The sequence below is a fragment of the Halosimplex aquaticum genome, from assembly GCF_028747785.1.
GTDB lineage: Archaea > Halobacteriota > Halobacteria > Halobacteriales > Haloarculaceae > Halosimplex > Halosimplex aquaticum.
In genome coordinates this window covers 112,145-156,772 of the sequence record NZ_CP118160.1, presented here as the reverse complement: position 1 = coordinate 156,772, position 44,628 = coordinate 112,145, and the positions used below count along the sequence as shown (strand labels likewise).

At 56.9% G+C, this 44,628-nt stretch carries 34 protein-coding genes, 13 tRNA genes and 4 pseudogenes (1 of these 51 running past the window's edge); 18 read left to right on the top strand and 33 right to left on the bottom strand.

All coding sequences use genetic code 11. The features are described 5' to 3' along the window. Positions 1 to 6: 6 nt before the first annotated feature. From PSC72_RS25425 to PSC72_RS25410, 4 genes and pseudogenes are all read right to left on the bottom strand, one after another. A pseudogene (locus tag PSC72_RS25425) lies at positions 7 to 1,006 on the bottom strand (IS630 family transposase). Positions 1,007 to 1,055: 49 nt separating this feature from the next. Then, complete coding sequence (locus PSC72_RS25420) at positions 1,056 to 1,619, bottom strand: hypothetical protein (RefSeq protein WP_274326390.1); 564 nt, start codon at positions 1,617 to 1,619, stop codon at positions 1,056 to 1,058. 285 nt (positions 1,620 to 1,904) lie between these two features. Further along, complete coding sequence (locus PSC72_RS25415) at positions 1,905 to 2,342, bottom strand: hypothetical protein (protein WP_274326389.1); 438 nt, start codon at positions 2,340 to 2,342, stop codon at positions 1,905 to 1,907. 161 nt (positions 2,343 to 2,503) lie between these two features. Next, positions 2,504 to 3,289, bottom strand: coding sequence for a hypothetical protein (locus PSC72_RS25410; protein WP_274326388.1), 786 nt, complete (start codon positions 3,287 to 3,289; stop codon positions 2,504 to 2,506). A 271-nt stretch (positions 3,290 to 3,560) separates the two neighbouring features. On the opposite strand from PSC72_RS25410, the gene PSC72_RS25405 reads away from it, so the two are divergent. The 6 genes and pseudogenes from PSC72_RS25405 (at position 3,561) to PSC72_RS25380 (ending at position 9,028) form a co-directional block, all read left to right on the top strand. Further along, on the top strand, positions 3,561 to 3,881 hold the full coding sequence (locus PSC72_RS25405; RefSeq protein WP_274326387.1) for a hypothetical protein: 321 nt from the start codon (positions 3,561 to 3,563) through the stop codon (positions 3,879 to 3,881). Positions 3,882 to 4,522: 641 nt separating this feature from the next. After that, positions 4,523 to 5,521, top strand: a pseudogene (locus PSC72_RS25400) (IS630 family transposase). 236 nt (positions 5,522 to 5,757) lie between these two features. Then, positions 5,758 to 5,940 (top strand): hypothetical protein, encoded by a 183-nt coding sequence (locus PSC72_RS25395; protein ID WP_274326386.1) that lies wholly within the window; start codon positions 5,758 to 5,760, stop codon positions 5,938 to 5,940. After that, positions 5,937 to 7,355 (top strand): argonaute/piwi family protein, encoded by a 1,419-nt coding sequence (locus PSC72_RS25390; RefSeq protein WP_274326385.1) that lies wholly within the window; start codon positions 5,937 to 5,939, stop codon positions 7,353 to 7,355. The genes PSC72_RS25395 and PSC72_RS25390 overlap by 4 nt, the downstream gene beginning before the upstream one ends. 199 nt (positions 7,356 to 7,554) lie before the next feature. After that, entirely contained in the window at positions 7,555 to 7,893 is a 339-nt protein-coding gene (locus tag PSC72_RS25385) for a hypothetical protein (protein WP_274326384.1), read from the top strand. Between the two features lie 142 nt (positions 7,894 to 8,035). Continuing rightward, on the top strand, positions 8,036 to 9,028 hold the full coding sequence (locus PSC72_RS25380) for a transposase (RefSeq protein ID WP_274322795.1): 993 nt from the start codon (positions 8,036 to 8,038) through the stop codon (positions 9,026 to 9,028). Between the two features lie 242 nt (positions 9,029 to 9,270). On the opposite strand, the gene PSC72_RS25375 is transcribed toward PSC72_RS25380, so the two are convergent. Genes PSC72_RS25375 through PSC72_RS25355 form a run of 5 tightly spaced genes read right to left on the bottom strand, consistent with a single transcriptional unit; the run spans position 9,271 to position 20,294 of the window. Then, complete coding sequence (locus tag PSC72_RS25375) at positions 9,271 to 13,221, bottom strand: helicase-related protein (RefSeq protein ID WP_274326383.1); 3,951 nt, start codon at positions 13,219 to 13,221, stop codon at positions 9,271 to 9,273. A 17-nt stretch (positions 13,222 to 13,238) separates the two neighbouring features. Further along, a complete protein-coding gene (locus tag PSC72_RS25370) occupies positions 13,239 to 16,127 on the bottom strand; it encodes a DUF1156 domain-containing protein (protein ID WP_274326382.1) in 2,889 nt (962 codons plus the stop codon). 6 nt (positions 16,128 to 16,133) lie between these two features. Continuing rightward, the gene (locus PSC72_RS25365; RefSeq protein WP_066419074.1) at positions 16,134 to 16,775 is read right to left on the bottom strand and encodes a DUF7680 family protein; all 642 of its coding nucleotides are present in this window, start codon (positions 16,773 to 16,775) and stop codon (positions 16,134 to 16,136) included. Then, entirely contained in the window at positions 16,775 to 20,074 is a 3,300-nt protein-coding gene (locus tag PSC72_RS25360) for an ATP-binding protein (protein ID WP_274326381.1), read from the bottom strand. The genes PSC72_RS25365 and PSC72_RS25360 overlap by 1 nt, the downstream gene beginning before the upstream one ends. After that, positions 20,067 to 20,294, bottom strand: coding sequence for a hypothetical protein (locus tag PSC72_RS25355; RefSeq protein WP_004594467.1), 228 nt, complete (start codon positions 20,292 to 20,294; stop codon positions 20,067 to 20,069). Before PSC72_RS25355 ends, PSC72_RS25360 begins: the two co-directional genes overlap by 8 nt. Positions 20,295 to 20,503: 209 nt before the next feature. Here PSC72_RS25355 and PSC72_RS25350 point away from each other — a divergent pair, with 209 nt between their 5' ends. The 4 genes from PSC72_RS25350 to PSC72_RS25335 all read left to right on the top strand — a co-directional run bounded on the left by PSC72_RS25350 (position 20,504) and on the right by PSC72_RS25335 (position 23,593). Next, complete coding sequence (locus tag PSC72_RS25350; protein WP_274326380.1) at positions 20,504 to 21,397, top strand: hypothetical protein; 894 nt, start codon at positions 20,504 to 20,506, stop codon at positions 21,395 to 21,397. A 147-nt stretch (positions 21,398 to 21,544) separates the two neighbouring features. Then, positions 21,545 to 22,000 carry a hypothetical protein gene (locus PSC72_RS25345; RefSeq protein WP_274326379.1) on the top strand — a complete coding sequence of 152 codons (456 nt, stop codon included), beginning with the start codon at positions 21,545 to 21,547 and terminating at the stop codon, positions 21,998 to 22,000. Positions 22,001 to 22,046: 46 nt separating this feature from the next. Continuing rightward, positions 22,047 to 22,406 (top strand): hypothetical protein, encoded by a 360-nt coding sequence (locus tag PSC72_RS25340; RefSeq protein WP_274326378.1) that lies wholly within the window; start codon positions 22,047 to 22,049, stop codon positions 22,404 to 22,406. Positions 22,407 to 22,564: 158 nt separating this feature from the next. Next, on the top strand, positions 22,565 to 23,593 hold the full coding sequence (locus PSC72_RS25335; protein ID WP_274326377.1) for a Cdc6/Cdc18 family protein: 1,029 nt from the start codon (positions 22,565 to 22,567) through the stop codon (positions 23,591 to 23,593). 15 nt (positions 23,594 to 23,608) lie between these two features. Here the strand turns inward: PSC72_RS25335 and PSC72_RS25330 are convergent, their stop codons facing one another. Then, a complete protein-coding gene (locus tag PSC72_RS25330; protein ID WP_274326376.1) occupies positions 23,609 to 24,298 on the bottom strand; it encodes an SOS response-associated peptidase in 690 nt (229 codons plus the stop codon). Between the two features lie 183 nt (positions 24,299 to 24,481). Here PSC72_RS25330 and PSC72_RS25325 point away from each other — a divergent pair, with 183 nt between their 5' ends. Both PSC72_RS25325 and PSC72_RS25320 read left to right on the top strand, forming a co-directional pair. Then, on the top strand, positions 24,482 to 25,927 hold the full coding sequence (locus PSC72_RS25325) for a ribonuclease H-like domain-containing protein (protein WP_274326375.1): 1,446 nt from the start codon (positions 24,482 to 24,484) through the stop codon (positions 25,925 to 25,927). A gap of 274 nt (positions 25,928 to 26,201) precedes the next feature. Further along, positions 26,202 to 26,477, top strand: a pseudogene (locus PSC72_RS25320) (hypothetical protein); the annotation flags it as partial. A 53-nt stretch (positions 26,478 to 26,530) separates the two neighbouring features. Here the strand turns inward: PSC72_RS25320 and PSC72_RS25315 are convergent. Beyond that, on the bottom strand, positions 26,531 to 27,847 hold the full coding sequence (locus PSC72_RS25315) for an RNA-guided endonuclease InsQ/TnpB family protein (protein ID WP_226043216.1): 1,317 nt from the start codon (positions 27,845 to 27,847) through the stop codon (positions 26,531 to 26,533). Positions 27,848 to 27,885: 38 nt separating this feature from the next. On the opposite strand from PSC72_RS25315, the gene PSC72_RS25310 reads away from it, so the two are divergent. From PSC72_RS25310 to PSC72_RS25290, 5 genes are all read left to right on the top strand, one after another. After that, positions 27,886 to 28,029, top strand: a complete 144-nt coding sequence (locus tag PSC72_RS25310) for a hypothetical protein (protein ID WP_226043215.1) — start codon at positions 27,886 to 27,888, stop codon at positions 28,027 to 28,029. A 225-nt stretch (positions 28,030 to 28,254) separates the two neighbouring features. After that, a complete protein-coding gene (locus PSC72_RS25305) occupies positions 28,255 to 29,205 on the top strand; it encodes a hypothetical protein (RefSeq protein ID WP_274326373.1) in 951 nt (316 codons plus the stop codon). Between the two features lie 2 nt (positions 29,206 to 29,207). Continuing rightward, on the top strand, positions 29,208 to 29,513 hold the full coding sequence (locus PSC72_RS25300; protein WP_248653031.1) for a hypothetical protein: 306 nt from the start codon (positions 29,208 to 29,210) through the stop codon (positions 29,511 to 29,513). A 2-nt stretch (positions 29,514 to 29,515) separates the two neighbouring features. After that, on the top strand, positions 29,516 to 31,681 hold the full coding sequence (locus tag PSC72_RS25295; protein ID WP_248653030.1) for a type B DNA-directed DNA polymerase: 2,166 nt from the start codon (positions 29,516 to 29,518) through the stop codon (positions 31,679 to 31,681). 1,186 nt (positions 31,682 to 32,867) lie between these two features. After that, positions 32,868 to 34,142, top strand: coding sequence for a Cdc6/Cdc18 family protein (locus tag PSC72_RS25290; RefSeq protein ID WP_274326372.1), 1,275 nt, complete (start codon positions 32,868 to 32,870; stop codon positions 34,140 to 34,142). Positions 34,143 to 34,496: 354 nt separating this feature from the next. Here PSC72_RS25290 and PSC72_RS25285 read toward each other — a convergent pair whose 3' ends face one another. The 18 genes from PSC72_RS25285 to PSC72_RS25200 form a co-directional block, all read right to left on the bottom strand. Continuing rightward, on the bottom strand, positions 34,497 to 34,820 hold the full coding sequence (locus tag PSC72_RS25285; protein ID WP_158832337.1) for a hypothetical protein: 324 nt from the start codon (positions 34,818 to 34,820) through the stop codon (positions 34,497 to 34,499). A 204-nt stretch (positions 34,821 to 35,024) separates the two neighbouring features. Further along, a complete protein-coding gene (locus PSC72_RS25280; protein WP_248653029.1) occupies positions 35,025 to 35,699 on the bottom strand; it encodes a MarR family transcriptional regulator in 675 nt (224 codons plus the stop codon). A 71-nt stretch (positions 35,700 to 35,770) separates the two neighbouring features. Then, the gene (locus tag PSC72_RS25275) at positions 35,771 to 36,064 is read right to left on the bottom strand and encodes a hypothetical protein (RefSeq protein WP_248653028.1); all 294 of its coding nucleotides are present in this window, start codon (positions 36,062 to 36,064) and stop codon (positions 35,771 to 35,773) included. Positions 36,065 to 36,123: 59 nt separating this feature from the next. Then, positions 36,124 to 36,196 (bottom strand) — tRNA-Gly (locus tag PSC72_RS25270). A 27-nt stretch (positions 36,197 to 36,223) separates the two neighbouring features. Further along, positions 36,224 to 37,753, bottom strand: coding sequence for a TROVE domain-containing protein (locus PSC72_RS25265; RefSeq protein WP_248653027.1), 1,530 nt, complete (start codon positions 37,751 to 37,753; stop codon positions 36,224 to 36,226). Between the two features lie 113 nt (positions 37,754 to 37,866). Beyond that, positions 37,867 to 37,941: transfer RNA gene (locus tag PSC72_RS25260), tRNA-Arg, on the bottom strand. Between the two features lie 425 nt (positions 37,942 to 38,366). Then, positions 38,367 to 38,442: transfer RNA gene (locus PSC72_RS25255), tRNA-Glu, on the bottom strand. A gap of 47 nt (positions 38,443 to 38,489) precedes the next feature. Then, positions 38,490 to 38,894: a hypothetical protein gene (locus PSC72_RS25250; protein ID WP_158832329.1), complete on the bottom strand. Its 405-nt coding sequence runs from the start codon at positions 38,892 to 38,894 to the stop codon at positions 38,490 to 38,492. Between the two features lie 12 nt (positions 38,895 to 38,906). Then, positions 38,907 to 38,977 (bottom strand) — tRNA-Met (locus tag PSC72_RS25245). 105 nt (positions 38,978 to 39,082) lie between these two features. Beyond that, a tRNA-Glu gene (locus PSC72_RS25240) sits at positions 39,083 to 39,155 on the bottom strand. 34 nt (positions 39,156 to 39,189) lie between these two features. Continuing rightward, a tRNA-Thr gene (locus PSC72_RS25235) sits at positions 39,190 to 39,316 on the bottom strand. Between the two features lie 4 nt (positions 39,317 to 39,320). Next, positions 39,321 to 39,391, bottom strand: a tRNA-Tyr gene (locus PSC72_RS25230). A 4-nt stretch (positions 39,392 to 39,395) separates the two neighbouring features. Next, a tRNA-Leu gene (locus PSC72_RS25225) sits at positions 39,396 to 39,478 on the bottom strand. 42 nt (positions 39,479 to 39,520) lie between these two features. Further along, positions 39,521 to 39,602, bottom strand: a tRNA-Leu gene (locus PSC72_RS25220). A gap of 502 nt (positions 39,603 to 40,104) precedes the next feature. Then, positions 40,105 to 40,191: transfer RNA gene (locus PSC72_RS25215), tRNA-Ser, on the bottom strand. 4 nt (positions 40,192 to 40,195) lie between these two features. Beyond that, positions 40,196 to 40,268: transfer RNA gene (locus tag PSC72_RS25210), tRNA-Pro, on the bottom strand. Between the two features lie 250 nt (positions 40,269 to 40,518). Beyond that, positions 40,519 to 40,592: transfer RNA gene (locus tag PSC72_RS25205), tRNA-Asp, on the bottom strand. Positions 40,593 to 40,595: 3 nt separating this feature from the next. After that, positions 40,596 to 40,671 (bottom strand) — tRNA-Gln (locus PSC72_RS25200). 724 nt (positions 40,672 to 41,395) lie between these two features. On the opposite strand from PSC72_RS25200, the gene PSC72_RS25195 reads away from it, so the two are divergent. Continuing rightward, positions 41,396 to 42,016 (top strand): hypothetical protein, encoded by a 621-nt coding sequence (locus tag PSC72_RS25195; protein ID WP_248653026.1) that lies wholly within the window; start codon positions 41,396 to 41,398, stop codon positions 42,014 to 42,016. Positions 42,017 to 42,406: 390 nt separating this feature from the next. On the opposite strand, the gene PSC72_RS25190 is transcribed toward PSC72_RS25195, so the two are convergent. From PSC72_RS25190 to PSC72_RS25175, 4 genes and pseudogenes are all read right to left on the bottom strand, one after another. After that, positions 42,407 to 43,174 carry a hypothetical protein gene (locus PSC72_RS25190; RefSeq protein ID WP_248653025.1) on the bottom strand — a complete coding sequence of 256 codons (768 nt, stop codon included), beginning with the start codon at positions 43,172 to 43,174 and terminating at the stop codon, positions 42,407 to 42,409. A 171-nt stretch (positions 43,175 to 43,345) separates the two neighbouring features. Then, positions 43,346 to 43,741, bottom strand: a pseudogene (locus PSC72_RS25185) (type IV toxin-antitoxin system AbiEi family antitoxin domain-containing protein); the annotation flags it as partial. A gap of 100 nt (positions 43,742 to 43,841) precedes the next feature. Then, positions 43,842 to 44,249: a MarR family transcriptional regulator gene (locus tag PSC72_RS25180; RefSeq protein ID WP_248653024.1), complete on the bottom strand. Its 408-nt coding sequence runs from the start codon at positions 44,247 to 44,249 to the stop codon at positions 43,842 to 43,844. Between the two features lie 110 nt (positions 44,250 to 44,359). Beyond that, positions 44,360 to 44,628 carry the 3' end of a hypothetical protein gene (locus PSC72_RS25175; protein ID WP_248653023.1) on the bottom strand. The gene runs 526 nt beyond the window's last position, so 269 of the gene's 795 nt are visible here — the last part of the coding sequence; its start codon lies off the right edge, out of view; the stop codon is at positions 44,360 to 44,362.

Genomic DNA, 44,628 nt, shown 5'->3' with positions numbered 1-44,628 from the left:
TGGACGTTAGAAATAATTGCTCACCTTTGGAAGCGACAGTTGGTCGAGAGCAGTATCGATCGCGGTGGTCAGTTGCTCAAGCGAGTCGAAGAACCGGTTGCTGAGAGCGTTTTGGAGTTGTCGCCAGCACTCTTCGACAGGGTTGAGTTCCGGCGAATACGCCGGTAACGTGACGAAGGCGAGGTCGTCACGGGCCGCTAGGTCCGTGACGGCCGACGCCTGGAAGTACGGCGCACCATCTAATACGACGATCAAGTCTTCTTCGAATTCTTCGCATAACGCGAGAATGAAATGTTTTGCATGATCGGCGGTGACGTACTCGGTGAACCGTGAGAAAAAACAGTCACCGTCTTCGGTGATTGCGCCGAGCAGACACGTCCAGTCGCGTTGGCCGGACAATTCGACGCTCGGCCGCGTGCCGCGCGGAAACCACGCGGCACGCGGCTCGACTTGCACCGATTTCTTCGTCTGATCGATACAGACTATTTTGGCGTCCATCTCCGCTCGCTTTTTTTGATCTCGTCGTGGAACTCTTCTTGGTCGGATTCTTCAGCTTCGGCGGCTGTGCGGCGTGGTTTTTGATAACTCAATCCAGCTTCTTTCAACAGCCGCCGGCAGCTGGATAGGAGTACTCGACATCGTAGGCGTCTTCGAGAAATTCCTGGACGAGCGCCGGCGTCCACGCCGGCGCGCCGATCCCGGCCTCTTCGGGCGGTTCGTGCACGGCTTGTTCGAACTCTTCTTGCTGTGATTCTGAGAGTTTTCGTTTTCTCCCGGATCGATGATCATCAGACACAGCTTGCTCAAGCGGTTCGTCCGTATCAAATCGCATCAGCCAGCTGTAGATCGTTCTTCGACCGGTGTCGTGCCACTCTGCAAGTTCGGATTGCGTTACGCCGTTTTTGTACGCAATTGCGGCTAACAACCGTTGTGTCGGCTTGTTTCCCTCGACGTTGTCGAGGGCGTCTTGGAGGTCTTCGACGGAGATCTCGTCGAGGTGGTCCATTGATCACAGCAACACTCTCTGAGCGGAAAGTTCTAACGGCTACTATAGATCAGCTGTCCTCAGTTGGTTCTTCCCAAGGAATGTCTCGCTTGTGGACTACAGCGAGCTTCGAGTCGTCATCATCTTCCATTGTACTAAGACCACGCTGGACAAGAGTGTGAACCTGTCCAGCAGACTCCGGGAACGAAAATTGGTCATCCTCCGCGTCAGCACGGAGTTCCAGATAATGGAGGTACAACCTGAACGTCGTATCTGCTCCGATAGGCCACCAAATCGTCCCTATCTGCTCATCTACCTGATTGTCCCAATGCTCTATGAGTTCACGGATATCGTCGACGAGTCTCCCGGAGGTGCGAAGGCGGAGGGAGTATTCCCGATCCCGCTCCATATCTTCGATTATATCCTGAAGGAAAGGCTCAGCCTCCAAGGCGGTAGGTGAGGTCTGATCCGCTTCTAGAAGGTGTTCTAACGCCCGAATTTCTTCACGCCGAGCGGCTACAGCGTATGCGACATTGTACTTGTCCTCGGGGAAGATTTCGTGCTGACTCGGTTGCTGTGCCTGAGGATCAGTATCCCCGGTGGATGAGCTAAATAAGGTCTCAAAGAGTCCCATACGCTTCGTCCGGACGGCACCCATAAGTACTTCCTGTCAGAGTGGACCTCAGCTCCGGCGACAGTGTACCTTCTAACCAGTCGTTGCGTAATCAGAAGATTTCGTGTGAATCCTGACCGACTTGGGAACGAGTATGAAACTCATCCAAAATATAGAGGATTGTAACATCAAATAATGACGTCAGTTGTTGCTGATATCGGACGATGTCTTTCTTATCTCCGGTCACAACACGGTGAAGCACATCGCGTTCTGCAAGCCCTATTGCGTCAAGAAGCCACTGAGAGTCTACAGGAGGAATCCGGGACTCTTGAATTCCGATGTGCTCCTTGACTGACCGCGAGCGCGCTCCTGATCGTCATAAGTTGACGACATGACGTGGACAGCATCCATTAGTGCGTCTTTCCGCTCCTTTGCGTCGTGGAGAACACGATCTCGAAGATCTTCGACACACCGTTTTGCATTCCGTGGGGTGATTTCACGCGAGGAGAAGTAGTTCTGGAAGTGCCGAACAAAGTGTGGCTTGGCCTGACTTCGAACCTCAATATTATCGAAGAAAATCTCTAAGATACTCTCAAAGGAAAGCCCATCGTAGCGCTGTAAATCGATTTCTCGATTGTACATTGGGATATTATCCTCGACATTCTCTTGAAAGTCTTCAAGAACGGTCCCGAACACGCCATCGGTATCGTCAGGGTCAACTTGTAGCTGATCGGGGTCGGACACAACTCGAGGCGCTCCTTGTGGACGGCTGCAATACTCGTAGATTACAAACTCACTCGTGAAGAGCGTGTTATGACCGTCTAGGATACGCTCTGCTTCTACGGCCCACCGGTCGTGAGAAAACGTGAGTCCAATGAGGACGTTAGTGTCTACGAAGTATCGAGTCATTGGCCCGGATGGAGATCTTCGTGCGCAATTCCCCGGCGTTCAAGAATCGGAGCAACAAGTTCGTCGGCTGCACTCCGTTCAGATTCGAGTTCGGTCGCTAATCCAGAAAATTTCGCATCAAGGTCTTCCTCTTCGAATTCGTCAAGTTTCTGGATCGCAGAACTCCGAGCCTCCTCAAACGAGGTTATACCGAGGTTTCCACGGACCTCTTCCGGAGACATTCCCTGGGCATGCCGTTGAGCAAGCTTGAGTGCAAAGATACGCCAGAACGTTACATTCACCGTCATCAATCTGGAGGGATCAGGAGAATGCGAATGGAGTTCTCGAGTGACTGCGTTATACCACTTGATTAGTGGTCGATCATACTCCGGAAATCGGTTGTTTGGAAATGATTCAAAAGTGTCGTGGACGGAGCTGAGTACCGACTCTCTGCTTGGGTCAACCTCAAAGAAATCGTGGTACTCCGTATGTAACGTTCGTATTTTCTTATCTAACTCCCGAAAATCCCGCTGAACCTGATACGGTGCATCATCATACATTCGGTCTGTGAGCCATTCTAATCCATGTTCGTAATATTCAGAGAGAGCCTCTGAGACAACAGAACGTAGGCGATCTTCAAGTCCGGGCTCGTTAATACTCGCTGAGGGGACAGTCGAGGGCGTGGCTGGAGAGACGGTACCAAAGAGATACCAATAATACGGGATCGAGATATCCAGATTTCGCTCGGCAGATTTGACGTCAATACGGTAGAGAAGCGTGAAGCGACTTTTTCGGTAACGCATCCGCGGCCCCACGTTCGCGATTGAGGAGACGCAGAGTCGTTCCCAAGTCCTCGCGGTTCATTATCTCCAATATATACCGCTCGGATTATAGAAGTACCGTCGTATCCCAGTAGACTATCCAACGACTGAGGGAAAAGTAATTCACACGAGACTTCCTTGTAACGAGATACAACGTGCCCATCTACAATCTATATAAAGAGCGGGAAGGGACGGCGAGACGCGGGAGGACTATAAGGAAGTCGTCATCGAGTACATGGAAGGGCTGAATTACATGGTCGAACGGGATTCAGCCTTCCACTCTACGCTTGACGATATTCAGTTTGTGAACAAAGCTACGGGCGATAAAGTGGTAGCTGAGGCAAAAGCGTATTCCACAGGCCTCAGCCCGAATGATTTTAGAGACGAACTCGCCCGGTATTTCCTCGAATACATCAAACAGCCCCAACCCCACCGTTTTGATTTCTATATTTTTACGGAGACACTCTCTAATGACCAGCTTGGAAAGCCCTATTCGATCGTGATATCACCGATAATCAGAAACTGGTCGACTTCTACGAAAAACTCAAAGACAGCGTTAACGATGAGGTCGTAGGTCGGCTAGATGATACTGATGTAGATGAGTTCCGAGATTTTGCTATTGATACCCATGTTTTCGTAGGTACATACGATGACCTCCGTCAACAAGCTCATCAACTCGAGAAAACAGAACGGTTCCAGTACGAACCATATCTTCATTCGTATGAACCGGTTTCTGAGGAAACAGAATATGCGACGAATCTGTTTCAGGTAACCCGCTACCCAGAGACACTGTACATCATAGAGACGACAGAGGATGCCGAATCTGCTCGAGTCTATAATTACAACAACGAAGCGTTCCCCATCAAGCTTCACGAGCGGAAATTATATTCGCTCGTTCATCCGGACCATCTTCCGGGGTCTACTCGTCATTACATACACGAGGACCGTTTCGAAACACGAGAGTTCGAGGAGTTCCTCCAAACGCGGGCTCAAGAAGAGGAGCGTGAAAATATCGTAAGGTCCCTTCTCAGAGGGATTTTCACTCTCGTTGCAAGAGATAACGATTGTCTCATCGACCGTGAGAAGGGAACAACCGTATACCCGAAACTAGACCGCAGACAGCACGGTACCGAACGAAAACTAGGTCGATCATGGGTTACAAAGGAGTTATAGTAGCCGTTAGATATATTTGCAAGTAATTTGTTGAAGTAGTTAGTGGAGCACCTCGACGAGATCTCCGTCGAAGAGCTGCAAACTGCTCTCGACAACGTGGAGGAAAGAAGCCAACAGAGCGGTTGTTAGCAGCTATCGCCTACAAGAACGGAGTCACGCAAGAGGAACTGCCGAGTGGTACGACGTCCACCGGAAAACGATCTACAACTGGCTCAATCGACTCGACACCGACGAGTCGATTGAGCACGCCGTTGCTAATGCTCACCGCTCTGGAAGAAATCGAAAGCTTTCGGACTCACAGCAACAAGAGTTCGAAGAAACTGTTCACGACCTACCTGAAGCGGTTGGGCTCGACGCGCCGGCGTGGACGCCGGCGCTCGTCCAGCAGTTTCTCGAAGAAACCTACGGCGCCGAGTACTCCTACCCGAGTTGCCGGCGGTTGCTGAAAGAAGCGGGACTCAGCTATCAGAAACCGCGCCGCTCAGCCGCCGAAGCTGATGAAGACGACCAAGAAGAATTTCACGAAGAGTTCAAAAAAAGCGGCGGGAGATGGACGCCACCGTAGTCTGTATCGACCAGACCAAGAAATCTGTCCAGGTTGAGCCGCGTGCCGCGTGGTTTCCGCGCGGCACGCGCCCAAGCGTCGAACTCTCTGGGCAGCGTGACTGGACGTGTCTGTTGGGCGCGATCACCGAGGACGGTGATCGCTTCTTCTCCCGGTTCGAAGAGTACGTCACCGCCGACCACGCAAAACATTTCATCTTAGCACTATGTGAAGAGTTTGAGGATGACTTGCTCGTGGTGCTTGATGGCGCACCGTACTTCCAGGCGTCAGCTGTCACGGACCTGGCGGCCCGTGACGACCTCGCCTTCGTGACGTTGCCGGCGTATTCGCCAGAGCTCAACCCGGTCGAAGAGTGCTGGCGACAGCTACAACAGGCGCTCAGCAACCGGTTCTTCGACTCACTTAACGAGCTGACGACGGCGATCGACACCGCTCTCGATCAACTCTCTGTTCCAAAAGTAAGTAATTACTTCTAACGCCTACTATAGACTCCTACCCCGATGTCATCCACCGCGGTGTCAAAGTACGAGTACGGCGCTATGCGGGAGAATACCACTACGTTCTGCTACCCACACAGGTTTTCACTTCAGATGGTCGTCGACCTGTAACAGGCGAGCGTAAATCACGGCTCCAAAACGACTTCTCGCCAAATCGTTTCCACGCCCAGAATAGTAAGTACGACCGCCAGCTGCGTGTCTGGGAAGAGTTGCTGATGTCGGATCAGACCCAGCTTGACCGGTTTCTGGGTGAAAAGATACCCGTCGTAAAGGAACTCGAAGTAATCAGAGTTGACTCGCTGTCCCTCAATGTCCGCCCGCCCAAAGACGGAGACGAACGTGATGAGCTCATCGAGTCAGCTTCTGATCTCGAAAGCACAGGGGGAATTGAACAATGACGCCTGAAGCTTCCCCGTTCACGCTTCGTCACCTCGAGGAGCCAGAGATTCAGTTTGAAGGAGGTACTGAAACCTCCCCCAAACGAGGCCTTATCAGATATGGTCCACGGCTCTATGAGGAAGGACACCATACAATCAAACTCGGGATTATCGGCGATCGAGATTCGATCCGCCGGTTGACCGAACTACTTCATGATATGGAGGTCGGGATCCATCCAGGAACAAGTGATAATCCGTGGCAGGTTCCGTATCCCGGCCTAGGTAAGAGTTCCCCGCTCAATCTCTCTATTAATGCAAAAAAGGGCTGGAGACGCCAAATTCGTCGACGAGACATCCAATCTGTTACGGGTAAATCGACCCCCAGAGATCGGATGGAGCGATTCCTGAAGCTAGTGCGGAAAGACATAGAGATAATCGAACGGGATTCGGTTCAGCCGAACGCAATCATCGTCTGTATTCCGCAAGAAGTGATGGACGCGTGTACTCCTGAGAACCAGGACCATGCGCGAATCCAGTCGGAAGGTTCTGACCTGCGAAATCGAATCAAGCTGATCGGGATGGAGGCTCGAATCCCCACACAGCTGATTAAGCCATCCACACTTGCGATCCGTACTGGCCGACAGCGAGCATCTCGGGCCTGGAATCTCACAGTTGGACTTCTATACAAGTCTCAACGAGGGCATCCCTGGAAAACTCGGCAGATCGAAGATGGGCACTGCTACGCAGGGCTCTCGTTCTACAGAGAGCGAGACGAAGGAGATGATGTGATTCGAGCTGCTCTTGCTCACGTCTTTCACGGACGGGACCATATTATCCTTCAGAGCGATCCACTCCCGGATATCACCGAGGACGAGAATGGATCTCCCCACCTCTCATATGAGGCGGCTAGACAGGTAGGTGAGCAGATTCTGGAATATTACGAAGCTCAGAAAGGGACACGTCCCAGCCGGTTCGTCCTTCATAAGCCATCTGTCTTCTGGGAAGAAGAACGTGAAGGGTTGCTTGATGCCACAGACGGTGTTCGCGATTTAGATCTAGTCTGGGTTCGTAGGCGGCCAAAGGTCAGATTGTTCCCACCTACGGATTATCCCGCCATGCGGGGAACCCTCCTGAGCGTCCCTGATGACGACGTCCACTATCTCTACACATCCGGATATGTCCCGGAAGAGACGACCTATCAGGGGAGTGGAGTACCATCGCCGATTGAGATCCGACCTGACGAGATTTGTGAGACACCCTCGTTAGAGATCTGTAAGGAAATTCTCTTTTTCACAAAACTCGACTGGAATACATCGGACTACGCAATTCGGATGCCAGCAACCGTGAGTGTTGCAAAGCGTGTCGGTACAATCCTATCCGAAGTAGATACTGAGTCCATTTTAGAGGTTCGGCCACAGTATTTCTACTATATGTGAATCGGTGAGTGAGGGGCTTATTCGTCTGAATCAGAGATCAGATCTAGCTGATAACCAGCAGACCGCAGAAATTCGCGGATTTGCTCAACCTCCTGCTTCTCCTCAGGAGAACTCGTCCCGAGTAGTTCTTCAATTACCTGCTCTCCATCCTCACAGAGAGTAATTGATTCATTGAAGGGGTGTTCTCAAGTGGATCTCGTTGCTCATCTATCACGATCGGTTGCCACCCGCCCTGGTACTGGTATCGGTAGAGGGTGATAGTGCGGACGGTGTCTTCGTCGACGAAGAAGCTTGTTTGTTCGCGTTTGCTGGCGACCGCGAACTTCCCGCTGTCGAGATCCGCAGCAAAGTCCTCGAAATTGTGGAACTCAGCAGGAACCGGCCCATCGACGACGTGAGTGATAACTCCTGGCCATGTAAACCCATAGACACGCTCGAAGAAGCTGACACCATTGTCGTCGAGAGAATCAAACACGAGGAGAAGATCGCCCGCTGGATTTCTGTACCGTCTACGCTGATATGCGATGAATACGGATAGGCGTCGCCGTCGTCGAGGACTTCAATATCCGGCTTCGGCATATTGTCAGAGTCTAATTGGAGCTACAAAGAGATAGCTAATGGAGCACGAGGGTGTCATAGAACGATTAGCACACCAAAGAGCAGGGTGAACGCTGAGGTGGATGAGTTCAGCGACCCTGCAAGATGATCCTTCGGTAGAGTCGTTCTTCAATGTCGTGGAGACAGAGACGCTAGCGCTGTTCGAGCACCTCTCCTTCGAATTTCTCGAAGAGTTTGACGTGTTCGCCCCGGCGCAGACGGGGCGAACACGAGACCACGAACCACCAGAGCTGATGCGTGGCTTTCTCCACTGCTACTACAAAGATATCTACGGCATCCGCCCCGTCGAACGAGAGCTTCGGAACACGGTCGTCTGGTTGAGCTGTGGCTTCGATCGACCGCCGTCGAGAGACGCGGTCGATCGCTTCCTCACCGACCTCGAACACGTCGCTAACGAGGTGTTCGATCACCTCGTCGAGCAGGCCGCCCGCCGCGGCCTGCTCGACTTGACCTACTGTATCGATTCGACCGACGTGAGGGCGATGCCAGCCGACCCAGATGCGTCAAAGTGCTACGATCCAACCAAGGACGAGTACTACTACGGCTACGGCTGTACAATCGTCTCGACCGGGCAAAAGATACCGATCGCAGCGGAGTTCACCGAGAGCAAACAAGCACCAGAAGAGACGGCGATGCGCGTCACCCGTGACGCGCTCGCCGTCGAGCAACCGATCTGGATGGTCGGTGACAGCGCCTACGACACGCTCGACTGGCACGACCACCTGCTGGCCGCAGGGGTCGTGCCAGTCGCTCCGTACAACGCGCGAAACACCGACGACCCGCTCGATATCGAGTACAGGGTCGAAGACCGCATCGAGGAACACAGTGAAGACGTTCAGCTGAAGCAACCGACGCTAGATGAGACGTACAACCGCCGCACGGGAGTTGAACGAACCAACGAATCAGTGAAGGACTGCGGCCTCGGGCGCACCCACGCCCGAGGCCGCGTCCACGCACGAGCGCAGGTGTTCCTCGCGCTGTGCCTTCGCCTTGTCATCGCGATCACCAACTACGAACGTGGAGACAATCCGGGAAGCACGATCATCACGGTGTGAGAAGAGTTCTATGACACCCTCAATGGAGCACGCCAAATTTTCCCGAGCGTTCAAAGTGCATCTCTCCCACCATCCGGACCCCTCACGCCGGTTGAACGACGTCGTATCCTTCTCGACCAAGTAAGTCAACAGCTAACTGTTCCAGTCTCGCACCGTCCCCGATAGCGCGGAGATTTGCTTCAAGAGCAGTATTTGGCATCTATTGGTTCATCTGGGAAGTCCATGCTTACAAAACTACCCAGCTACTGTGGCTGCTTTGTTGACTTCTCTCGGTTGTCAAGGAATTGATCACACCACGTCGGAAGGGAATCCATTGGTCCATTTTCAGTCACTGTCCCATCGCCTGCAATCCGGGTAAACACGCCGTCCCGCCCCCACGCACACACTACTGGCTCTTGGTCTTGATCGGGTCGAGTTACGATTCGCTGTTGGAATCGCGACGGATCCTCACTCACATCCTGCAGTACTGTGAGGAGCTGCACGAGAAGTGGATGACCTGGTGCAAGATGCTGAACCGATGGGAACTCGTCAGCACACACAGCCGAGAACGTCACCGCCACTTCGTCAGCAGCAGTCGCAATAGCCTGTGCAATCGTCTGTTCCCCATCCTCGGCTGGTACCTCAATCGGTGCATCACCTACTGAAAGGCGATATGTACTGTCCGCAAAGTCGAAGTCCCCGTCATCGTACTCGAAGTCAATCTCGTGAACCGGAGTGAATTCGACACCGGCCTCGGCAAGAGCGTCGTTATCGACCAACACTGACTGGAGGCTTGGTGTCTCGAACGGAGGTTGATACTCGTATTCCTCCTCGCCGACATCGACGAGATCTGGGTGACTGTAGGACTGCCACGCATCAAGTTTTGCTTCGTCGACGACGTCCTGAGCGACGAGGTCGTCGACGTCCTCGAGTGACTCTCCGACATCGACGCGATCGCCCTGATCGCGTTCTTCGAGTTCTTCAGAGAACTCGCGGTCAGCTGATTCGACCGCAGACTGGTCGTCAGCGCTGTCCGCGTTCAAGGTCGCATCCCGGATCTGTTGGCTGACGCCGGAGAGTATGGGTTGCATCTCACCGACGACGTTTTCGAAGAGGCCAATCCGGTCGTCAAGGCGATCATAGATGTCCGTCTCAACCGTATCCTCGTAGCTGTAATTGAGAATGCGAATCTCGTCGAATCGTTGGCCGATACGGTCAATCCGACCGATACGCTGTTCAACTCGCATCGGGTTCCACGGCAGGTCGTAGTTGATGAGCGCCCCACACTCCTGGAGGTTTAGCCCCTCACTCGCGGAGTCGGTACAGACGAGGATATCGACCTGCCCATCATCACGTGAGAATTCACGCTTCACGCGCTCTTTCCCGACGTGCTCCCACGTTTTAGAATCGGGGTCGTACAGCTCGCCGCCACGACCAGAGTACGTCGCGATTGTTGCACCAAGAAGGTCCGCGAGACTGTCCCGGATGAAGTCCATTGTGTCCGCGTACTGCGTGAAGACAATCACCCGGTTGTGGCCAGCACGGTCCAGCTCGTCGAGGTCGTTGTACAGCTGCTGAATCTTCGGGTCTGTATCAACCAAGTCTAAGTCGTTGACGAACGCTTCCAGAGCCTCGATTTCTTCCTCGATCAGCTGTTTCCCCTCTTCAGTCACGCTCGGGATGAGTTCAGAGAGGTCCAGGTCGTCGCTACTAGCGTCGAGTTCATCCAGAACGTCCCCGTCGTCGAGGTCTGCATTTTGTAGCGTTTCGAGGACGACCTGCTCCGCATCACCATAGTCCCGGTCACGAGCGCGCTCCCGACCGGCGAGCACGGTTCGTTGTGCCCGGAGTGTCTCAAGCCGGTGTTTCAGGCTCTGGCTGATCGCATAGACACTCGACGTGAGTCGCTGCCGGTACGTGGTCATCACGAACCCGATGGCGCGTGTTTGGGCTTCGTCAGTCTGTTGGGCTCGCTTGTAGAACTCACGTGTGTATTCGTCGATCTGGTCGTAGACCGCCCGTGTCTCCTCGGTGAGTTCGATTTTCCGTTGTTCGGGATTCCGGTTCGGAACGGTCGTATCGAGGAGTCCGACCGCCTCGTACTTCCGAAGCGTATCCCGTGTATTCCGATGGATGAGCGCGTCGACCGGTGTGGACTCCGCGAGAACATCGCGAATGACTCGCCAACCGCCCGGCGAGAGTTCGTCAAGTGCGTCCTGTCGGTCGCTGCGGGACGCCATCAACCACTCGTCGGCGTCTTCAGGATAGAGGAGCCGTTTGAGTTTCGTATCCTCGCTCGCCTCGAAGCGGTCGATGTCATAATCTGCCATCGCGTCGTCGACATGGTCGAGATAACCGTCGTAGGCGTCTCCATAGGCTCGTGCGAGCCGGCACGCGGTCAGCACACGCTCTTTTGCAATGGCACGGTCCTGTCTGTCCTCATTGATCTCGAGTTCGTCTGCAAGGTGCTGGAAGACTTTTGAGGAGAACGGTCGGTCCGTCGGGAGCCGGTCTTGGTGTTCCAGTCCATCGAGCGTGGCTTGCGTGTCCCAGGAAGCCTCCGCTTCGTCGGACTCTGAACTCGGGTTGTCGAGAACCTCGTTGAGGGCCTGCGACAGCCCATCTCGGGTTTCGAAGAACTCCATGAAGGTATCCCGGTTATCCCAACCACTCGGAAGATCCAGCAACTGCATCAGGTCGTGGAGTTCGCCAGAGTGCAATTGCATCGGGGTAGCCGTCAAGAGGTAGTAGGCGTGCGTATAATCGCGAAGCTGTTCGAGAAGAGCGTAGAAATTACTGCCACGGCGAGCGTTGTGCGCCTCGTCGACGATGACGGCGTCCCACACGCCCATCCGGTCTTCCGTATCATGGTCGCGTCCGCGACAGCTTGCCGGGATGCCGTTCCGAGACCGGTCGGATATCCGGTCTAAGGGGGCGACCTGATCCCAGCGGTCGTCGAGACGAGCCGTATGCCAGGACATAATGACGACCGTCGGCCCATCCAGTGGCGACGATGCATCGGCATCAGTCGACTGTTGTTCGTAGAGGAACCGCCAGATGGGGCTGTCCACCCATTCGCGCTCCCCAGTGAGGTCGAGGTCCGTAGCCGATGGTGGGTAGTGGTCGCGACCGCGGACGTCCCGGAATACGTGATCGCCCGCTGTGTCCCGGTCGAATCGGACGGCGTTGATGTTGAACTTCTCCCAGAGCTCTTCCTGCCACTGCCGCTGCAGACTCGCCGGAACCAGCAACAGCCCGGTTTCAAGCTCCCCGGTGAGTCCAAGCCTGGAGAGTGTAAGACCGGCCTCGATCGTCTTCCCGAGTCCCACCTCGTCACACAGCAGGAAACTCTGTGGATAGGTGTTGACGAGTGTGTCCGAGACGACTCGTTGATGCGGCCACGGCGTGATCGTGCTCGCTTCCTCGGCCAGAGCGAGCCCACCGGGCGAGAGCGGTCCATCCTGAATGATGTTCGCTTTGTCGCGCTCCGTCGGCGGAGCTGTACCGTTCGCGATCTGAATCGCTTCCTGGAGATCGCTTTCGGTGTCTGGGGCTTTCCAGTCAATGATGTCCTCTTCGATCGCCTCGGGGAGGTCATACACTTCGACGAAGGGGTGTTCATCACTCCACAGTCGCTCGAAGGTCTCCTCGTCGCCGGCGACGTAGTCCGCCTGTTCAGGAACCCACGAACGGTGGACTTTGAACCTCTCGTAGTTGCGAGCCCAGCCGCCGACCGTCTCGTTGACGCTGCCCTCGAACGAAATCGTGTTTCCGTCGCTATCGTGGAAGAGTCCAACTTTCGGATGGAAGATCTCCCAATCGTGAGAGGGAGAGCGTGGATAGGCGACCTTGATGTGGATCCGCCCCTCGCGGAGGAGACGCGCGAGAATACGGAGATTCGCATCCAGGCGTTCGTCATCGAGGTCCTCGAGGTTTTCCTCGAGGCGGTCGGTGAGCGTCTCTAGAACCGGACGGTCAGACTCGTAGAGTTCGGTGCCGACGATGAGGCGCATTTCACCATCGTTCTCGACGAGGGCGTGAATGCCGTTGGCAGCAGCCGCGAGTGCCGTACTGGAGAAGTAGCCCGCAATCCGGTCGTATTGTTGGCTGCGTTCCAGTGCGGGTTCGTAGAAGTCCTTGACGAGATGGGCGCGTCCCTGCTCGGGCTTGCTCTCGTAGATCGACTGCCACTCGCGGTCACGTAGATTAGTCATACTGGAGGAATTTCGAGTTAGGCGTGGTCACCGAGTTCGGTCTGTTCGGACCTATCTTTTGAGACATCAGTGAAATCGGTGGGGGTGAATTCGAGACCGAGGGCGTCGTGGGTCCGGCCTATGGCGAGGTCGCGAGCGGCCTCCCATTCCGAACTCCGCTGGGGAAGAACTTGCAGGAGAGCTTTCAGTGTTGCCTTGAACCCCGCATCTGTGTCGAAGTTGCGTTCTTTGAGCCAATCGATGGCGACGTCCTCGCCCTGTTTCTCGTAGACGTGCATAGCGGCGTGAACCGCATCGAGGGCGATCGTGTAGGACAGCGCTTCAGGATCGACGGGCGTCCGGTTAGATCTCTCTTCGGGGGGCAGTGTGATATCTTGGACGCGGTCCTCGTGAGTCTTCAGCTGAATGTCGCCACGTTTCTTCCCCCAAATTTTCGTAGAGCGTTTGATTTCGTCGATATCGACGCCCACGCCGAGGCCCAGTTGATGGCCGTCATCGTAGTGGAAGGTGTCGGATTCGTGAACCAGCCAAGAGAGGATATACCACTCAGTAATGTCGTCCAAGTCTCCGAGTCCTTCACCCTCAAGATACTCCTCAACAAGGACCCGCGTTACTGCTTCACGGGCTTCTTCAAGAGCGCGACGGGGTGGAACCTCATTATCTTGGTCATCAACAACTGGATAGGCGTCAGCGTAGACTTTCAAAGTTGGTCCGAATGCAGAGATAATCACGTCCGTTTTTGTTAGTGAAAGACCCGAATTAAGGAGTTCGCGGGCAGCATCCTTAGCAACGTCTCGTGTATCTGTACGAACATCACTCCAAAGGGTCGGAGTTGAGTCCGTCTCGTGCTGATTAGCATCAACGGGTTTGCGGCCCGTGAGGAGTAACGTGCTGTCGGCTGACCCGCCACCTCGGGTATCGGTCCTCTGTGGCATTTCACTCGTGATGGGATGTGTCGAAGTTACAGTGAATCCAGATCTGATGAGTGATTTAGTGAGAGTATCCCACGCGCTGGACTCCTTATGCGTGAACATAACGGTCATTACTCCACCAGGCTCAAGCACTCTGTAGAGTTCCTGGAAAATTTCTGCCATTTTATCTTCATAATCTTCAGAGGCGAACTCTTTTTTGGATTTTGAACTATCTGCGACTTCCTCGTACTCAGCGACATTCGCCACAGCCTCGTCGTCCTTATCTGAGAGTTCACCAGTGAACATCTCGGGGAAAGTGTCCCCAAGGTATTCTTTCAACCAAACGTAACAAATGTCCGAAAGTTCGGAATAGATAATGCTGTCGTAGTATGGCGGGTCAATAACAACCGCCTGGACGGTGTCAGATTCAATATCTAAGTCGGCTGCGTCACCGACTAGAACCTCTGATTCAGGATCTTCGATATCCTGAAGATATGAGACAAGCTCCTCGTAGGAGTCGCGGACACGATTGAAGTTATCTTCCCATGATTGATTCCCTGCACACAGGTTGTTATCAACGAACGACCACTGGAGTGTGAAGTGCTTCCCGCCAAGAGCATTTGCGGGGTATCCTTTTCCAGTGTCGAGTGGCGCAAACCGTGTATTTCGGTCAATGGCCTTACTGGATACAAGAGAGAGAATCGTGAGGATAGCTTCTGCCTCCTTCTCTGAGTGGCTTTCGCGGATTCCGTCTTCCACTTCCTCAAAGGCTCGAAGATACTCATAATGAGTGACGAGCTGGCGATCAGTGAACGCATCTCGCCATTTACTGACTCCGTACGGGCCAGCTCGATCCTCATCACCGATGTACCGATCTTGAGTGAGAATTGTATTCAGTCGGAAATCAGATTCCGTACGCTCAGACGCTTTTTCGCAGGCTTTGTAATCTTCCGTGGTCGGGGCCCGCCATCCAGAACCATCGTTGACATACTTGACACCGTAGATTGTCGTGTCATACTCGCCATTCTTAAACGCTGTACGGATATCATCTGACTCCATCACGACAGGACAATTCAGACATTCTGCGCCACTTCGGGAATGAGGGCCATTCTGAGGGTTGAACTCGTTTTTCGATACCTCATCAGGAAGCCGTACACAGTCGTACTCGACACTTTTCGTTTCTTCATTTAGACGCGGGCGGGCAGCAACGCCGCTTGTCGACGACTGTTTCTGAAGCCACCACTTCTTCACTAGAGGTATTTCGAATCCACAGTCAGGGCAAGTGACGGTATATGTACAAGCGTAATGGGAAGGACTACGGCGGTCGTTCTTACAAGGGAAGTACTCTTCAAGCCGCTCTGAAGCGAGCTCATCCACTTTGGCACTCCACCGATTCAATTCGCTCTGCAGAGAACCCACCTTCGGCGCGTACTCATTCATAACCTTGAGCATTAGCGACGGGATGGGATTCAATTCGTTTGCAATCGTAGGGAGATCGTACCGGAGTGCTTCAAATGGAATTACACCGCCACCAGCTGTTGGATCTAGAACGGTAGGTAGTTCTCCATCCCATTGATTCCGAAGAAGCTGGTGAATCTCATTTCGTTCGTTCTCACTCGGTGACTGAGTGAATGGACGGGGGTAATCGTAGTGGTCTTGTAGTGTTCCATCCCGTTCATCCTCATTACTCTTCTTTCGTGCGACGTATTCTACAATACTCTCGCCGTCTGTTCCTTGAGATGGACCAATCTGCATCCACCGAAGCAGATCGTCAGCATCAACCCCCGAAGGTAGGACAGAAGCTAAGACGGCAAGTCGGGAGGCAGGAGTTGGTCGCCGCGCAAACCAAGGATGGAGATACCGGTGAGGCGGCATATGTTGGGGGTTAGCCTCTTTTAGATTCTCAATTCCAACTGCCTTGAGCGGGAGATTCCCCTCAATAGCAAGCTGATCTAATTCGGATTGCTCATCGATATCAGGGTTATTTTGAGTCATGGAAAATCACTTGATATGATCCGTCAGCAACACTCGAAGGGCCTTTTCGCCGTTCGGACTCGACGGAGACCGACACTTTGCGTACCAGTAGTAACACTCCTCATCGCTCATCCGTGCAACGCCTCGAGCCAGCGACCGCATCCGGTCGATACGCTGGATCGGCTTCACGCCACGGAAGGCAACAGCAAGCCGGACGCCTGCCGTCTCAGGTAGGAACACGAATCCAGCCCCCCCAGTGAGAACTTCTGATGAATCTCCTGGCGTGCCCTCAATCGCCTCCCTGACGACGTCCTGGAGCGCACGGACACGGGTCGGATCAAGCCGTGCGACCTTTGCGCCGGCCCACTCATCCCACGTCCAGCCATCGAGCTTGGAAAGGAGGTCGTCCCCAGCAATGTCCGAGACGAGATCCTCGACTGGTGTGATACTCAGCGAACGACCATCCCGCTCCAGGCGATCACGGCGGGCTTCAGCCTGTTCGCGAGGGAGTAATTCGTGGAGCGTCCACTCGCCGCCACCGTCTGTCTCTCGTCGGACGAGCGTGAACGTCGGGCGACCACCGAACATACTCGTCCCGTAGCGAACCAGCCGATCCTCCTCTGTTCCCTCAGCGGGTGAGGTCTCAAATTCCGAACCGCGACTCGCCATCAGACCGTCACCTCCGAGCTCGCCTGAATCGGGCCACGCCCTTCGACCCGGACGTCGATGTTGCCCGCATCGAGGTCATTATCGAGGGCAGCGAGGAGGTCGTCACCCTCGTCAGTAATCGGTTCGGGCTCGTCAAACTGGAAGCGGAACTGGATGGTCTCTCGATCATCGCCGAACGAGCCGGGCTGGTCGATCACGTCACGGAATCGGCTCGGTGACCCCGTGAATTCCGCGCTGTACGTCCCGTCGTCAGTCTGGGTTTCGTACTGCATTCGAACCGTCACCGAGTCTTCGCGGGCTTTGAATCCGGGGCGCTGACTGATGAACTTGGCCGCTTGGAAAGGTTCGTCCCCACCGACCTGGATGGTCACCTCTTCAAGCAGCGGCGTCCGGTCAGTTCCGGCCTTCGATTCCGCATCGCGACGAACCTCTGAGAACGCCCGCGAAGCGGACATCATCTTCTTGCTCGCCTCCCAGGATTCGTCTGGCTGGCATTCCTCGCAGCGTCCGCGTGCGTCCAGCAGCTGCTCGCTAGCGACCTCTTTTCCGCAGGAGCTACAGGTCGTATCGGACTGGTGTTCCTCACAGTAGTAGGGTTCGCTTCCTTCTGGGTTTTCAACCTCCGCCCCACACTCGGCACAGGTAGCAACCGTCTGTTCTGGCCGGTCGATTTCGTCGAGGTGGTCGTCGACGAGCGCGTCGATATCTCGATAAACGACGAAGTCACTCCCGATTTGGACATCGCTGTCCCGAATCGAGGTCTCGACATCGGGGGATTTCGCGAACGGTTCCGGATGCGGCCACGTTTCAGGCTCCGTTGTCCTGACCCAGTACGCTGTCCCAGACTCGCCATCCCAATATGCGTACCCGTGGTCACTAACGAGGGACGAGACAGTCTCTCGAATCGGTTTTGTGCTGAAGAGGTAGTCCAGCCCCGGCTTCTTCGCGTATTGGTTGACCAGCGCTTCGGTGGACATGGCGTCCTGGGTCTGCTGCCAGAGCTTCTGTTGGACGTGAGCGGACCCACGAGCGCCGGCGTCGCGTTTCACGATCTTATCCTCGAGCGTTGTCTGGACAGCGTCGACCAGTGTCGTCCCGCCGTTGGATTCGGTCGCACCGATGGTGATGTGGGTGAGCCCGTCCCGGTCAGGGTAGTAGAGGTGTCGGTAGACGTTCCGAACGAGCTCTCCGAGCATCAGCTGTGCCTCGTCGCTCCGTTCTCGAAGCTCCTCGATTTGTTCCGAGGAGAGGTCGGCTTTCTGTTCAGGGCTATCAAGCAGGGCCTCTATAGCCTCGAGACGCCGAGCCTCGTCGATTGCAGCATCCATTCGATCAGCGTCAGGGGCGAGGAACAGAGCGTAGTTCTTGTAGATTCGCGTCTCAGTCTCTCCCTCGTGTTTTGCGGCTTGCTGCTCGTAGAGCTGAGTTACCCGGTTCGGCGGCGTATCGCCGCCGTCTTCGACAGCAGCGGTGTCCGGATGCATCACCGCGAGTTTCGGCGTATCCGGGGTATCCGGTAAGTCCGCCGGCGATTCAGGGAACTCCACCGGCTGGAAGCCACCATCGCCGATTTCCTTCGAGGTGAGACGGTTCTGGAAACGCGAATGAGCGCTCGCTTCGGGAGTAGACTCGATCCGCTGGTCGATGATCCGGATCAGATTTGGTTCTTGCTTGAATCGGAGGCGCTCTTCCTCGTAGAGGAAGTAACAAGCGACGTCCATATCGTCGCCCCGGAGTGCGGATAGGGCGGCATCGTAGTCGTCGAAGTTCAGATCGGGGTGGCCGATAGCGAGGTTCAGATCGGCGTGAGTTAGGCCTGCAGCCTGTTCTCCGTATGCAAGGCTGTGCCAGAGAACTGTCGTCGTCAGATGGGTACCGAGAGGTGGGAGACCGTTTTCGGTCCATTTTCGGTCCTCAAGCTGGGCGTGCGCGGTACCATCGTCGTCGTAGATGTCGGCGGTCACTGCGGGACCGAGATCGACGAAGTCGAATAGGCGCTCACGAAGGATCGTCTGAATCCCACCGCCAGGATCGTCATCAGCGACTGTGAGGTCGTAGATCCGAATCCAGTGGCGGTCGTAACTGTCGGGCTGGTGATTCCAGAGGTAGTAGACGGCTCGAGCAAGCAAGCGGAGGGCGTCACGCGTGCGCTGGAATCGAGGGATCGTATCGATCTTGTCCGTGAGAGCGTCGATTAAGGAGGGATGGAAGGGGTATTCGCGTGCGAGGACATCCACGTAGCCAGCGTCGGTTGCTTCCTGTGGATACTGCCGGTCTTCCTGGTCATAGAATTGGAAGTATGAGTCAGCGGCTTCGTGCGCGGCGTTTTCTGGAACTTCCGAGAAGAGTCGGTGCTGAAGGACTTGTCCGATCTCGTTTTCGTCGGTCGGCGTGACCGTCTTGTGCTGCCGCCGGCCGATCTCGTTGACCTCCTCAATGTGATCACGGACGCCATCACGAACCCGGTCAGCCTGCTCACCAAACGCTGTATCCGCGATAGAGTAGACGACCGTGACGTGCTCCGACTCGGCAGCCGCTTCGAGGAGCGCCATCACGAACGAAAGCGTCTGATCGGCGAGCGTCTTGTCGCCGACAGGCGTGCCCGCGGCTTTGTTCATGTAGTCGGCGATTTCGTCGATCAGAATGAGGGCCGGCTGGTCGTGCTGAGCGAAAAGGTTCGAGAGGGTCCCCTCACCGGGGGCGTCCCGGTCTTGGTCGTAGTCCTTGAGGTACTCGTAGCCATCGAGCCCATAGAGCTGGTACGCAAGTTCACCCCACATCGTCCGGGTATTCGGAGCATCCGGATCGTCGTCGGCATGGCGGGCATCCTTGCTATCAGCCTTCGTTCCGATGAAGACCCCCGTCGCAATATCGAGCCCCTCTGCCACCGCATCTTGATAGTCGGCCGCAAGCTCCTCGTCGCCGTCCAGCAGGTAGTGCGAGAGGTCGTCAATATCTACGGGGTTCTCAGCAAGATGGTAAGAGGCGATGAGGTCGTGCGTTTTCCCACCACCGAACCGTGTGTCGAGACAGAGAATGCTCGAAGTATACGAGCCGGGGTCGTACTTTGTGGTCGCCAAGAAACGCCCCGTGAGATTGGAGAGCAGCGTGCGGAGACCCTCCGTGGGATAGGTCATATCGTAGAACGAGTCGGGGTCTCGATAGACTGGTGCTGCCTTCTCAGGGTTGTGGACGACAGTCGAGAGTTTCGCAGCGAACTGTTCCTCCTGGAGCGAGCCGTCTAAGACGTCGTCTCGTGGCTGACAGCTTTCGAAGAGAGAAGGGTACTCACTACTCATCGATTTCCTCCGTGGGTGAGGAATCAGCTTCTGGTTTGGATACGATTACGAATTCACACTCCGTGCTGTTCTCGATGATCGCCTTGGCGATCCCCTTCGACTCCGCGACATCGACCTTGATAGCGTCCCCAACCTCCGCATCGAATTGGTCGAGTTCGGGTCCCGACAGATTCACCCGACCCGATTGGCCGGTGTTCTGTCCAATTGTCTTCTGAGTCATCTGGATAGTCACATCACCTAGCGGGAATGTTATAACCTTTACTTAGTCTAAGTTCCCGATTTGTAGTATGGTGGTTCTTCTATAGCCCCTCCCCCCACTACCCCCTGAATACTAAGTGACTGGGGGTAATCGGTCTACTCACAATGCAAATTAATCGCGGTCCTCGCGACCACCGATATGGGACGTACTGGAATCGTATCCCGGAGTGTATGCCAAGGCACGTCCCGGTAGCAGACCTGGGAGGCTTCTCCATACCCCGTAACGAGGGGGGAGTACCCTCTAGAGAAGAGTTCCCCTATCCAGTAGTCCCGGTCACCGACCAATACCAGTTACATCTGTTTCCGGCACCCGACCATATCCGGCCGATGCTGGTTCGGCTCACCGATGGCGAAGTGCTCACCGATGGTCACGAAGCGTACGGATTCTGGTTGACCGTCGATGGGATTGCCGAAGCTCGAGAGACACTCATCGCACAGGCAGAGAACTATACGAACCAGACGGCCCCTCAAGAACTCGGAACCGCCCTCCAAGACGCACTCGTCACAGATGAACTGCTACACGACATCTTCTCAGAGCAACTTACTGAGAAGCTCCGTCCACCGACCGTTCGTTGGCTTCGTGACCGTACCAAGTCTGTAAGCGCAGACACTGTCGAATACACCGGAGGAGCGTACGTCAAAACGGAGTGGACCATCGAGTTGGAACCTGAATCAAACAGGGGGGAGCGATCCCCACGGACACTCGAGTTCCACACCGATGACCTCATTCAGCAGGATTCGCAACGGTTCACGGTTGATTACCGGCAGCTCTTCCGCCAGCAAATTCGATGCTCGAACACCTGGTGGACGGATCTCAGCAGATACTGGATCTCCTCGGCAACGGTCGAAGATATTGTAGACGACAATTATCCCACAGAAGACGAATCTGCATTCTCGCTCCGCCAATCGGGGAAGGCGAAGTACCACCTCGTACAGAATGAAACTGGGACGACCGTCTGTGGTCATGAAGCCCGTTCAGGCGACACCCGGGAATTCTCCCCAGATACGCTCCCGATGCCAGCGGCACTCTGCAATCATTGTTCTGAGAAGTCAAACGACACCTGATTCCCAGAGAATAGTGTCAATCCAGGATGGATCGCTGATCGTGAGAGCTGAACACGATAGAATCAGGCGATTCGCAACACCTGTTTAAACCAGACAGAAGCGGTACAGCACCAGAATATTATGACGTTCCAGTCGTGGTATCTTCGTATGAGCATCCCCGATCTCACCCCGATACGAGAGTCTCTTGATGCCAGAATCGAGGAGCTGGAAGACGAGCAAAAACGCCAGGAAGAGCGGCACGAAGGAGATGGAAGCAACCCCGCGGTCTGGGACAAGGTGGAACCGAAAATTCGGCGAGATGTCGTGGAGGACTGCCAAGAGGATCTTGATGGCGTGGACGAACAAGACGAGGTCCTCCGAATATTGGCTGAATGGCGCCGTAACGAAAATCGAGAGTGGGAATTCAACAGGAACAGTTCCAAGGTAGAGAACGAACGAAACAACATCAAGAAGACTGAAATTCGGATCTGGAAGGAGAAGCTCATAGAACTAATTCCCGAATCCGAATTCAAGACCTGCGGCCTCTGTGAGTCTCTTCAAATGCCAAAAAGCGACCGGCGCAAGAGTCGGGGGTACGTATGGGAATGTCCTGACTGCTTCTAGTCTGGGCCCACGAACATCTATTATACTGACGACAAGAGGGGGGAGTATGGGCGCATCTGATTGGGCTGGCAGGATGTGTATGCGACTAGAAGAGGAATTTGACATAAGCGAGGACCGAGCCCTCCGTATCACGACACTCGTTCGACTACTCCGAGGGGAAGGATATGAGGGTGTCTTTGGCGAGTACGGAAGCGAACGACACCAGAAACTCCAAGAGCAGCTGATCGACGAACTCGATAAGTCACTCCTCGAGCAGTCCGGCAATACGATCGAAGAACGGTGGAATAACTTGATGGATGAGCTGGACTGTCAAAGTCACGCTGACAACGGAGTATACCTCATCCCCTGGAGTGAACACGAAGCCGACGACTGGCAAAATCCTGGTGTGACGAGTTCCCGCCCGTGACCTGATTCCGGAAATCCCGGAAACCTTGAGTTTCCACGAACAGGAATCGCGTTACTGCGCGAGGATTTAGTTAGGTTCAGGGGGCTAAATGGAGTGTTTCCGGAAGCAACCCGGTCACGTTTTTAGTACTAGCCAAAATATCAGTCTATCAAGTAACGATGATCCGCGATGCTCGCGTTCTCCGCGCCGGGTTCGTCCCTCGGGAAGTTGAGCATCGCGACGCCGAGGTCAACCACCTCTCTAGCGTTCTCGAGCCCATCACGAACGGTGAACCCGCCGACACGGCCATCGTCACTGGACCCAGCGGCGCTGGCAAGACCTGCATCTCGAAGTTCGTCACCGAACGACTCAGGGAAGAGGTCCTCGACGTCGAGACCACCTACGTCAACTGCTGGCGTAACTACACCCGATTTCGGACGCTCTACCAGATCCTCGACGACCTCGGCGCGACCATCGACATCCACCGGCAGTCGACGCCCCACGACGAACTCGTTGATCGCCTCCAGCAGCATGACGGCCCGCGAACCGTCGTCATCCTCGATGAGGTCGACCAGCTCGAAGACCCCAGCGTCATCTACGACCTCCACAGCCTCCCGCAATTCGCGATCATCTGCATCGCGAACAAGGAAGAGGAGCTGTTCAGCCGCGTCGACGACCGCCTCGTGAGCCGGCTACGCTCCAGCGAACACGTCCGGATGGACAAGTACCACGACGAGCAGCTGTACGATATCCTGAGTGCGCGGGCAAAGTGGGGACTCGATGAGGACGTCATCACCGACGACCAACTCTACCGCATCGCCGACGCGGCCGCCGGCGACGCACGCCTCGCAATCGGCATCCTCCGAACGGCTGCCGGCAAGGCTGATCGCGAGAACCACGAGCGCATCACCGACGACATTCTCCTCGACGCCGCCGAGGATGCCCGGGCCCAAATTAAGCAGAAGAGCCTCGACTCGCTCACACCGCACCAGCGCGTCGTCTACGATATCGTTCGCGAGCACGGGCCGGTCGGCCCGAGCGAGATCCACGAGCACTATTCCGAGGACGTCGATGATCCGCGGACGAAACGGACTATCCGCACGTACCTCTCGAAGATGGAGCAGTACAACCTCCTCGAGGCGGAAGGGACGAGTCGAGACCGAGAGTACTCGCTCGTCGATTCGGCAGCTGCGTCACCGATGCAGTGACCGTGACGCCGCGACCTACCCCGAACTGAACTCGCCGAGGCCCGATTGCTCGTGGTCTAGCGGCTCGATGACCTGGGGATCGTCGTTGCCGGGGTTGTTGACCCGCGTCGAGATCTCGTAGGCGTCCAGATCGTCCTTCGGGTACGGTTGGCACAGTTCCTTGCGGGTGTCCGGATCTGCGGCGAGCCAGTCGGACTCAGCATCCTTTGGGAGGACGACCGGCATCCGGTCGTGGATTGAGTTCATCAGGTCGTTCGGCTCCGTCGTGAGAATCGTGACGCACGAGATCGTCTCGTCGTCGCCCTCCCAGACGTCCCAGAGGCCGGCCATCGCGAATGCGGGGTCGTCCTCCCGGTAAATCCGGTAGGGCTGCTTCGACCCGCCGTTCGGCGGTTTCCACTCGTAGAATCCTGACGAGGGGACGAGGCAGGGACGTGATTCCCACGCCCGCTTGAACGCGCTCTTCTCATCGGCAGTCTCGGAGCGAGCGTTGATGATGCCCTCCTCGGGTTCGTCCGCCCAGAACGGAATCAGCCCCCAGTGGGAGGCGTCGATCTCGTCTGAAGCCTCGTTCGTGATGATGTGGAGGTCGTCGCCAGGTGCGATATTGTATCGGGGGGTGTACCCGCCGTCCGCGACGACCTCGGCGTCGAAGCGAGCCTCGAGGTCAGCCTGGTCGATGAAGAGCGAGTTTCGGCCACACATACCGAGGAGTTTGGAGGGGAGGCATCTTCAACGTAATCGCACAGGAATCTCGCTGTTAACCAACATATTGCCCCGATGAGTCTGAGTTGTTGGTTAATTACAACGGGGCGAAGAATCCCCTAATGACAAACGGTACACCTAAACAAACGATAGAAGAGGCTACACTAACTACGCTCAAACAAAATGACCCACATTCTCGCCGTATCTGACTGGCGCTCTCAACCTATTGACGATCTCTACACCATTCTCGAAACTGTAGAACCAACTCCAGATTTACTACTGTATGCCGGCGACGACCTCTCACGTTTCAAAAACGCCGATACTGACACAGATCATCTTGCAGAACTTGCTCGCCTCACGAAGCACCAACAATCACTCTATGTCCGAGGAAACGACGACTTCCCCCCGTCAACCGGTCCGCAATTCGATTCGGAATTTACCACCGACCTCCACAGGACTCCATACACCTACGAGGATCTCGTGTTCATCGGCCAGGAAGGATCAACCCAGGGACCTGGTCTCATCACCTATATCGAGGACGACGTCCAACGGCACCTTTCCGAACAACGCGCCGCTTGTGAAGACAGAACTCCGATTCTTGTCACTCACACTCCTCCCTTCGGCATTCTCGATATCGGGAAGCGATTCGGGCAACAACATATCGGGTCGAAGGCCGTCAGGAGCTTCATAGACGACATCCAGCCCCCAGTCACCGTCTGCGGTCATTGCCATCAATTCGGAGGCAGAACTGAAACCCTCGAGTACGGCACGGTGATCAACATTGCGTCCCACGACGGAGTAGACGACCCTGGAAGGTACGCACTCATCACCATCGACGCCTCAAACGAGTCTATCGAGTACGAGTTCTACGACACTGGCCATCTGCTAGGGAGCCGGCTGACTGATCTCGTCCAGGTCGGGAGAAACCGAGTGGAACAGTTCAGTGAGTTAGGGATCACTAACCCAGATGAGATTACCGAAGAACGGCGTGCCGAACTCGAAGCCCTCCCTGGAGCCTCGTCATGGCACGTGGACCGGTGGATTGCTCATCGAGAGGCTTTCGAAAACGATGAGGTCGTGATTCTAAACAAGCCCGCCTTCAACGACCTTCACGATACGGAGCCTCTCCTCTTGGACATAGAAACGGACCTTCAGCAGGATCGGATCTGGCTGGTCGGCACCTACAGTTACCAGAACGATGCGTACCGACAATTCTTCGATCCGGACGACGAGTCAGCACTCCTTCAGGAACTGTCTGAGTACCTTAATGATCATGGCTCCGAGCCAATCATCTACTACGGAGGGAACTACTTCGACGAACAGTGTCTCAGTCGGAGATTCGACGAACACGGCATCACTGAGGGGATCGACCATCTGGAGCGAGCACACGACCTCGGGATAACTGCACAACAGGAACTCTTCGGGCCCTTCAATCGGCATAAATTGGACGTCGTAGCGAGCGCACTCGGCTTTGAATATCAAGACCCGACCGTCGATGGATTTGTGGTCGGGAGCAAGTACACACGATATCTCCTCGACGGCGAAGAACCAGACTGGGATCGACTCAAACAGTACAATATCGACGATGTAACCGCGCTGAGAACAATCGTCGATCACATCAGATCGTAGGCTCGGGGGATATGCGGGGCCGTCAGCAGAATTACGTGAGGGCGATATCACCATAGGTTCAGAGAGTCTTAACCAACAGTTGAGCTGTGATCCCTCGGACTGTTGGTTAATCCTACACTGCTGTCCGCCTTCCTCTCTGGAAACGTTCTCGGAAACGGTCGAACGATGGCAGAAATCCGTTGCCTGAGTCCGGTTCTACATACCTTCCAGCCCTTCCCTGAAACGCGGAAGCGCCACGCCGCGGCTTATCGGGAACGTAGACAACTAGTCGAGTATGGGAGAACACTCAATATCGAACCGATTGGCGGTGGACCAGCCGACACGGGGGGCTGACCGCAATCGGTCCCTTGCTGACCAGGCCGATCCGGCTACGGACGAGATGCTGTTGCCGCAGCTCGACGACGGCATCACGCTGCTTGATGTCGAGGGAGGCCGCGGCGTCCCGATCCTGCAGTCGCTCGTGCTCGACCATCTCCTCCTGCACGACGGGCCCGCCTTCTGGGTCGACGCAAACGGACACGCGACGACGACACTCGCCCAGATCGCGCCCATTGACATCCTCCCATCCTTAGGGGAATGGGATTCCTCCGGTGGGGATATTGGCTATGCCGCACCCACGGAGGCAAGTTTCCCCGTGCGGGTACTCCGGTTTGTGCGCTCCTCGTTGGGACTGGCCCTCTCGGGAGAGCGTGATAACTCCGACCAGATATGGTCGTCCCACGTGAGGCGCACAGGCCGTGCCATCGACCCGACGTCCAGATTTACGCCAGCCTGTCGTTCGAGGAATGTCCGTGACGCACCGAGGTCGGCGTGCCCCTCATAGCCACACGAACAGCGGAACACGTCACCGTCTCGTTCCGTCTTCTCTCGTTCGCCACACACTGGACATTCCGCCGTCGTGTATGCTTCTGAGCGGACTTCGACCGTGATACCGTACTCCTCGGCGGTCGTGGCGAGACGATCGATGAACGAGCGATACGCCCAGAACTGGTGGGTTTTCTCGTTCACTTCCGCGCTCCAGTAGTCCACCAGCACGTCCGTAAGGTCGCCGACGTACACCGTATCGACACCTTCGTCGTATAGTCGCTCGATCAAATTCCGCACGAGAGCGTCTTGGGCGTGGTCGCGGCGGCGCGTTCGCTTGCGGTACAGGGATTGAATCCGCTGACTGCTGTTTCGGCCCTCTTGGAGTTTCGATTGGAGCCTCGCGATTTCTTCGGTGGTTTCACGGAAGCGGGCGAACAGGTCGCGTCCCTCGTAGAGATACTGTTGGCCGGTGGTTGTGGTACAGGCGACGAGATTGTTCGCGCCCACGTCTAGAGCGGCTTCTTCGGAAGCCAGTGGTGAATCCTGTCGAGAATCCGGGACAGTGACAGGCTGAATGGCTCTGAACGTGTCGTCGATCTCGTCGAAGTACAGTTCCAATCGGCCCTGTTCGCCGTCCCACTTGGGAGCGCCGCAGACTTCGAGCCGCAGGCGGTCGTAGTAGCCAAGTCCGTACTCATCTTTCAGGTCTTGGCCGACCGGGATTTCGAGGCGACTCCGTTCACCAGTTTCGATGGTGTAGGAGTCATTACGGATGTACGTCCGCAACTCTCTACCGGCCTCCTCGTTGCCCCAGTAACCGGGAGGGGCTGTGTCCTCGCCATCTTCGCAGGCGGCGAAAAACGACCGCCACGCCTCGCTGTTCTTACGGATGACTTGTTGGGCAGTAGCGGACCCGAGGACACCGACGTACTGTTTGCGGTAGTCGGCAGTATCCCATACGGAGTCGCCGTCGAAGAAGTTCTGGCGGCGCTCGTAATTCAGTTCGTTCCACAGGCTGGCGGAGGCGTCCAACAGCTCGCGGAGCAGTTGCTCATCCTGCTCGGAGAGTGGTCGCACCGCGAACGTATTGGTTCGCCTCACGACAACAGACATTTGTGCCTGAATGTCTAAATGTCTTTTGGACACAAACGATGCGACCGAACATCGACATCTCGCACACACTGAACGGGCGGGTGAAAGACTACGCCGAACAAGAGGACAAGGACCTCGAAGAAGCCTATCAAGAGATTATCGAAGCCGGTCTAGAGGCGGTGGAACATCCAGACGAGCCATAGCGTCTGGATTGTGGGGCCGTGTTGTCGCTCAGACCCAGCCTGAAAGGATGGCCCACTCGTTACGAGTCATTCGAATCAAAGTCATTTTGGAAGCCTTCTCGGAAACCTTCGGACGATCGCCAATATCCAGCGCCTGAGTCCGATTTACCGCATTACTCAGTCATTCCTTGGAAATGCGGAAGCGACACGCCGCGGCTTATCTGGTACGTGGCCATCTACTGGAGTATGCCCGACCGCTCCACATCGACGTCGAACCGATTGGCGGTAGACCAGCCAAAACGAAGCGCTGACCGCAACCAGAATCTGGCTAATCAAGCCGATCCCGCGACGGACGGAATGCTGCTTCCCTCCCTTGATGACGGTATCACGCTCCTCGATGTCGAAGGTGATCGGGGTGTTCCGATCCTTCAGTCATTGGTACTCGATCATCTCCTCTTGCACGACGGGCCCGCTTTCTGGATTGACGCAAACGGCCATGCGACGACGGCCACGCTGACGCAGATAGCCCCCAGTCAACGGTTGCTCAACCGAATCCACGTGGCACGCGGATTTACCGCCTACCAGCACTACGGCGCCGTCTGTGATCTCCCGACGGCAGTGAACAAGTCGATCCAAATGTCCACCACCGATGCCGGGGCGGCCGGTCGACGGGCACCAAGTCGCGACAAGGAAACGTCCCCCCACACACCCGCCCTCATCGTCGCGCCGGCCGTCGACGCCCAGTACCGCGCCGACGATACCCTCGGCGAGACTCACGCAAAAACCCTCCAAGCCCGCACCCTTGCCCGGTTAGCGACCTACGCCAAGGGGTACGACATCCCGGTGCTCGTTACGCGAAACGAACAAAACGAATTCACCGAGCCAGTCGCGACGGTCGCCGACCATCACCTCGAGTGCGAGCAGACGCGGATGGGCCCACGGGTCGTCGGCGAGGACTTCGAGACGCTCGTCTATCCCGTCGACGACGGCGCGTACTACCAGACGACGTTCGCGTACTGGCGGCAGCTGCTCGCGGCACGCGCCACGCAGGTCGGCGTTGAACCTACGACGCCGGCCGCGTCGACGCCGACCCCAGAGGGCGTCGGGACAGGCGTCACAGCTGACGGTGAGACGGTGGCGGCCACCGCGGACCCCTTGCTCGATGCGTGGACGGCGAGCGGTACAGGAGGCCGATAGCGATGGGGCGTACGAACCCAACCTACCGAGATGCGCTGCGGGCCATCGAAGAGCGCTGGGCAGAGTTCCGGCGGGCACTGCGGCGTCGCGACCAACCGCGCTTCGACCAGCTGTTCGAGTACGCCCGCAAGCACGCCGACGCGAGCGGGCTGTTGAACCACCAGAACCCGCTGCTGCCGGCGCTGCTCAGCATTGATCTCGAACAGGAGGGCCGCCTCGACGACCACGAGGAACGCCTCGAGGAACTCGAGGCCGCGGTCGCAGCACGTGATGACAAGGAGGCCGCTCCATCAGACTCGGACCCGTGACGATGCCGTTCAGCATCGACTTCCTGGACGACGGCCGCGTCCTGGAGTGGGAGGCAACCGCCGACGGCGCCGTCGCGACCGAGCGCGATGACTACACCCCACGCTTCTACGTGGCCGGTCGCGACCCTGATGCCGACCTCGACCTCACGACACTCCAGTCGGTGTACGACCAGCACCCGGACGTCGTCACGACCGAAATGGTTACGCGACGGCCGGGCTTTCGACGGGCCGAGGAGACCGTTCTCGCGGTCGACGTCGCCCACATCGACCGCGTCACCCCACTCGCCCGGAAAGCGCGTCAGCTGTCGGAGTATCCGGTCGGGGATCTCGCCTGCTTCAACGTCGACTTCTCGCGGGAGTTCCGATACTGTCTAGAGACCGGCGCCGATCCGACACCCGCGAGCGAGCTGTCGACGCTCCGGCTTAGCGTGCCGGTGACCGAAACGAGCAACGACGTCTACGGGGAACTGTCCGTCGCCGGCGACACCGTCACCGGCTCGCCGACGGATATCCTGACCGCCGTCCAGGGGGCGCTCGAAGCACACGATCCGGACGTCCTGGTCTGCTCGACGAGCGAGATCGTCCCTACTCTGTACGAGATGGCGACGGACGCCGGCGTCGACGACTTCTCGCTGAGTCGATGGCCGGACATCGACTTCCAGCAGCTCGCGAGCCGGTCGACGTACTCGAGCTACGGCCGCGTCGGTCACTCACCGGCGCGGTACAACGTGCCCGGCCGGGTGATTATCGACGAGTCGAACACGTTCTTCTACGGGGAGACGAACCTCGACGGCGTCCTCGACCTCGTGTCGCGCTCAAAGAAGCCCGTCCAGGAACTTGCGTGGGCGTCGATCGGGAACGTGCTGACGGCGATCCAGATTTGCGAGGCCCACGACCGTGGCGTCCTCGTGCCATGGAACTCCTGGCGCCACGAGTTCTACAAGCCGATGGGGACGCTCCATGACGCCGACCGCGGCGGGTTCATCTTCGCGCCCGAGGTCGGCCTCCACGAGAACGTCCACGAACTCGACTTCTCCTCGTTGTATCCGAACATCATCTGTACCCGGAACGTCTCACCGGACGTCATCCGGTGTGACTGCCACGGCGACCGCGACGACGTCCCCGGCCTCGGATACTCGATCTGCGACGACCAGGGCTACCTCGTCGACGTGCTACAGCCGATCATCGACGCTCGCGACGAGATCAAGGCGGCCATCCGTCACGAGAAAGAACGGGACGACCCCAACGAGGACCGGCTGGCGGAACTCGAGGGACGGTCGGGAGCGCTAAAGTGGATCCTCGTCGCCTGCTTCGGCTATCAAGGGTTCAGCAACGCGAAGTTCGGCCGCATCGAGTGCCACGAGGCGATCAACGCGTTTGCTCGCGAGATACTACTGACGGCGAAACAGCGGCTGGAAGCCGGCGGCTGGCGGGTCGTCCACGGCATCGTCGACTCCATCTGGGTGACCCCGCATCCCGACGTCGACGACGATGACCGCGAGGACCTCCAGACGCTCGCAACGGAGATCACCGACTGCGTCGAGATTCGACTCGAACACGAAGCTCAGTACGACTGGGTGGCGTTCGTGCCGCAGCGCGAGAGCGACGCCGGCGCGCTGACCAAGTACTTTGGGAAGGTCGCCGGCGACGACGACTTCAAGGTCAGAGGTATCGAAGCCCGACAGCGTTCGACCCCGCCGTTCATCGAGGACGTCCAGCGGGACTGTCTCGAACGGCTCGATGCCACGCGGTCACCGGACACCGTATTTGACTGTCTTCAGGACGCGATCAAGCGCCTCCACGCTGGAACGGTGCCGGTCGAGCAGCTCGTCGAACGGAATCGTGTCTCCAAGCCGCTGGAAGGGTACACGCAGAACACGCAGAACGTGGCGGCGCTGAAGCGGGCTCGGGACCAGGACCTCGCTATCCACCCGGGACAGGACATCGAGTACGTGGTCGTCGACGACGAGAAGAGTTCGCGAGAGCGGGTCGCGTTGGCCCACGAAGAGGTAGAGTCGTACGATGCGTCGTACTACGAGACGCAACTCGTCAGAGCGGTCGAGAGTGTGCTGGCACCGCTTGGCTGGGATCGGACGGAGATTCAACGCGAGATCGAGGAAACTCGGGAAACGGACTTGGCCGCCTTCACCGAGATTGAGAGAGGTTAACCAACACTATCGAGGTATCGGGAGGTTTGTTGGTTAATGCTGAGTGGAGACACGGAAGGGACCTGGAGAGAATACTTCGCCCACACACCCCTCGTCCAGAGTGAAAACCAATCAAGAGAGTGGGGTGAGGTCCACGGGAAACGGGGGTTCTCGTGGGAGAAGCTCAGCAAGAATCACGGTAAGACTGCCTGAGACGAGAGAACACGGAAGAAATGGAACAGCAAACACGAGCAGCGGTTCGAAACCACCCGGACGAATGCCGCCTTCGTCCTCTTTCCTGTGCTGAATGCACTTGGAGAGTGGTAGGGGGTAGGTAGTAATAAAACTTCTAGGTAATACTATGCAGGTTGGTATGTTTGGAGGATCTTCGACTGTGTGACGACTGCTGTTCGAGGGATACTCGTCTCACGTCTTGTGATTTCGGTACTTCCCAGCCGACTCGTCGTGTGGTTCCCGCCCGGTGAGCCGAGGGACTCTCGTAGCGTTTCACTCTGGACGAGGGGTGTGGGGGTTCGATTCCATCGTCCGCGTATTATGAGACGTTGAAGGAACAATCGTCATTCTGACTATTCACCAACCACCGAACCGGCATCAAAGCCAAAATCGGGATTGGTATTTCCCGATCTCCCTCATCAATCGGAATCAAGATACTCGATCCCGACAGTTCCGATTGTACCCTGCTTTACTTCGGCTGGAGATCTGACCTGCGTCTTCACTCTTGACTGGGGGTGCCGACGAACGCTCGTCACCATCATTCGAGATTCACACTCCACTCCAGCTCGTCACACCGGCGCTTTCACTCTGGACGAGGGGTGTCTGCCGTGCGTCAGACATCCAGTGCCGATGTGTCCTCTCATAGAAATGATTGATTCCCCAGTTCGGGAGATACACTCTGGACGGGGGGTGTCGTCTCAACCAAGTACGCTGCTCACCGGATGGAGGGCTATTCACTCTTGACCAGGGGTGTGTCAAACCCGCTCCGGTCCGGCGCTTTCACTCTGGATTGGGGGTGCCGGTTTGCGTCGGTAACTCTTGCTCCGAATCCGATTTCACTCGGGACCGACTCGAACCTTTGTGAGGATGATACGCCAGCGACGAAACATCAGAAGACGACCATAGCCCGATTTACACTCTGGTCGAGGTAGCCAAATCATTAAGTAGGTCCCATCCGCGATATCTGATATTGATGGCTGAGGAACCGTCCCAACTCTCTGACTTCGACGGACGCTACGAGGATCCCGCTGACGATCCCCTCTTTGACTTTGATGAAGACGACCCCGACCGAGCCAACATTTTCGCTCGAAAGGAACTGCTGAAGGTTGGCCACGTCCCTGAAAGCGGCCGTATCGTCGGCCGGGATGGCGAGATCAAGGCCGTTGCTGCTGAACTCAGGCCGATCGTTCGTGGCGATCCGCCCAACAACGTGATTATTTACGGCAAAACGGGAACCGGGAAGTCGCTCGTTGCCCGTCACGTCACCGAACGAGCCCGCCGAGCCGCGGAGTCGAACGGTGTGTCCGTCGGCACGGTCTACGTCGACTGCGCGCAGCACAACACACAGACACGCGTCGCGAGGACGGTAACTCGTTCACTCAACGAGACGGACGAGACTGACTTCGATATTCCACGCGCAGGGATTGGCAGCGGTGAATACTACGACTATCTCTGGGAGATTCTGGATACTGCCTACGAGTCAGTTATCATCATCCTCGACGAGGTGGACCGACTCGATGACGACGATATTCTTATGCAGTTGTCGCGGGCCCGCGAATCGGGGAAAGCTGATTGCCACTTGGGCGTCATCGCAGTCAGTAACAAGATCGAGTATCGCGACCAGCTGAACGAACGCGTCAAGTCCAGTCTTCGCGAGGAGGAGTTTGTCTTCCAACCCTACGACGCGAATCAACTGCGCGAGATTATGAAGCACCGACGGGACGCGTTCCACGATGGCGTTCTCTCGGATGATGTGATCCCGCTGACGGCGGCAGCCGCCCAAGAACACGGTGACGCCAGAAAGGCAATCGAAATTCTTCGTCACGCCGGGGAACTAGCCGAGCGAGAAAACGTCGAGACGGTCGTCGAGGAACACGTTCGCGATGCCCAGGAGTGGGCCGAAATCGATCGGTTCGAGGAGCTGCTACGTGGGTCGACGACCCAGGTCAAATTCATCCTCTATTCGCTCGCGCTGCTCACCGAAGAGAATCCGAACGAGGATGGATTCTCTACCAACCGGATTTACGAACGGTATCAGGCGACGACAGAGAAGGCTGACGCGAAGACTCTCAGCGAGCACCGCGTCTACGAACTGTTGAAAGAGCAGGCGTTCCTCGGTGTCGTTGAATCAACTCGGACTGGTGGTGGCCGGGGTGAAGGCAGTTATCTCGAGCACCGGCTGGTTCAGGACACCGGCATCGTGCTGAAATCTGTCCTCCGGGACAGCCGGTTGGAAGACTTGGCCTAGCTCCCGTTTCGGTCGCTGACCACACCCCTGATCACGAGTGTATCTCCCGATACGTCGGAAACGTGGGGTGGGTGATCCGAGGTCGTCTTGTCCTCCCAATAATCGACTTTGGGCGGGGTGACGAAACGACGGAAACGTGGGGGGTCTGACCCCCTCAATCGTGGCTGCGTTCCCTCCACCGACCTCCAGTTACGACGGAAACGTGGGGTGGGTCTGTTCTCTCCGAGTGTTACCTGTCTGGGCTGACCGGACACATTCACACTGTGGGGTGGGGTTGAATCCATTCACACTGTGGGGTGTGTCCTCTGCTACTAATTGCGCTTGACAAAACCCTCGGCTACGGTTCACCACCCTCTACTCGTCGGGATTGACGGGGCCTTTATACTGGGAACGAACTTTTTCGCCTTCTCGCCACTGCCAGTAGTAGTAGCGGTTGTCGTTAATCTCCTTGATCGTGATCGTGGCCTTCGCCGGGACGTCGTCCGGCAGATCGTCGGGACGTTCTTCGATTTCGCTTTCATCTGAGTCCTTTTCGAGACGTGCCTCGCGAGCTTTGTGCTCAGCTAGCTCTTCAACGTAGCGGGCAACGTGCTGGAGCTGCTCAGAAGAGGACCCGTTGAGCGTATTGACGAGGTCTGTCGGGAGTTCCGCCGGCGGCGTCGGTGGCTCGTAGGACATCAGCGGTCGCCTCGTGTTAACCAACAAAGCGCGCATCGGCATAGATTTGTTGGTTAATAAGATATCGTCCCGTCACGGGCTGAAGAGTATGAATAGCAAACTATTCAAAAATAGCAACCCGGGGACGCCGTCGATGTCAAACCAACGGCAATCAAATAAACCTCACCGTAGCGGAGGTCGAGAACTCAATTGGTGCTGTGAAGATCACGACCATTCTCTCTCTGACTCACGGTAGGAAACGTCGAGATCGAGATCGTCGTACATACGATTGAGCATAGCAAGTGCCGACTGAAACGTCGCATAATGCTCCCGCATGAACTCTATCGTCTCGCCCCGAGAAATGACTGGATATCCTTCGACGTGGTCGGGGTTGAGCACCGAACGCTCGTCGAGGACGACTTGGAGAGGGGCTTCAAACGAGTCCTCCGGTCGACGCTCAAATCCTGTCGGGATTCCAAATCGTTCGAAAAAACGCTGCCAGGCGTCGGCATCCTCCTCGAGGACGGTAAGAAAGAGCGGGTAGTCGTCAGGGTCGCGACCGACCTGGTAGCCGCCCTGAGTCCACACGTAGACGGCGTCCACCTGTGTAAAGGCGAAGGGCCAGTCACCGAACTGTGGGAGTACGTACGCCTCTTCGATGGACGGTGGATTCACGCCGGCACTTGTGACTAGCAGGTCTCGTGCCGCCTTACGGACGCGATCGTCGGTCACGAACAGTCCATCATCATATCGAAGATACCCCCTATCCTCTAGTTGATTGACTGCTTGTCGAACCGTTTCGTAGGGGGTGTGGAGATGTTGGGCTACCGTTCGGATCGAATCCCCAGGATTGACTGCGAGCAACACTCTAGCAGCAGTCTCATCAAACGGTTCGTACATCTATCAGGTGCCAATATTTTGGTAAGAGTCAAATAAATTACTACACTTTCGGCTATGCCGTTCTGAACGGCCTATGCAATCCGTCTGACTGACTCAAGTCCCGAGACACCAGCCAGTCTGTCTCTGACCTCTTCCTCGCCAATCGCCGTAGCCCATAGGACCGTAATTTCGACGGTGATGTGTGTGGCTGACAGCTGTGGCTCGATACTATCCAGTTCGTCAATCGTGACGTTATCGATAGTTTCGGGCCGCGAGAGACGCTTCTCAGCGTCAGTGACGAGGTCCCCATCCGCGCCGCAGGGGATTCGAATCGTCACGACGGCAATTGTCGTCGAGTCTAGGTCGGTGGTATTGGATACTGCCATATTATCATCTCCGTTGAGGCGCGTCTCACGGGCCAGATGTTCGACAACTGTACTCTGAGTGCACGAGGGACGATTCGAACGCCCGTCTCGGTCGTGGCACGACCGCGTGTTTCCGAACTCCACCACTCGCGCATCCTCAAAGAAAAGATCCGAACAGGGCTAGGTCAGTTCGAACGCCTCGATCTCATCGATGATCTGCTTCGGATTCTCGGCGTGTTCGATGAACGAGAGGACGTTCTCCGACCATCCCGAGATGTTGTAGACGTTCTCGTAGCCTTCTGGCGTCACCAGGTCGCCGTAGGCCGCGAGATCGACGAGATACAGCGCGGTGTCCGCAGACACCTCGTCCCGATACGTATCGAACGCGTCTTTGACCGTCTGGGAATCGCGGGCCGTGAACGGCGTGTTGGCCCAGATCTGCATATCGGTGAAGACGACGATCCGTTCAACAGCATCCCCTCGGTCGTGGAGGTGCTTGATCGCCTTCCAGCCGTTCGTCGAGTTCCCGACGTCCTCGTCGAATGCCAACACCGCCGCTTGGCGCTGCAGTACTGGCGTGTCGACGTGCATCGGAACGGTCTGGAAGTCGTCGCCGAACCCGCCGACGTCGGCACCCTGGTCGGCCAGGATCGCACCGAACAACGCACCGATCTCCTTCAATCGGAGCGTGCTGTTCGCGGACAGCGGCTGATCCATCGATCCCGACAGGTCGACCGCGACAAAGGTATCGCCGAATCCGCCAGGCACCGTCTCGACCGCGACATCAATTGCGTCTTCGAGCCACTGCTCGACCGTCGGTGCCTGGACATCCGCGTCTTGCAGCGCGGTGTAGGCCTGGTAGTACCGGAACGGGTACAGCGGCGCGTGTCGGACTGCCTCCAGGTCGAGGTGATCCACGACGGTGTCCTCCGGAACGCCGGCTTCGAGCATGTTCCGGAGGTTCCGGATCGATGCGAAGATGGGCAACGTGTACTCGTCGTCCTCGATGAGCAGTTCCCAGGCGGCTTGGGTGTTGCCGCGCTCGGAGATAACCGTCTCCCAGGTGTTGGGCGCCGGCAACGGGTCGACGTCGGGATAGTTGTCGAGGCCGCCGCGCATGAACCGCTCGAAGAGCGCTTCCTGCTCGGCGTCGACGGGCGTGGGGTGGACGCGGTTGAAGACGTCGTATAGCGTCACCTCGCGCCGCGACAGCTCGTACTTGCCCAGCGTGTAGGCGTCGGCCATCTCCACCAGCGCGTCCTCGATCCCGCGTCGAAGCGGCCACGGCGCAGTCCCGCCAAACAGCTGATCGTGGACCGCGAGCGCGGTGGCCGTCTCGTCCATCCGCTGGATGATCGCCGGCGCCCATTCGCGGATGAGCGACTCGGGGGAGTCGTCCTTGAACCGGTCGTCGTTGGCCGCCAGTACGAGTAGCACTTGTGGGATGTCCCGCAAGTAGAGCTCCTGGCGCGCATAGGCTGCGAGCTTCAGGACGAACTCCGGATCCTCGTTTGCGGCGGCATCGAACTGGTGAACGACAGCAGCCAGCTGCTCGTCATCGGTCTCGTAGAACGAGCCCTCCAGCAGTTGGTTGATCGTGCGCTTGTACAGTGCGAGTCGGGGGTCGGCAGGCTCGAACGCTTCTCCACCTTCATAGTTGGTGGTCCGCGTTGCCTCCGCGACCGTTTGCTTTGGCGTGTTGAATTCCATCCTATCACCCGGAGCCGCAACAGGCGACTCCGATCGCAGCTGCCCACACGCTCTGTGAGCAGCGAGTATCGGGAGAGAAACTTCCCGAACCAGCCTCGCTTCGCTCGGCTGGACGTTCCCGGCACGATTCGAACGTGCGACACCCGGCTTCGAAGGCCGGTGCTCTGTCCTGACTGAGCTACGGGAACACGAGTGGCCGGACAATTTCTGGAGCGAACGACGGGATTCGAACCCGTAATGTGCCATCGACGTAGCGCTCCAGATCGACGGCCACTGGCGACACGGCGACCGGAAAACTGTCGGAGCGGGACCGGTGTCGAGCGTCCTCTCGTACGCTCTTTGTCCGGGATGTTCTCGATGGACTGCGCCACCGACAGGATTTGAACCTGCGAGTTCCTAGCGAAGCAATGCTCCGACTCGACGGTCGCCACGTGCGGTCGGGCAACCGGTGGCGCGACGGGCTATGACTCCCGTTGGTGTGCTTTGCAGGCGAAGAAACGCACCACCTCGACGACCACACGCTTGGGGAAAGCCGACCGTGACAGCGTCACGGATCCGTGGCTGCCCGCTATGTCAGACACGGAAAAAACGCTGTCAGGGCCAGCCCCCCGAGTGCTCCCGAGGGGAATCGAACCCCCGACCTCCACCTTGAAAGGGTGGCGTCTCTCGCCAACGGAGACTCCGGGAGCGCAGTAGGGACGAAATCAAGCGCTGAGGTGCGGCGGATACGCACGGATTATCGCAGGCGTTCGAACCCCTCGAGTTGCCCGTGCGTGAACGTCACTTGATACGTGACGAGTGTATCGAGATTCTCGAAGGAGTGTTTGAGCTCGAAGCGGCCGTGGTAGTCGTCTCGTTCGATCCAGCCGTCGTGGACTCGGTTCCGACAGCCGGCCATGTAGAGGAGATCTTCCTCGTCGACGTCGTCACGGCTCGCGTATGGCCGGTCTTCCGGCGGGACCGCTTCGGTGTGCCACTCCTCTTCGAGGAGCCGACCGTCCGCCGTAATCCGAAATGTGGCCATGGTCGGTCGATCGATGCCTTTCGTCTGCCAGTCGACGTCCTCGGCAGGAGTAATCCCTTCGGGGTACTCTGGCAGGTGGACATCGTCGTAGAGTTCGACTGTATCGAATAGTCCCATTGTTGTCCTCCATTGCGGGACCAGGAGTCGAACCTGGGCCTCGGGGATATGAGCCCCGTGGACTGCCATTATCCTATCCCGCAGCACACAATTCGGAACTCACTCATGGGCATCTCTTAGTTCTCCACAGCTGTCCGTGTCCCTCAGTCTCGTCGGCTGGAAGTGAGAGGTCTCGGACTGTTGGAGAATGCTCCAGCCCGGATTCGAACCGGGGGCTCGGCCGTGAGAGGGCCGTGAGTTTGGCCGCTACTCCACTGGAGCGGGTTGGTCTCGTCTGGAACGAGTCGTCGGCCAGTGGGACGGGCAGGATTCGAACCTGCGTGTTCTCATTACAGGTGAGACGAAGGAACTCTCACCGTCGCACCGGCTCTCCGGTGAAAACTCGGTGAGAGTGTGTGAATGCCAGGCTCTTCCACCGTCCCGCAGTCTCCCCGGCACGACTCGAACGTGCGTCTCCTCCTCTACAGGGAGGCATCGTACCGCTAGACCACAGGGAGAAAATGTCGCCGCGAGGATTCGAACCTCGGAAGGACCTACGCCAGCGGGTCTGAACCGCTTCTCGTTGACCACTTGAGTACGGCGACGTAACGGTGAAGCGAGAATTGTCTACAGGCACGATGGCCGGATGCCGCCACCAGGATTCGAACCTGGGAAGGACTAACCACACGGGTCTCGACCGTGTCCGTTTGACCACTCTGGCATGGCGGCGCAATTCGAGAATTGCCAGCGACTCTGCGAATCACTTCGGCACGCAGCGGCGGGAGAGCCATTTGAACACTCGTGTCCTTGCGGACGCTGCGGTTCCAACGCAGTCCCTTGACCAAGCTACGGAAATCCCGCCAACGGTGAGACGGAGAGTCGAACTCCGAAGCCTCGCGGCTCTCGGTTTCACACCGAGCGCGGTCGCCTATCCGCATGTCTCACCATCTCCGTCGGAACTTGCTCCGACAAGCCCGCCTCGCGTTTCTCACCGGGACACCGGAAGACGCGCATTACTCAGCTTCTGACCCTCTCTACCGAGGCGAATGTGCTCATCAGCACCCAGTCACGGCAGGGATGGATGGCGGTCACCTTGTTCCGTGGAAGTATGCGCCGTCCTCGGTGACGCAGATTTCCACGCTTCCAATCGTGTCGATAGACGTTGTTTCACCGATCGGGACGTGACGGAACGCTTCCTCCTCGCAGGCAGGGCAGACATTCGTTGTCATGACGCCGCGACCCGGATTCGAACCGGGAGACCGATAGCAGACGGCCACGGCATAGCAGGCCGCTGGGTTCCCCAATACCCAGTCGCGGCACAGTGAGCCGACGCGGATTCGAACCTCGATCCTGTGCGCCCAAGGCACAGATCGTCGTCCGCTGGACCATCGGCTTACCGGACTGCCGAGCGTTCGGCAGTTGATTATCTATCTGTACGACTTTCCAACTGCGCAACCGCGACCGAGTAGTCGTGGTTGCGCGTCTCATCGCGGGGGCGTACTTCGGGAGGTTCCCGGGAATACCACACCGGCTCATGTAGGTTGCGGACCCTGCTGGGCCCAGCATCGTCGGAACGATCCAGCTGATCGCACCAACGGGCTGCCTACCTCGATGGGTATCCCCACGTGGCCACGCCACGCATCCACGCCGACGCCGGGGTTTGAACCCGGATCACGACCGCGACAGGGCCGTATGCTCGCCGGGTTACACCACGTCGGCATGTCGCCCCGGCCGGAATCGAACCGGCGACCTCCGGATTCAAAGTCCGGCGTCCCTCGCCAGCGGAGACTCCGGGGCTCTACGTAGCCGCAGCTCTCGCTGCGGGGCTGTTGGCTAACGACTTCCGTGCGCTCAGCGCGGACGGAGCCCGTTCGACCCTGTATCGAAACGAACGGAAACCAATCAGCCGCGAGCCTGGCATCCCGCACTCGTATTAGGCTGTGTCCTGAGCGAGTACTGGGCACAGGCAGGCGGCAATCCCGTGTTCCCCGACCCGTGACGGGTAGTCCGTATGGGGGCCGAGTTATGCGGGTGAGAGTGTCCGGCCGTCGCCGGATTGCGTCGAACTCTCGTATTCGAAGTCGACGTGGATCCGGCGGTTTGCGCCCGGGCTCTTCGCACGCTGATCTTGTAGGCACTCGCCGAACACGGGACCCGCGGCTAAGCGAGAACGAGCACGCCGCGGGGTGAGGCGAGTGATGATCATCGTGTTGAACTCTCTCGGTTTGAGGAGTGTATCGAACGTCAGCAGAAAATATCGTGGCAATTGTATTAAAATTAGTTTGGGTGTGTTACTCACAGGCACGGCAGTCACACTTCGAGATACGGTTACATATGACGTTCATCGTCTAGGATCGGCTGTCGTCGATAGCCGGGTGCTGGCCGGTGTCCTCGATTGGATTCACAGAAACTATTTACACCAACCTGCTCTCTGTGACGATAGATGAGTGGCCGATCGTCGGTTCGGTTCTAGCCGGGAGCCCAGTCACACGGCGTGACTGACGGTTCTCGGTTGGATACCAATGACCGAGAATACCGACTCAAACGAATCTCAGAAGCCAGAGAGTGCAAACAGCGGGTATTCCAACCACACCGAACAGCGATCATCCCCCGGATGCCAGTGCAGTGGTGCTTCCCCTCCGTGCGATGCGTGTAACACCACCCAGTCCGACAAACTCCACGAAATCTCCCTTGGTGAGCGGGCGTATGATGTGTGTGGTGATTGCCTCCAGCTCCTCGTTGACGACGTCGAGGAGTACCACTGGTGGGACCGCCTGACTGAAGCGCACTACAATCGCGCTGCCGAGTTTCTCCGCTCCCTTGATGCAGTCTGGTGTGTCAAAGATCAGGCGTACGCTGGCGGGGAACTGTGGGTCCACACGCCCTATTGCGATGCTGCAGTCGTCAGAGATGTGTGTGACCACTTTGGGTTCCAGATTCGCTGGTTTAGCGTTGTATACCCCGTTGACGATGGCTTCGAGTGCGTCTCCGAGCACGGACCCTGTATCGAGATCAACCTCACGTTTACAGCCCACCGTTCGGATCCACTCCCGCTTGAATACGACATTCAGAACGACGTGACGTACCACGAGATCGAGTGGCTCGATGAGTATCGGCGCCTGTTCACGTCGCCTCTCGAGTAGTTCGGACTCGCAGATCGAATTGCCTCTCCGAAATCCGTTTGTACAAACGCCTCACCATTTGACGCCCCGACCTGAGTGCCAAGAGCCTGTATTCCATCCTCACCGATATACGTATACATAAATCGGAGAGATTGGAATCTATGAGGGGAGTGGAGCTACGGGTTATCGACTGTTTGCGGGATCGGTCCTACTCGGTTGGCGAGTTAGCCGATGCTATGATAAACGCAAATCGTGCGAGACTTTATACGTTGGCAGAGCCAAGATTTGCTTGACTAATGGATCTGGACGACGCGGTTGAGGAGGCTCTCGCAACATACGGGATGTCGCGGAGCGAAGAGGCCGAGGAGACGGGCCGAACAGTCGCGATGCTCCAAGACTAGCGCACGCCGTTCACTCGAGGTTCCGAATTTTCTCTGCGAACTCCGCCTTGGATAGCCCAGGGGTCTCCATCAGCTCGGGGTTGTCGGTGCGCTCTACTGCCTCTTCGACGAATTCGATCCAGAGTTCCTCGTGCGCTGTCGCGTAGACAGCTTTCGCTTCTGAGGGATACATATCCAGCTCGTATGCCGTCAGGTCGATCTGGACCTCGTGTTTCCGCTCAAGCGTTGTCGCTCCGAAGTCAGAGAGATGTTTGAGTAGAACATTCTTCCGACGAACCGTCAAGAGTCGTTTTGACTCGTTAATATACTCGTTTACCCACTCCCGCCAGTCGTATGTCTCTGAGTCGATTTCCACGGAGGTCTCTGGCATCGAGAAATCGGAAGCAATCCGACGGAGGTAGAACTGAATCAGGGCAACTGCAGTCCGATGGTTCCCATTCGGAAGCGCGTGTTTGAGAATGATATTTGAGGCGAGACGGCCTGCAACATCAGTCGCGCTGCCCTCCCACGATGTCCGGTTGAGCGCGTCTGGGAGTGCATCGATGTCGATGTTCTTGTACGCTTCAACGGGAACTCCTTCTTCTTCCTCGTTCTGGGCTATGAGTGCTTGATAGATCTCGAGGAGCCGGGCAACGATGGTACCGTTATCAGCACCCATCTCTGAGAGTGCCTCGCCAAGATCGAATTCGAGATCGCCGACGTCCCCACCACCGACGCGGAAGGTATAGATACCGAAGTACTCGCTGTCAAGATCGTACTTGCGAACCTTCACCGCCACGTCATCGTCGTACTCGACAATCCTGGCAACGATCTCTGATGGAGCCTCGTGGACAAAATCAAGAGAGAACTGATTGTCGCCGGTTGGTGATAATAGACGTGACCCATCTACCTGATTCGCTGTACTTGGAGGAGCATCTTAATTCACGCTACCTTTCGGACCGACCTGGCATCAGGATTCCATCGAACCGAGTCTCTCCCAGTCGACGTTGATTCGGAGATGATACTCACTGTCGTAGCTTCCCTGTTCGGATCGCATTGGGTCGAGGAGCGGACACCCGCTCGTGAATGACTTGAGGAGCGTCTCACGCGCCGGGAGGTCAATGCCGAGCTGGTCGGCGAGGTAGACGATCCGCTTGGTCGCAGCGCCGTTGTCGGGTCGCTGGAGGCACTCAACGACCGTCGCCCACGAATAGTCTCGATCCTCCGCGACGACTATCGCCTGTACGAATTCTCGGATGCCACCACAGAGTTCGGGATGGTCGGTACAGTCAACGGTCGTCTTTTCCACATCTGCGACGTTCACGGCGGTGCCCTCGATGAGCCTCGACTCGTAGCCGAAGAATTTGATCTTGAGCGGAGCGACTACGTCCGTGAAGTCGGTCAGTCAGTGGCTGATCTCCGGGACTAACGACAGACTATCGCTCCCTATTCTCTGACAATCACTCCTAATCCGGACGGGGTGTGTTCTCGTATTTGACCATCTTCTCGGGCTTATCGGCGATGGTGTCGTAGATCTGCTGAAGTGTCTCCTCCGCGGCGAGCAGATTGTGCGTCTCCAAGAACTCGCGGCCGTCTTCGGTGAGGCCGTAGAACTTCCAGGGATACCCCTGCCGGCGCTGGTCGTCGTCCAGGGCGACCTCTGTGACGATGCCGGCGTCGATCAGCTTCTGGATGTGCTTGTAGACGGTCGCATCGCTCACACTGGGATTCAGCTCTTCGAGTTCGTACATCGATGGGAGCTGTTGGGGGTGAGCGAGAATATCGCTGATAAGCGAAAATCGTGTCTGCTGTGTAATGAAGTGGACGAGTTCGCGTGGTGTCGTGTCGTCGCCGACACCCGAACCAGCATCCATAACGATGTGTTCGACCGGGCGTAGTAAAGTAGTTTACCCGAGAGTAAACTACCGGGCCAACTCACTCTGATGAGTGTACCGCCAAGCGAGTAGGGCAGGATAATTCACTGTTACCCACTCTCTTCCCACTCCGGACGTGGCGTCGGGGACGGGAGTTCGTCAACCACAGTTCGGAGTTCGTCCTCTGTCGTCCACGGGAAGCACCGCTCGTGGAGTTCGAATTTGCGGAACTTGTTGAGATGGACCCAACTGTACGCTGCCGGCTCTTCGCCCTCATCTGCCCGGTCGTCGATCACATCCCACACCTCCTGTTCGTCGATGTCGAGACTGCTCTCTTGGGCGCGATCAACGAGCGACTCGACTTTTGATTGGACTTCAT

Coding starts and splice junctions, on each gene's coding strand:
- PSC72_RS25360 (WP_274326381.1), bottom strand. CDS start 20,074: ATGAGTAGTGAGTACCCTTCTCTCTTCGAAAGCTGTCAGCCACGAGAC.
- PSC72_RS25195 (WP_248653026.1), top strand. CDS start 41,396: ATGACCGAGAATACCGACTCAAACGAATCTCAGAAGCCAGAGAGTGCA.
- PSC72_RS25275 (WP_248653028.1), bottom strand. CDS start 36,064: ATGGCAGTATCCAATACCACCGACCTAGACTCGACGACAATTGCCGTC.
- PSC72_RS25325 (WP_274326375.1), top strand. CDS start 24,482: ATGACCCACATTCTCGCCGTATCTGACTGGCGCTCTCAACCTATTGAC.
- PSC72_RS25395 (WP_274326386.1), top strand. CDS start 5,758: ATGTCGGATCAGACCCAGCTTGACCGGTTTCTGGGTGAAAAGATACCC.
- PSC72_RS25375 (WP_274326383.1), bottom strand. CDS start 13,221: ATGACTAATCTACGTGACCGCGAGTGGCAGTCGATCTACGAGAGCAAG.
- PSC72_RS25390 (WP_274326385.1), top strand. CDS start 5,937: ATGACGCCTGAAGCTTCCCCGTTCACGCTTCGTCACCTCGAGGAGCCA.
- PSC72_RS25280 (WP_248653029.1), bottom strand. CDS start 35,699: ATGTACGAACCGTTTGATGAGACTGCTGCTAGAGTGTTGCTCGCAGTC.
- PSC72_RS25300 (WP_248653031.1), top strand. CDS start 29,208: ATGGGGCGTACGAACCCAACCTACCGAGATGCGCTGCGGGCCATCGAA.
- PSC72_RS25285 (WP_158832337.1), bottom strand. CDS start 34,820: ATGTCCTACGAGCCACCGACGCCGCCGGCGGAACTCCCGACAGACCTC.
- PSC72_RS25330 (WP_274326376.1), bottom strand. CDS start 24,298: ATGTGTGGCCGAAACTCGCTCTTCATCGACCAGGCTGACCTCGAGGCT.
- PSC72_RS25315 (WP_226043216.1), bottom strand. CDS start 27,847: ATGTCTGTTGTCGTGAGGCGAACCAATACGTTCGCGGTGCGACCACTC.
- PSC72_RS25335 (WP_274326377.1), top strand. CDS start 22,565: ATGATCCGCGATGCTCGCGTTCTCCGCGCCGGGTTCGTCCCTCGGGAA.
- PSC72_RS25410 (WP_274326388.1), bottom strand. CDS start 3,289: ATGCGTTACCGAAAAAGTCGCTTCACGCTTCTCTACCGTATTGACGTC.
- PSC72_RS25420 (WP_274326390.1), bottom strand. CDS start 1,619: ATGGGACTCTTTGAGACCTTATTTAGCTCATCCACCGGGGATACTGAT.
- PSC72_RS25290 (WP_274326372.1), top strand. CDS start 32,868: ATGGCTGAGGAACCGTCCCAACTCTCTGACTTCGACGGACGCTACGAG.
- PSC72_RS25380 (WP_274322795.1), top strand. CDS start 8,036: ATGAGTTCAGCGACCCTGCAAGATGATCCTTCGGTAGAGTCGTTCTTC.
- PSC72_RS25180 (WP_248653024.1), bottom strand. CDS start 44,249: ATGGATGCTGGTTCGGGTGTCGGCGACGACACGACACCACGCGAACTC.
- PSC72_RS25365 (WP_066419074.1), bottom strand. CDS start 16,775: ATGGCGAGTCGCGGTTCGGAATTTGAGACCTCACCCGCTGAGGGAACA.
- PSC72_RS25370 (WP_274326382.1), bottom strand. CDS start 16,127: ATGACTCAAAATAACCCTGATATCGATGAGCAATCCGAATTAGATCAG.
- PSC72_RS25340 (WP_274326378.1), top strand. CDS start 22,047: ATGGGCGCATCTGATTGGGCTGGCAGGATGTGTATGCGACTAGAAGAG.
- PSC72_RS25295 (WP_248653030.1), top strand. CDS start 29,516: ATGCCGTTCAGCATCGACTTCCTGGACGACGGCCGCGTCCTGGAGTGG.
- PSC72_RS25250 (WP_158832329.1), bottom strand. CDS start 38,894: ATGGGACTATTCGATACAGTCGAACTCTACGACGATGTCCACCTGCCA.
- PSC72_RS25265 (WP_248653027.1), bottom strand. CDS start 37,753: ATGGAATTCAACACGCCAAAGCAAACGGTCGCGGAGGCAACGCGGACC.
- PSC72_RS25310 (WP_226043215.1), top strand. CDS start 27,886: ATGCGACCGAACATCGACATCTCGCACACACTGAACGGGCGGGTGAAA.
- PSC72_RS25345 (WP_274326379.1), top strand. CDS start 21,545: ATGAGCATCCCCGATCTCACCCCGATACGAGAGTCTCTTGATGCCAGA.
- PSC72_RS25305 (WP_274326373.1), top strand. CDS start 28,255: ATGCCCGACCGCTCCACATCGACGTCGAACCGATTGGCGGTAGACCAG.
- PSC72_RS25355 (WP_004594467.1), bottom strand. CDS start 20,294: ATGACTCAGAAGACAATTGGACAGAACACCGGCCAATCGGGTCGGGTG.
- PSC72_RS25350 (WP_274326380.1), top strand. CDS start 20,504: ATGCCAAGGCACGTCCCGGTAGCAGACCTGGGAGGCTTCTCCATACCC.
- PSC72_RS25405 (WP_274326387.1), top strand. CDS start 3,561: ATGGTCGAACGGGATTCAGCCTTCCACTCTACGCTTGACGATATTCAG.